Source organism: Nocardioides candidus (assembly GCF_041321175.1).
In the GTDB taxonomy this organism is placed as follows: Bacteria; Actinomycetota; Actinomycetes; order Propionibacteriales; family Nocardioidaceae; genus Nocardioides.
On sequence record NZ_JBGGWC010000007.1, the window covers coordinates 1 to 53,702 of the forward strand.

Annotated in this window: 49 protein-coding genes; 23 read left to right on the plus strand and 26 right to left on the minus strand. The window is 71.9% G+C overall.

What is annotated here, in order from left to right; genetic code table 11:
• The 3 genes from ACAX67_RS21370 to ACAX67_RS21380 form a co-directional block, all read left to right on the plus strand.
• Positions 1 to 244: HNH endonuclease signature motif containing protein (locus ACAX67_RS21370; RefSeq protein ID WP_370705930.1), on the plus strand; the 244-nt coding region annotated here is incomplete at its 5' end.
• A gap of 200 nt (positions 245 to 444) precedes the next feature.
• Entirely contained in the window at positions 445 to 1,017 is a 573-nt protein-coding gene (locus tag ACAX67_RS21375) for a PadR family transcriptional regulator (protein WP_370705931.1), read from the plus strand.
• Positions 1,018 to 1,201: 184 nt separating this feature from the next.
• Positions 1,202 to 2,035 carry an alpha/beta fold hydrolase gene (locus ACAX67_RS21380; RefSeq protein ID WP_370705932.1) on the plus strand — a complete coding sequence of 278 codons (834 nt, stop codon included), beginning with the start codon at positions 1,202 to 1,204 and terminating at the stop codon, positions 2,033 to 2,035.
• A 49-nt stretch (positions 2,036 to 2,084) separates the two neighbouring features.
• On the opposite strand, the gene ACAX67_RS21385 is transcribed toward ACAX67_RS21380, so the two are convergent.
• From ACAX67_RS21385 to ACAX67_RS21400, 4 genes are read right to left on the minus strand one after another with little or no spacing between them, the layout of a single operon-like run.
• Complete coding sequence (locus ACAX67_RS21385) at positions 2,085 to 2,879, minus strand: crotonase/enoyl-CoA hydratase family protein (protein WP_370705933.1); 795 nt, start codon at positions 2,877 to 2,879, stop codon at positions 2,085 to 2,087.
• A gap of 38 nt (positions 2,880 to 2,917) precedes the next feature.
• Complete coding sequence (locus ACAX67_RS21390; protein ID WP_370705934.1) at positions 2,918 to 3,514, minus strand: hypothetical protein; 597 nt, start codon at positions 3,512 to 3,514, stop codon at positions 2,918 to 2,920.
• Positions 3,515 to 3,529: 15 nt separating this feature from the next.
• Positions 3,530 to 4,777 carry a fatty acid desaturase family protein gene (locus tag ACAX67_RS21395; protein ID WP_370705935.1) on the minus strand — a complete coding sequence of 416 codons (1,248 nt, stop codon included), beginning with the start codon at positions 4,775 to 4,777 and terminating at the stop codon, positions 3,530 to 3,532.
• 14 nt (positions 4,778 to 4,791) lie between these two features.
• Positions 4,792 to 5,913, minus strand: a complete 1,122-nt coding sequence (locus ACAX67_RS21400) for a ferredoxin reductase (RefSeq protein ID WP_370705936.1) — start codon at positions 5,911 to 5,913, stop codon at positions 4,792 to 4,794.
• Positions 5,914 to 6,005: 92 nt separating this feature from the next.
• On the opposite strand from ACAX67_RS21400, the gene ACAX67_RS21405 reads away from it, so the two are divergent.
• Both ACAX67_RS21405 and ACAX67_RS21410 read left to right on the plus strand, forming a co-directional pair.
• Positions 6,006 to 7,181: a PucR family transcriptional regulator gene (locus ACAX67_RS21405; protein WP_370705937.1), complete on the plus strand. Its 1,176-nt coding sequence runs from the start codon at positions 6,006 to 6,008 to the stop codon at positions 7,179 to 7,181.
• A gap of 61 nt (positions 7,182 to 7,242) precedes the next feature.
• Positions 7,243 to 8,499, plus strand: coding sequence for a calcium-binding protein (locus ACAX67_RS21410; RefSeq protein ID WP_370705938.1), 1,257 nt, complete (start codon positions 7,243 to 7,245; stop codon positions 8,497 to 8,499).
• Here the strand turns inward: ACAX67_RS21410 and ACAX67_RS21415 are convergent.
• From ACAX67_RS21415 to ACAX67_RS21425, 3 genes are read right to left on the minus strand one after another with little or no spacing between them, the layout of a single operon-like run.
• A complete protein-coding gene (locus ACAX67_RS21415; protein ID WP_370705939.1) occupies positions 8,496 to 9,962 on the minus strand; it encodes an amidohydrolase in 1,467 nt (488 codons plus the stop codon). The two genes, ACAX67_RS21410 and ACAX67_RS21415, sit on opposite strands and share 4 nt — an antisense overlap.
• A gap of 31 nt (positions 9,963 to 9,993) precedes the next feature.
• Positions 9,994 to 10,860 carry an HpcH/HpaI aldolase/citrate lyase family protein gene (locus ACAX67_RS21420; protein WP_370705940.1) on the minus strand — a complete coding sequence of 289 codons (867 nt, stop codon included), beginning with the start codon at positions 10,858 to 10,860 and terminating at the stop codon, positions 9,994 to 9,996.
• Entirely contained in the window at positions 10,860 to 11,945 is a 1,086-nt protein-coding gene (locus tag ACAX67_RS21425) for an HpcH/HpaI aldolase/citrate lyase family protein (protein ID WP_370705941.1), read from the minus strand. Before ACAX67_RS21425 ends, ACAX67_RS21420 begins: the two co-directional genes overlap by 1 nt.
• Positions 11,946 to 12,142: 197 nt before the next feature.
• Here ACAX67_RS21425 and ACAX67_RS21430 point away from each other — a divergent pair, with 197 nt between their 5' ends.
• Positions 12,143 to 12,442: a hypothetical protein gene (locus ACAX67_RS21430; RefSeq protein WP_370705942.1), complete on the plus strand. Its 300-nt coding sequence runs from the start codon at positions 12,143 to 12,145 to the stop codon at positions 12,440 to 12,442.
• Here the strand turns inward: ACAX67_RS21430 and ACAX67_RS21435 are convergent.
• Positions 12,378 to 12,911 (minus strand): DnaJ family domain-containing protein, encoded by a 534-nt coding sequence (locus ACAX67_RS21435; RefSeq protein ID WP_370705943.1) that lies wholly within the window; start codon positions 12,909 to 12,911, stop codon positions 12,378 to 12,380. The genes ACAX67_RS21430 and ACAX67_RS21435 overlap by 65 nt on opposite strands.
• 99 nt (positions 12,912 to 13,010) lie before the next feature.
• Here ACAX67_RS21435 and ACAX67_RS21440 point away from each other — a divergent pair, with 99 nt between their 5' ends.
• Both ACAX67_RS21440 and ACAX67_RS21445 read left to right on the plus strand, forming a co-directional pair.
• On the plus strand, positions 13,011 to 13,655 hold the full coding sequence (locus tag ACAX67_RS21440; protein ID WP_370705944.1) for a dihydrofolate reductase family protein: 645 nt from the start codon (positions 13,011 to 13,013) through the stop codon (positions 13,653 to 13,655).
• Between the two features lie 50 nt (positions 13,656 to 13,705).
• A complete protein-coding gene (locus ACAX67_RS21445; RefSeq protein WP_370705945.1) occupies positions 13,706 to 16,684 on the plus strand; it encodes an AfsR/SARP family transcriptional regulator in 2,979 nt (992 codons plus the stop codon).
• Between the two features lie 10 nt (positions 16,685 to 16,694).
• On the opposite strand, the gene ACAX67_RS21450 is transcribed toward ACAX67_RS21445, so the two are convergent.
• From ACAX67_RS21450 to ACAX67_RS21465, 4 genes are all read right to left on the minus strand, one after another.
• Complete coding sequence (locus ACAX67_RS21450) at positions 16,695 to 18,098, minus strand: PPC domain-containing protein (protein ID WP_370705946.1); 1,404 nt, start codon at positions 18,096 to 18,098, stop codon at positions 16,695 to 16,697.
• Between the two features lie 82 nt (positions 18,099 to 18,180).
• Positions 18,181 to 19,620: a hypothetical protein gene (locus tag ACAX67_RS21455; protein WP_370705947.1), complete on the minus strand. Its 1,440-nt coding sequence runs from the start codon at positions 19,618 to 19,620 to the stop codon at positions 18,181 to 18,183.
• 128 nt (positions 19,621 to 19,748) lie between these two features.
• Positions 19,749 to 21,707: an ABC transporter ATP-binding protein gene (locus tag ACAX67_RS21460; protein ID WP_370705948.1), complete on the minus strand. Its 1,959-nt coding sequence runs from the start codon at positions 21,705 to 21,707 to the stop codon at positions 19,749 to 19,751.
• Positions 21,707 to 22,333 (minus strand): nitroreductase family protein, encoded by a 627-nt coding sequence (locus tag ACAX67_RS21465; RefSeq protein ID WP_370705949.1) that lies wholly within the window; start codon positions 22,331 to 22,333, stop codon positions 21,707 to 21,709. Before ACAX67_RS21465 ends, ACAX67_RS21460 begins: the two co-directional genes overlap by 1 nt.
• A 175-nt stretch (positions 22,334 to 22,508) precedes the next feature.
• On the opposite strand from ACAX67_RS21465, the gene ACAX67_RS21470 reads away from it, so the two are divergent.
• The 3 genes from ACAX67_RS21470 to ACAX67_RS21480 all read left to right on the plus strand — a co-directional run bounded on the left by ACAX67_RS21470 (position 22,509) and on the right by ACAX67_RS21480 (position 27,173).
• Positions 22,509 to 22,643, plus strand: a complete 135-nt coding sequence (locus ACAX67_RS21470; protein ID WP_370705950.1) for a hypothetical protein — start codon at positions 22,509 to 22,511, stop codon at positions 22,641 to 22,643.
• 11 nt (positions 22,644 to 22,654) lie between these two features.
• Entirely contained in the window at positions 22,655 to 25,651 is a 2,997-nt protein-coding gene (locus tag ACAX67_RS21475; protein WP_370705951.1) for a helix-turn-helix transcriptional regulator, read from the plus strand.
• 76 nt (positions 25,652 to 25,727) lie between these two features.
• On the plus strand, positions 25,728 to 27,173 hold the full coding sequence (locus tag ACAX67_RS21480) for a cytochrome P450 (protein WP_370705952.1): 1,446 nt from the start codon (positions 25,728 to 25,730) through the stop codon (positions 27,171 to 27,173).
• 24 nt (positions 27,174 to 27,197) lie between these two features.
• Here ACAX67_RS21480 and ACAX67_RS21485 read toward each other — a convergent pair whose 3' ends face one another.
• The 7 genes from ACAX67_RS21485 to ACAX67_RS21515 all read right to left on the minus strand — a co-directional run bounded on the left by ACAX67_RS21485 (position 27,198) and on the right by ACAX67_RS21515 (position 33,394).
• Positions 27,198 to 27,647 (minus strand): hypothetical protein, encoded by a 450-nt coding sequence (locus ACAX67_RS21485; protein ID WP_370705953.1) that lies wholly within the window; start codon positions 27,645 to 27,647, stop codon positions 27,198 to 27,200.
• Positions 27,648 to 27,715: 68 nt separating this feature from the next.
• A complete protein-coding gene (locus tag ACAX67_RS21490) occupies positions 27,716 to 28,228 on the minus strand; it encodes a hypothetical protein (protein ID WP_370705954.1) in 513 nt (170 codons plus the stop codon).
• 12 nt (positions 28,229 to 28,240) lie between these two features.
• Complete coding sequence (locus ACAX67_RS21495; protein WP_370705955.1) at positions 28,241 to 29,392, minus strand: sulfotransferase family protein; 1,152 nt, start codon at positions 29,390 to 29,392, stop codon at positions 28,241 to 28,243.
• Positions 29,382 to 30,167 (minus strand): SDR family oxidoreductase, encoded by a 786-nt coding sequence (locus ACAX67_RS21500; protein WP_370705956.1) that lies wholly within the window; start codon positions 30,165 to 30,167, stop codon positions 29,382 to 29,384. The genes ACAX67_RS21495 and ACAX67_RS21500 overlap by 11 nt, the downstream gene beginning before the upstream one ends.
• A gap of 48 nt (positions 30,168 to 30,215) precedes the next feature.
• Positions 30,216 to 31,820 carry a calcium-binding protein gene (locus tag ACAX67_RS21505; RefSeq protein WP_370705957.1) on the minus strand — a complete coding sequence of 535 codons (1,605 nt, stop codon included), beginning with the start codon at positions 31,818 to 31,820 and terminating at the stop codon, positions 30,216 to 30,218.
• Positions 31,821 to 31,897: 77 nt separating this feature from the next.
• Positions 31,898 to 32,482 (minus strand): 1-acyl-sn-glycerol-3-phosphate acyltransferase, encoded by a 585-nt coding sequence (locus ACAX67_RS21510; protein ID WP_370705958.1) that lies wholly within the window; start codon positions 32,480 to 32,482, stop codon positions 31,898 to 31,900.
• 33 nt (positions 32,483 to 32,515) lie between these two features.
• Positions 32,516 to 33,394, minus strand: a complete 879-nt coding sequence (locus ACAX67_RS21515; RefSeq protein ID WP_370705959.1) for an alpha/beta fold hydrolase — start codon at positions 33,392 to 33,394, stop codon at positions 32,516 to 32,518.
• An 83-nt stretch (positions 33,395 to 33,477) separates the two neighbouring features.
• On the opposite strand from ACAX67_RS21515, the gene ACAX67_RS21520 reads away from it, so the two are divergent.
• Positions 33,478 to 34,326, plus strand: coding sequence for an aldo/keto reductase (locus ACAX67_RS21520; RefSeq protein WP_370705960.1), 849 nt, complete (start codon positions 33,478 to 33,480; stop codon positions 34,324 to 34,326).
• Here the strand turns inward: ACAX67_RS21520 and ACAX67_RS21525 are convergent, their stop codons facing one another.
• From ACAX67_RS21525 to ACAX67_RS21540, 4 genes are all read right to left on the minus strand, one after another.
• Complete coding sequence (locus ACAX67_RS21525; protein WP_370705961.1) at positions 34,327 to 35,484, minus strand: hypothetical protein; 1,158 nt, start codon at positions 35,482 to 35,484, stop codon at positions 34,327 to 34,329.
• Positions 35,481 to 36,377, minus strand: a complete 897-nt coding sequence (locus tag ACAX67_RS21530) for a TIGR03619 family F420-dependent LLM class oxidoreductase (RefSeq protein WP_370705962.1) — start codon at positions 36,375 to 36,377, stop codon at positions 35,481 to 35,483. The genes ACAX67_RS21525 and ACAX67_RS21530 overlap by 4 nt, the downstream gene beginning before the upstream one ends.
• Positions 36,378 to 36,463: 86 nt before the next feature.
• Positions 36,464 to 37,804: a calcium-binding protein gene (locus ACAX67_RS21535; RefSeq protein WP_370705963.1), complete on the minus strand. Its 1,341-nt coding sequence runs from the start codon at positions 37,802 to 37,804 to the stop codon at positions 36,464 to 36,466.
• A 72-nt stretch (positions 37,805 to 37,876) separates the two neighbouring features.
• On the minus strand, positions 37,877 to 39,283 hold the full coding sequence (locus ACAX67_RS21540) for a calcium-binding protein (RefSeq protein WP_370705964.1): 1,407 nt from the start codon (positions 39,281 to 39,283) through the stop codon (positions 37,877 to 37,879).
• Between the two features lie 193 nt (positions 39,284 to 39,476).
• Here ACAX67_RS21540 and ACAX67_RS21545 point away from each other — a divergent pair, with 193 nt between their 5' ends.
• Positions 39,477 to 39,959, plus strand: coding sequence for a nitroreductase/quinone reductase family protein (locus tag ACAX67_RS21545; protein ID WP_370705965.1), 483 nt, complete (start codon positions 39,477 to 39,479; stop codon positions 39,957 to 39,959).
• A 20-nt stretch (positions 39,960 to 39,979) separates the two neighbouring features.
• On the opposite strand, the gene ACAX67_RS21550 is transcribed toward ACAX67_RS21545, so the two are convergent.
• Positions 39,980 to 41,254 carry a calcium-binding protein gene (locus ACAX67_RS21550; protein WP_370705966.1) on the minus strand — a complete coding sequence of 425 codons (1,275 nt, stop codon included), beginning with the start codon at positions 41,252 to 41,254 and terminating at the stop codon, positions 39,980 to 39,982.
• 113 nt (positions 41,255 to 41,367) lie between these two features.
• Between ACAX67_RS21550 and ACAX67_RS21555 the strand changes: the two genes are divergently transcribed.
• The 10 genes from ACAX67_RS21555 (at position 41,368) to ACAX67_RS21600 (ending at position 52,950) form a co-directional block, all read left to right on the plus strand.
• Entirely contained in the window at positions 41,368 to 41,808 is a 441-nt protein-coding gene (locus ACAX67_RS21555) for a nuclear transport factor 2 family protein (RefSeq protein ID WP_370705967.1), read from the plus strand.
• A gap of 42 nt (positions 41,809 to 41,850) precedes the next feature.
• Positions 41,851 to 42,429 carry a hypothetical protein gene (locus ACAX67_RS21560; RefSeq protein WP_370705968.1) on the plus strand — a complete coding sequence of 193 codons (579 nt, stop codon included), beginning with the start codon at positions 41,851 to 41,853 and terminating at the stop codon, positions 42,427 to 42,429.
• A 153-nt stretch (positions 42,430 to 42,582) separates the two neighbouring features.
• Positions 42,583 to 44,448, plus strand: coding sequence for a molecular chaperone DnaK (gene dnaK / locus ACAX67_RS21565; protein ID WP_370705969.1), 1,866 nt, complete (start codon positions 42,583 to 42,585; stop codon positions 44,446 to 44,448).
• Positions 44,445 to 45,032 (plus strand): nucleotide exchange factor GrpE, encoded by a 588-nt coding sequence (locus ACAX67_RS21570; protein ID WP_370705970.1) that lies wholly within the window; start codon positions 44,445 to 44,447, stop codon positions 45,030 to 45,032. Before dnaK ends, ACAX67_RS21570 begins: the two co-directional genes overlap by 4 nt.
• Positions 45,033 to 45,063: 31 nt before the next feature.
• The gene (gene dnaJ, locus ACAX67_RS21575; RefSeq protein WP_370705971.1) at positions 45,064 to 46,233 is read left to right on the plus strand and encodes a molecular chaperone DnaJ; all 1,170 of its coding nucleotides are present in this window, start codon (positions 45,064 to 45,066) and stop codon (positions 46,231 to 46,233) included.
• Positions 46,234 to 46,235: 2 nt separating this feature from the next.
• Positions 46,236 to 46,664: a heat shock protein transcriptional repressor HspR gene (locus tag ACAX67_RS21580; protein ID WP_370705972.1), complete on the plus strand. Its 429-nt coding sequence runs from the start codon at positions 46,236 to 46,238 to the stop codon at positions 46,662 to 46,664.
• A gap of 137 nt (positions 46,665 to 46,801) precedes the next feature.
• Entirely contained in the window at positions 46,802 to 48,154 is a 1,353-nt protein-coding gene (locus ACAX67_RS21585; protein WP_370705973.1) for a DUF445 domain-containing protein, read from the plus strand.
• A 17-nt stretch (positions 48,155 to 48,171) separates the two neighbouring features.
• Complete coding sequence (locus ACAX67_RS21590; protein ID WP_370705974.1) at positions 48,172 to 49,098, plus strand: Abi-alpha family protein; 927 nt, start codon at positions 48,172 to 48,174, stop codon at positions 49,096 to 49,098.
• Between the two features lie 98 nt (positions 49,099 to 49,196).
• The gene (gene clpB / locus ACAX67_RS21595; protein ID WP_370705975.1) at positions 49,197 to 51,785 is read left to right on the plus strand and encodes an ATP-dependent chaperone ClpB; all 2,589 of its coding nucleotides are present in this window, start codon (positions 49,197 to 49,199) and stop codon (positions 51,783 to 51,785) included.
• A gap of 34 nt (positions 51,786 to 51,819) precedes the next feature.
• Positions 51,820 to 52,950, plus strand: a complete 1,131-nt coding sequence (locus ACAX67_RS21600; RefSeq protein WP_370705976.1) for a hypothetical protein — start codon at positions 51,820 to 51,822, stop codon at positions 52,948 to 52,950.
• On the opposite strand, the gene ACAX67_RS21605 is transcribed toward ACAX67_RS21600, so the two are convergent.
• Positions 52,947 to 53,213 (minus strand): hypothetical protein, encoded by a 267-nt coding sequence (locus ACAX67_RS21605; protein ID WP_370705977.1) that lies wholly within the window; start codon positions 53,211 to 53,213, stop codon positions 52,947 to 52,949. The genes ACAX67_RS21600 and ACAX67_RS21605 overlap by 4 nt on opposite strands.
• A gap of 131 nt (positions 53,214 to 53,344) precedes the next feature.
• The coding region (locus ACAX67_RS21610; RefSeq protein ID WP_370705978.1) for an HNH endonuclease signature motif containing protein at positions 53,345 to 53,702 on the minus strand (358 nt) is incomplete at its 5' end.

Here is a 53,702-nt window from a genome sequence, read left to right on the forward strand (position 1 = left end):
ACTCTTCACCACCGCCCAACGCCGAGCCATGGCACTCATCCACCCCACCTGCATCGAAGAACGCTGCGCCGTGCCAGCACGAGAGTGCGAAGCCCACCACCTCAAACCCTGGTCACAAGGCGGCCACACCGACCTCAAAGACGCCCGCCCCGCCTGCAACCACCACCACCACCTCATCCACGACCCCACCTACACCCACCACACCCTGCCCAACGGCACCATCCGCTTCCACCGCAAGCGATAAGCCGAGGGTGTCAGCGGAGCGACCTCCGCGGCGGGTCGACTCCCGCCGTGGGTCTTCGTGAAGGTGCGAAACTCCCTGCATGGAATGGACGCGCACCGGCCTCGCCGCCAGGAGGGCACCCTGGTGTGGGTGGGAGTTGAGTCCACCCTGGCGGGCGCGCAAGCGGAGCGGGTTCGAGCAGATTGAGCGGAGGTGGGCGCATGTCGGCGACGAGGCTCCTGGTGCTCGGTAGCGTGCACCTCTCGGGCGGCGCGCATGGCTACCAAGTGCGGTCCGAGCTGCAGAGCTGGCGTGCGGAGTTGTGGGCCAAGATCAAGCCCGGCTCGATCTATCACGCGCTGAAGAAGGCGGCGGCCGATGGCCTCCTCACCGAACACGCCGAGCCGGGCAACGCCGGGCCGGAGCGCGTTCTGTACCGCGTGACAGCTCGGGGACGTGACGAGATCGTCGAACTGGTCCGCGACGGTCTGCGGCGCACCCATGACCCCACCATGCTCAACGCCTCGATCGCCATGTTGCCGATGCTGAGCAGGACAGATGCCATTGCGCACGTCAACGAGCGGGTCGCGCGCCTGGAGGCGGAGCTCGTGGAGCAGGCCAAGTGGCGGGAGCACCCGGACCCTGACGTTCCCGAACACGTCCGCGATCAGGCCGAGCTGTGGGCGGGACATGCACGCACCGAGCTGGAGTGGGCGAAGAGCCTGAGCAAACGACTGGCTGAGGGCGCCTACGCCATGGCCGGTGAGCCGGGTTCGTGGCGAACGGTCCCCTAATCAACCTTGACTAGATGTTGTCGCTCGCTTACCTTGGCCAAGTAGCCAAACTTGACTAGTCCGTCCCGGACGTGGCAAGGAAGGCCGAACGAGCACCATCCTCGAGAACAGCTCGAAAGCCGCCGTTGCGCACACGCGCGGTCGGGCGAGCAGCATCGGGGAACCTCTCGAACGGAGACGTGGGATGAACGAGATGGCCTTTCGCGTGACATCGAACGATGGCACCACCATCGCCTACGACCGGAAGGGGAGCGGTCCGGCTGTCGTCCTGGTAGGCGGCGCACAGGACGACGGAGCCGAGAACGCTCCCTTGGTACCTGCTCTCGCCGAGCACTTCACGGTTTACAACTATGCCCGCCGGGGACGCGGCGCGAGCGGCTTCACCGAGCCCTACGCCGTGGAGAGGGAGATCGAGGACCTGGATGCGTTGATCGCGGAGGCGGGCGGCTCGGCACACCTGTTCGGGGCGTCCTCTGGTGGCGCTCTGGCGCTGGAAGCCGCCGCGGCCGGGTCTGCCATCGACACGATCGCCGTGTGGGAGGTGCCCTACGCGGTCGGGGACGACATACGCCCTCGATTCGAGGAGTACGTCGCGGACACCCGACGCGCTTTCGACGCCGGGCGGGACGAGGAGGTCCTCGAGCTGTTCATGCGCATGACCGGCGCCTCCGACGACAACATCGCGGCCAGGAAAGCGGCAGGCAAGCAGTCGGCGCACTGGGCGGATTCAGTCGCCCTCGCGCCCACGCTGGTCCACGACAGCCTCTTCCTCAACCACTACCAGCTGCCGGCCGATCGACTGGCAACGGTCACCCAACCGGTCCTGGTCACCACCGGAGGGCCGATCACGGTCCCCTACATGGCAGGCCTGCCCTCGGACTTCTTCGACCGCGCAGCCGACGAGCTTGCAGACCTCCTACCCCACGCTCGACGGGAGACCCTCGAGGGGCCGGATCACGTCGTCGACCCACAGATCGTCGGCCCGCTGTTGCTGCGGTTCTTCAGCAGCGAACACTGAGGGGCCCGCGCGGTGTTGCGGGAAGACCGATGAGGCACCGCCGGAAGCCCTACCTCCCCCGCGGCCCGTACGCCGGCTCGGACTTCTTGAACGCCGCCTCGCGCGCCGCCTTGGTGTTGCGGGCGGCGAGGAGGAAGGCCTGCTCGAGGCGTTCGCGGGCGAACGTGCGGCGGGGGGAGGAGTGCCAGGTGTCGTTGAAGAGGCGCTTGGCGGCGGCGAGGGCGTCGGGCGACTTCACGGCGAGGTCGGCGGCGAGGCGCTGGGCGCCGGCGAGGGGGTCGTTGTCGAGCTTGGTGACGAGGCCGAGCTCGAGGGCGCGGGTGCCGTCGAAGACCTCGGCGGTCATGGTGAGGAGCTTGGCCTGGTCGATGCCCACGAGCTCGGAGAGAGCGGCGATGCCGGACATGTCGGGGATCAGGCCCCACTTGCCCTCGAGGACCGACCAGCGGGAGTCAGGAGTGGCGATGCGGAAGTCGGCGGCGAGCGCGATCTGGAGGCCGCCGCCGAGGCAGTGACCGTGGACGGCGGCGATGACCGGCACCGGCACGCGGCGCCAGGCCCAGCAGGCCTCCTGGAAGAGGTTCGTGCCGCGCCACGGCAGCGGCACGAAGGCCTTCGCGATGCCGGTGGGGTTCTTCATCACGCTGGCGAAGTCGAGGCCCGCGCAGAAGGCGTCGCCCTCGCCGGACACGATGACCGCGCGGAGGTCCTTGTCCTTGCGCAGGCCGTGCGCGGTCGACGCCAGGTCCTGGAGGATCGGCAGGGTCAGCGCGTTGAGCTTGTCGGCGCGGTCCAGCCGCACGTGGGCGACTCCGGCCTCGATGCTGCAGGTCACGTTGCTCATGCGCCGATACTACCCGTTGGTAACTTACGCCGCGAAGGTCAGCGGTACATCCGGACCTCGTGCGCCGACGGGCTGTAGGTCACCACGCCGCCGTCGACCGCCCACGCCACCGCGTCGGGGTCGCGCAGCGAGATCCGAAACTTCTCCTGGGAGTGCTCCACGTCGTCGTACACGACCAGCTCGTCCTCGTCGACGTCGTAGACGTCGTCGCTCTCCGCGTGGGAGCAGGCGGCACCTTCACGGAGGATGTCGCCGGTCGTCGGATCGAGGACGTCCCCGTCGCCGCAGGCCCGGACCAGGCCGTCGTCGAGGAGGGTGAGGTACGTCGCGCCGGTGCCGGTCTCCCGCTCCCACCACTGGGTGCCGCTGCGGTCGAAGCCGATCACCGACGCCGTGCCGTCGCCGGCCGCCTCGGTGGCGACCAGGACCCAACGGCCCGCGACCACCGCGTCGGTGGCATCGACCTCCGGGTCGGTGTCGGCCGACCAGGCCACGCTCGCGTCGCGGTGGATCACCGCCTCGTCCTGCAACGACCCGCCACCGTCGCCGTCGCCCGAGGAGGACGTGCCGGCGTCGTCGCAGCCCGCTGCGAGCAGCAGCGCCAGGAGGGGCAACGCTCGGAGCAGGGTCGCCATGGGCGAAACCCTAGGTCACGCCGCGGCGACGAGGTCCTTGCTCTGGTTGTTGGCGTGCCGCTCGAGCAGGCGCAGCATCACGCGGCGCTTGCGCTTGTCGGCGCGCACGATCTTCCAGAGCACGCCGAGCTGCTGCGGCAGGTTCTTGGCGTTGGTCGTCTCGAGCCACCCGTTGGGCAGCGACAGGCGCACGACCTTGTGCCACGCGGAGTAGACCTGCGGCACGAGCGGGCGGCTGCAGTAGGTGAGGCCGTACTCGTCGAAGAGCGCCCGCACCTTCGGGGCGACCTCGGCGTAGCGGTTGCTCGGCAGGTCGGGGAAGAGGTGGTGCTCGATCTGGTGGCTCAGGTTGCCGGTCATGACGTGCATGGCCTTGGAGCCGGAGATGTTGGCGGAGCCGAGCATCTGGCGCAGGTACCACTCACCGCGGGTCTCGTCGTCGGCGATCGCGGCCTTCTCGAAGGTCTCGACGCCCTCGGGGAAGTGGCCGCACATGATGACGGAGTGCGACCACAGGTTGCGGACGACGTTGGCGATGAAGTTCGCCGCCAGCGTCGAGGCGAACGAGCCGGTCGGCAGCGAGAGCAGCGGGTGGACGACGTAGTCCTTGGTGGCCTGCTTGCGGATCTTGCGCAGCGTGGCCGCGAGTCCCTTCTCGAAGGACTCGGGACGCTTCTCCTTCGGGAGCTTCAGGTGCCGGCCGAGGTCGAGGTCGTAGGCCGCGATGCCGTACTCGAAGAAGCAGGCGTTGATGAAGTTCCACAGCGGCTGGCCGAGGTGGCCGGGCGCCCAGCGCTGGCCCTCGTCGACCCGCATGATGCCGTAGCCGAGGTCGTTGTCCTTGCCGAGGATGTTCGTGTAGGTGTGGTGGATCTGGTTGTGCGAGTGCTTCCACGCCTCCGACGGCGTCGCGTTGTCCCACTCCCAGACCGACGAGTGGATCTTCGGGTCGCGCATCCAGTCCCACTGGCCGTGGAGGATGTTGTGGCCGATCTCCATGTTGTCGAGGATCTTCGAGATCGACAGGCCGATCGTGCCCGCGACGAACGCCGGCGGGAAGACGCTGCCGAGCAGGACGGCACGGCTGCCGAGCTCGAGGTAGCGCTGGGTCTTGATCATCCGGCGGATGTAGGCGGCGTCGGCCTCGCCGCGGCTCTCGAGGATGTCCTGGCGGATCGCGTCGAGCTTGTTGCCGAGCTCCTCGATGTCCTCGGGGGACAGGTGGGCGATCGGGTTCTCGGCCTTCTTGGTGACAGCAGTCATGGGGACTCCTAGGTTCAGTGGTCGAGGTGGCAGTCGCCGGCAGCGGCGCTGATGCAGGTCTGGATCTTCACGCCGCCGGGGGCCTCGCCCGGGACGACGACGGTGATGTCGCCGTTGCGGAGGTCGCGCACGGCGCCCTCCTTCATCGGCAGCACGCAGCCCATGCAGATGCCCATCCGGCAGCCGCTGGGCATGAGGACGCCAGCCGCTTCGGCGGCGTCGAGGATCGGGGTGGCGCCGTCGGCCTCGAGCACGGTGCCGTCGGCGAACGCGACGGTGCCGCCCTTGCCGGCGTCGGCGAGCAGCGCCGTGCGGAACCGCTCGGTGTCGAGCGATAGGCCGCGCTCGTCGTACCACTGCTCGAGGGCGTCGAGCAGGCCGCTCGGCCCGCAGGCGTACGCCGACCGGTCGGACACGTCGGGCACGAGCGTCTCGAGGCGGTCGAGGTCGAGGATCCCGTCGCGGTCGTCGAAGTGCTCGACGAGGCGGAGGTGGCCGGCGGCCGCGAGGGCCCGCAGCTCGTCCTTGAAGATCGAGTCGGGCTCGGTCTGGTTGACGTGCAGCAGGGTGATGTCGGTGGCCGGCGGGGTGGCCTTGGAGAAGAGGTTGCGCAGCATGCCGATGACCGGCGTGATGCCCGAGCCCGCGGTGACCATGAGGATCCGCTCCGGCATCGGCAGCGGCAGCACGAAGTCGCCGGCGGCCTGCTGGAGGTGCACCAGCTGGCCGGGGCGCACGTCGTGCACGAGGTGGTGGGAGACGACGCCGTCGGGGATCGCCTTCACGGTGATGCTGATGTTGCCGTCGGGCCGCGGGCCGTGGGTGAGGGAGTAGCAGCGCCAGAGGCGTACGCCGTCGACGTCGACGCCGATCTGGAGGTACTGCCCCGGCTGGTGCCCCTGCCAGTCGCGGCCGGGCTTGATCACGATGGTCGCGGCGTCGGCGGTCTCGGCCTCGACGGCGACGATGCGGCCGCGCAGCTCGGGGCCGGACCGCAGCGGTGCCACGTGGTCGAGCACGTCGTCGACGGTCAGCGGGGTCAGCGCGGCGTCGGCGACGGCGCGGACGCGGTCGCGCAGCCGGCGCGGCCGGGCACTCCGGACGAGGAACGGGGTGGAGACGCTTGCCGAACTCACACCACCAGACTTCCTGATTGTGGCGGTAAGGTCATGACAGTCAGCGGTGAATCTGATGCCCCTTTTTGTGCGTAGCGAACAAAGGAGTGCCGATGGCGCGGCGTTCGTCCCCGACCGCCCTGGTGCTGCCGCCCGAGGTGGCCGTCAGCATCCGGGCGAACCTGCCCCGCGTGGCCGACGACGTCGTCGCCGCGATCATCGACGAGGTGCCCAGCTACACCGACGCGTTCAGCGGGCCGATGGGGGAGACGATCCGCTCCGCGGTGCGGGTCGCGCTCGGTGGGTTCCTCTCCCTGGTCTCGGAAGGTCGCGGCGGCGCGGCCCCGCGGACCCCGGCCGCCGCGATCGAGGGCGCCTACCAGCTCGGGCGCGGTGAGGCGCGCAGCGGCCGCAGCTCCGAGGCGCTGCTCTCGGCCTACCGCATCGGCGCCCGGGTCGCGTGGCAGCACCTGTCCGCGCTCGCCGTCGAGAACGAGGTCGACGCGACCATGCTCGGCTCCTTCGCCCAGGCGGTCTTCTTCTACATCGACGAGCTCTCGGCGGCCAGCGTCTCCGGGCACGGTGACGAGTCGGCCACCGCCGGCCGGGTGCGCCAGCGGCTCCTCGACCGGATCGCGCGCCACCTGCTGACCGACGCCCCGGAGAAGACGATCGTCGCGGCCGCGGAGCGGGCCGAGTGGTCCCCGCCGGCGTCGCTGACGGCCGTGATCGTGCCGGAGTCGCAGGTCGGCTCGGTGCTGCAACTGGTCCACCAGGGCACGCTCCAGGCCGCCGACCTGCCCGAGCTCGACGCTGCGGTGCTGCTGCTCGTGCCCGACGCGCACGGGCGGCGCCGCGCCGCCCTGCTGCGCGCCCTCGAGGGGCGCAACTGCCTGGTCGGACCTGCGCGTCCGTGGTTGAGCGTGCGGTCGTCGTACGACCGGGTCCGGAGGGCCCAGGAGCGCGGCCTCGAGATCGACACCGAGGCGCACCTGCCCGAGCTGGTGCTCACCGCCGACCCCGAGGCGCTCGCCGACCTCCGCACGCTCGTGCTCGCACCGCTGGCCGACCTGCGCCCGGCGAGCGCTGCCAAGCTCGCCGAGACGCTCCGTGCCTGGCTGCTCCACCAGGGCCGTCGCGACGAGGTGGCCACCGCGCTGTTCGTCCACCCGCAGACCGTGCGCTACCGCATGACGCAGCTGAGGGAGCTCTACGGCGAGCGGCTCGAGGACCCCGACACCGTGCTCGCGCTGACGATCGCGTTGGGCGTCGACCCGGAACCGTCCTGATCGGTCGGGTGCCTGTGGGACGATCGGCCCTCCACCCCGCGGCAACATCGGGAGGTCGCTCATGCGTCGGCTGGCTGTGCGGTTGTGCCCCCTCGTCCTGGCGGTCGGCGCGCTCGTCGTCGCCGACACCTCGACCCCCAGCGCGAACGCGGGTGGGGACGTCACGTGCGGCGGCCGGGCCGCAACGATCGTCGGCACGGCGCGCACGGACCGGCTGACGGGCACCGAGGGCGACGACGTGATCGTCGGGCTCGGTGGCGACGACGTCCTCCGGGGTGGCGGTGGCGACGACGTCCTCTGCGGCGGACGGGGAGCCGACAAGCTGGTCGGCGGCGACGGCGCCGACGAGCTCCGGGGCGGCCTCTCCCGGGTCTCGCGCGGTGACGAGACCGTCTACTACCGCGACCAGCTGGTCGGCGGCGCGGGCGACGACGTGCTGGTGCCCGGCTACGACGGACACTCCCACGACAGCCGGTGGGACCTGCTCGACTTCTCCGACGCCCCGGGCCCGATCGTGGCCGACGTCGGTGCCGACACCGTCACGGGCGACGGCGACGACGTCGTGATCGGCGACCACTACGCGGTCTTCGGCTCCCGCTACGACGACACCCTGATCGGCGACGACGGGGAGGACGAGCTCTACGGCTGGGACGGCGCAGACGAGCTGCGCGGGGGCGCCGGGGACGACGAGCTCAGGGACTCCGGCACCTACCCGCGGGCGGGCACCGCTCCTGCCGACGACGTGCTCGACGGCGGCGCGGGTGCCGACCTGCTCTACGTCGAGGACGGCCGCGACCAGGTCCACGGGCGTGGCGGCGACGACGACATCTACAGCTTCTCCGACGCGGGGACCCGGCTGTGGGCCGGTCCGGGCGACGACCGGCTCGACGCCGTCCTCGTGCTCGCCGACGACACCCAGGTCGTCGATGCCGGGCGCGGGGACGACGAGGTCTCGGTCCTCGCCGCCTACGTCGTCGACGGGACGCGGGTCTACCCGCGCACCGTGATCGACCTCGCCGCCGGCACCGCGCAGGTCCCTGCCTACGACCTGGCCATCCGGTTCTCCGGTGCCGACAGCCTGCAGTCCTACCTCCCGGCGCTGACGTGGTCGGGCACCGAGGGGCGCGACACCCTGGACGCCGAGGTCGCACTCGACCCGCACTCCGCGCGCCTCGTCGCGGACGGCCGCGGTGGCAACGACCGCATCGCCGGCACGCAGCACGCCGATCGGATCGACGGCGGGGCGGGCTGGGACCGCGCGGACGGACAAGGCGGCGTCGACACCTGCATCGGCGTCGAGGTCGAGCGCCGCTGCTAGTCGGCTGCGTGGACGGACCGTCCCGCCACGACGGTGCGTGCCACCCCGGGGCGCGCGGTGACGAGCGGGTCGTCGTCGAGAAGGACGAGGTCGCCGGGTGAGCCGGGCGCCACGCGTCGACCGTCGACCGAGGCAGCGAGCGCCTCGCGGCGGGTCAGGGCCTGCTCGGCGTGCCAGGGCGCGCGGTCGTCCCCGGTGCGACGGACGGCGGCATCGATCGCGAGCCACGGGTCGAGCGGGGACACCGGTGCGTCGGAGCCGAGCGTGATCGTCACGCCGGCGTCGAGCAGCCAGCGGAAGGCGAAGCACCGATCGGTCCGGTCCGGCCACACCTGCTCGCTGAGGTCGCGGTCGTCGACCAGGTGGTGCGGCTGCATGCTCGCGCGCAGGCCGAGGGCGGCCATCCGTCTGACGTCGTCGGGCGCCACGAGCTGGACGTGCTCGATCGAGCCCCGCGCGCCGCTGCGTTCGTACGCCGTCAGCGCGGCCCCGACCGCGGCGTCGCCGATCGCGTGGGTCGCCACCTCCAGGCCGTGCGCGTGGGCGCGCGCCTGGAGGGTCACCAGCTCCTCGAGGTCGAGGTTCGGCGCACCCGACGGATGCTCGTGGCCGGGGTCGGTGGCGTAGGGGTGGTGGCACCAGGCGGTGCCGGTGTTGAGCGACCCGTCGCTGATGATCTTCAGTGGGCCCATCGTCAGCCGGTCCTCGCCGGGCAGCAGGGGGTCGCCGGTCCGCAGGCCTGCCGCGATCGTCGCGTCGAGCCGCTCGGCGTAGACGCCGGTGCGCACCCGGAGCAGGTCGGCGCCGGCCTGCCAGCGCTCCCGCCAGCTGTCGGGGTCGTCGCCGAACTCCAGGTCGAGAACGCCGACGACGCCGAGCGTGGCCGCCCGCTCGAGCGCCGCACGGTAGAGCGCGGCCTCGTCGACCTCGACGAGCGTGCCGAGCCGGTCGTAGGCCGCGAACCACTCGTCCTCGCGCACGACGTCGTCGCGCAGAGGCAGCTCGAGCGCCGCCTGGGCCGAGCTGTTCAGCCAGGCGTGGTGGCCGTCGCCGGCCACGAGGATCACCGGGATGACGCCCGCGACGTCGTCGAGCTCGGCGACCGTGCCGGGGCGCGGCCACGCAGCGGGCCGGTGGCCCCAGCCGATCACCGGTTGGCCGGGACGGGCCGCGAGCCGCTCGGCCACGAGCGCGACCGTCTCCTCGGCCGACCGCGCCGCGCTGGTGTCGACCCGGTCGGCCAGGCGCGACCACTGCCCGAGGTGGACATGGGTGTCCCACAGTCCGGGGAGGAGCCAACGGCCGTCGCCGTCGTACTCCTCGAAGCCAGGAGGCCGCTCCACCCGTGGCGCGACCTCGACGACCACGCCATCGCGCACCAGGACGTCGACCGGGTCGACCGGGTCGGTCGCCGCGCCGTCGAGCGGCACCGGCCGCGTGCGCCGGAGGAGGAGGTCGCTCACCCGCGCAACCGTAGACGGCGGGGTGGCGCGATCAGGACTGGAGGGCGGCGATCGCCTCGGCGATGGAGAGGGTGCGCTCGGCGGACTCGACGTGGAGGTTCTCGACCATCCGGCCGTTGTAGGTGACGACGCCGGACCCCTTGCCGTCCTCCCAGGCCTGGATCAGCCCGCGGGCGTCCTCGATGGCCTGCTCCGAGGGGGCGAAGCCCTCGTTGGCGCCCTCGACCTGGCCGGGGTGGATCAGGGTCTTGCCGTCGAAGCCCATCTGGCGGCCCTGCTCGACCTCGGCGAGGAACCCCTCGAGGTTCTTCACGTCGTTGTAGACGCCGTCGATGATCACGATGCCGGCGGCGCGCGCCGCGAGCAGCGCGAGGCCGAGGCCCGTGATCACGGGCTGACGGCCGGGGACGTGCTCGGCGTAGAGCTCCTTGACCAGGTCGTTGGTGCCCATCACGAAGCCGGTGAGGCGGTCGGAGGCCTGCGCGATCGGCAGCGCGTTGAGCATGCCGATCGGGGTCTCGACCATCGCCCACAACGTGGTCTTCTCGGGCGCGCCGGCGGCCTCGAGCGCGGCGACGAGCTGCTGGACCTCCTCGGCGGAGTTGACCTTCGGCACGAGCACGACGTCGGGACCGGCCTGCGCGGCGACGCGGATGTCCTCGTCGTGCCACTCGGTGCCGATGCCGTTGACCCGGATGACCAGGTGGCGTCGGCCGTAGTCACCGGACCGCACAGCCGCGGCCGCGGCCTCGCGGGCCGCGGGCTTCGCGTCGGGGGCGACCGCGTCCTCGAGGTCGAAGATGATCGCGTCGGCGGCGATGGTCTTCGCCTTCTCCAGCGCCCGCTCGTTGGAGCTGGGCATGTAGAGGACCGACCGCAGTGGGGTGAAGGTGCTCATCAGGCGTCCACCTCGATCGCGTCGTACTGCTCCTTGAGCTCCGGGTCGATCGCGGCCAGCTCCTCGGCGAGGGCCACCATCACCTTGCACTGCTTGACGGAGGCGTCGTCCTCCATCTTGCCGTCGAGCATCACCGCGCCGGTGCCGTCGCCCATCGCGGCGATGACGCGGCGGGCGTGCTTGACGTCCTCGACGCTGGGGCTGAAGACCTTGTTGGCGATCTTGATCTGCACCGGGTGCAGCGACCACGCGCCGACGCAGCCGAGCAGGAACGCGTTGCGGAACTGGTCCTCGCAGGCGACCGTGTCCTTGATGTCGCCGAAGGGCCCGTAGTAGGGGAAGATCCCGTGCGTCGCGCAGGCGTCGACCATGCGCGCGATCGTGTAGTGCCACAGGTCCTGCTGGTACGTCGTCCGCTGGCCCTCGTAGAGCGGGACGCCGTCCTCGCCGCGCTCGGGGTCCTGGCGCACCAGGTAGCCCGGGTGGCCGCCGCCGACGCGGGTGGTCTTCATCCGCCGGTCGGCCGCGAGGTCCGCAGGACCCAGCGAGAGACCCTGCATCCGCGGCGAGGCCGCGCAGATCTCCTCGATGTTGGCCACGCCGCGGGCCGTCTCGAGGATCGCGTGCACCTGCAGCGGCTTGGTGATGCCGGCCTTCGCCTCGAGCTGGGCGAGCAGCCGGTCGACGTAGTGGATGTCCTCGGCGCCCTGCACCTTCGGGACCATGATCACGTCGAGCTTGTCGCCGATCGCCGGCACGAGCGTGGTGAGGTCGTCGAGCACCCACGGGCTGTCGAGGGAGTTGATCCGCGTCCAGAACTGCGTGGGACCGAAGTCCACGGACTGGCCGATCTTCACCAGCCCGGCGCGCGCGGTCTCCTTGTTCTCGGCCTTGACCGCGTCCTCGAGGTTGCCGAGCAGCACGTCGACCGAGCCGACCATGTCGGGCACCTTCGCGGCCATCTTCTCGTTGCCGGGGTCGAAGAAGTGGATCGCGCGGCTGGGCCGGGCGGGGATCTCGCGCAGCGGCTCGGGCGCACCGACGGCGAGGGGGCGGAAGAAGTCCTTGGCACTCTTGTGGCTCACGTCTGGACAACTTACCGGCGGGTCACCGTCGGCCGGTATGACGCAGGTCTCGCCGAGACGGGCGGGTTGGGGTGCGACAGTTTCACCGTCCGGACGGTGAAACTGTCGCTGGGACGACGCAATTGCAGCGTCCCAGCGACAGTTTCGTCGTCCCAGCAACACTCCCCAGCGCAGATCCGCCGCCGTACGCTCGGCCCATGACCCCGGACGACGTCGACGCGTTCGCGCGGTCGCTGCCGGGGTGCAAGCGCAAGGGCACCGAGGCGCGCCCGGCCTGGTACGTCGACGACCGGCTCGTCGCGCGTCTGGTCGACCCGGGCGAGCTGGTCGTCAGGGCGGCGCTCGCCGACCGCGACCGGCTGGTCGCCGAGCACCCGGACACCTTCGGCGTGCCTCCCCGCTACGAGAAGCACCTCAAGGTGCAGGCGCTGCTCAGCGGCGACGCCACCGCCATCTGCGCCGCGATCCGGGCGGCGTGGGAGATGCAGCGGCGCTAGCCCTGCGACGGGCGGCGCGGCGCTCGGCCCACGCGGCAACCGTGGCATCGACGTCGCGCGGCATCGTGACCAGCGGCGGTCCCTGCGGGGTGGAGTAGCGGGCGTGGATCACCCGTGCGTTGAAGTCCTCGACCGCGGCGCGCACCTCGGCCTCGGTCGCGAGCTTGTCGAGCCGGGCGTCGAGCTCGCCGTCCTCCTTGCGCAGCTGGAGCGAGGGCGGCAGCACGGCGATCTGCTCGCGCTCGACGAGCTTCTTGACCCACCAGTCCGGGTCGTGGGTCTCGCCGAGCCCCTCGATCGGCTTCCCGGCGCCGGGGAGGTTGTCGAAGTCGCCGCGCTCGATCGCCTGCTGCACCTGCAGGTCGACCCACGTGTGCTGCTGCTGCATCCGCGCACGCGCGGCTGCCTTCTCGGCCGCGCGGCGGTCTCGTGCGCGGGCCGGATCGGGTCGCTGCTCCGCCTCGGCCATGATGCTCTCCTCGACACCACGATAGACAACCGGCACCAGCGATGAGTCCGCCGCCGTCACCGGGTCTGCCCGTGTGAAGACCCCACCCGAAGGAGCGCCATGTCCCTCGTCCGCGTCCACAACTTCTCGATCTCCCTCGACGGCTTCGGCACCGGCGAGGGCCAGTCGCTGGAGAACCCGTTCGGCCACGCCGGCCACCGCCTCAACACCTGGATGTTCGACACCCGGTTCGGCCGCGAGATGATGGGCCAGGAGGGCGGCGGCCGCGGCGCCGACGACGCGTTCACGCAGCGCTGGGAGCCCGGCATCGGCGCGGAGATCATGGGCGCCAACAAGTTCGGTCCGCCGGGATGGCAGGACGACGCGGACTGGAAGGGCTGGTGGGGCCCGAACCCGCCGTTCCACACGCCGACGTACGTGCTCACCCACCGCCCGCGCCCCTCGATCGAGATGGAGGGCGGCACGACCTTCCACTTCCTCGACACCACGCCGGAGGAGGCGCTCGCCGTCGCGCGCGAGGCCGCCGCGGGCGCCGACGTCCGCATCGGCGGCGGGCCGACCGTCGTACGCGACTTCGTCGCCGCCGGCCTGGTCGACCTGCTGCACGTCGTGCAGGTGCCGATCGTGCTCGGCCGGGGAGTGCGGCTGTGGGACGGGCTGGAGGCGTTCGACGAGGCGTACGACGTCGAGACCGTCTCCACGCCGAGCGGCGTCACCCACCTGACCTTCGCCCGCAAGGCCTGAGCCCCCGCGAAATCCGGACACCCCGGGTCGTTGCCGCCTAGGTTGACGGCGTGGACATCCGGCTGCTCGGCCCGTTCGAGGTCGAGTCCCGGGGTGGACCCGTCGCCCTGGGGGGACCACGGCAGCGCGCCGTGGTCGCCGTCGCCGCGCTCGCGGCGCCCGACGTGGTCTCGACCGACAGGCTCGTCGACGCCATCTGGGGGGAGCGCCCGCCGGCCAACCCGCTGCCGACGCTCCAGGTCTTCGTCTCCAAGCTGCGCAAGGCGCTGGCCGCCGCCGGAGAGGACGGCGTGCTGGAGTCGCGAGCCCCCGGCTACCGGCTGAGGATCGACGTCGGCGACACCGACGTCGGCCGCTTCGAGGAGCGTACGGCGACCGCTCGCTCGCACCGCGAGGCCGACCCGGCCGCGGCGCTGGCCGCCTACGACGAGGCGCTCGCGCTGTGGCGCGGGCCGTTCCTGTCCGACCTGCTGGACCTGCCGTTCGTCGAGAGCGAGGCGGCGCGCCTCGAGGAGCTCCGGCTGCTGGCGGTCGAGCAGCGCACCGACGTGGCGCTGCGCCTCGGCCGTCACGCGGAGGTGGTGGCCGGCCTCGAGGAGCTGGTGCGGCTGCACCCGACCCGCGAGGTGCTCTGGGGCCACCTGATGACCGCGCTCTACCGCAGCGACCGCCAGGCCGACGCGCTGCAGGCCTACGGCCGGGCGCGCGAGCAGCTGGCGGAGGAGCTCGGCATCGACCCCGGACAGGCACTGCGGCAGCTCGAGCTCGCGATCCTGCAGCAGGCCCCGTCGCTGGCTGCGCCGGTCGGCGAGACGGCCGCGACGGCCGCGACGTCCGCGACCGCCGCCGTGTCCCCACCCGCCGACCCGACGCCGCGCGTGGCCGCCCGACCACCGCGGCTGACCACCCGCACCTTCGGCCGCGACGACCTCGTGGCCGAGGTCGTCGAGCGGCTCGGCGTGGCCCGGCTGGTGAGCCTCACCGGCATGGGTGGCAGCGGCAAGTCGCGGCTCGCCACGGTCGTGGCCCACGAGCTCGCCGGCGCCGGCCGGCCGGTCGTCTTCCTGCCCATCACCGAGGCGACCACGCCCGAGCGGCTGCACGCCGACATCGCCGAGGCGCTGGCCGAGGGCGGCACCCGCGACCCGCTGGACGCGCTCGCCGACCGCGACGACGTCGTCGTCCTCGACAACCTCGAGTCGATGCCCACCGCGCCCGAGGCGGTGGCGGCGCTCATCGAGCGGACCGCCCTCACGGTGCTCGTGACGACGCGGCTCGCGCTCGGCCTGCTCGCCGAGGAGGAGCTGCCGGTGCCGCCCCTCGCGGTGCCCACCGAGGACGCGTCGGTGGAGGACATCGTCGCCGCAGCGGCCGTGGCGATGTTCGCCGACCGGGCGTCGGCAGCCGCCCGCGCGGCGGGACGCTCCTTCCGGCTCGCCGGCAACGAGCGCGCGGTCGCGCGGCTGTGCCGGGTGCTCGACGGGCTGCCGCTCGCCCTCGAGCTGGCCGCCGCACGGGTCAAGCTCCTCGGCGTCGAGCGCCTCCTCGCCGCGCTCCCCGAGAGCCTCGCGGTCCTGACCACGACCGCGGCCGACGTGCCCGAGCGGCACCGGGCGCTGGAGCAGACGATCGCGTGGAGCTACGAGCGGCTCGACGACGACACCCGACTGATGTGCGACCGCCTCGCGCTCTTCGAGGGCGGCTTCACCCTCGACGCCCTCGAGGCGGTCTGTCCCGATGTCCCCCAGGTGATCGACATGGTGGCCGCGATCAGCGACGCACGTCTGGTGACCGCGGTCGAGAGCCGCGTGGAGGTGCGGTTCGCCATGCTCGGCACGGTCCGCGCCTTCGCGCACCGGCGGCTCGCCGCGCACCCCGACCTCGACGACCGCCGGCAGCGGCTCGCCGCGCACCTGGCCGACCAGGTCGAGGTGTGGTCGCGCGAGGTCGACGGGGTGGACGGCCTGCTCGCGCTGGGCCGGTTCGCCGACGAGGCCGCCGACGTCGAGGCGGCCGTGGGCCGTGCGCTCGACGCCGGCGACGCGCAGGCGGCGGTGCGGCTGGTCCACGGGGCCGCGGAGCTCTGGGTCGCCTCCGGCCGGTTGTCGACCGGCGTGGCGCTCGCGGCCCGGGTCTGCGCGCTGGCGCCCGACTCGGCCGCGGCGTGGCTGGTCGCCGGCCAGCTCGCCTACCACCTCACCGAGTGGGACGAGGCCCGCGCCGCGTGCGAGCGGGCCCTGGCACTGGGCGCTCCCGACGACGTACGCCTGCGGGCGGCGGCCTCCTGCTACCTCGCCGGTGCGCTGGCGATCACGGGTGAGTTCGCGGAGGCGGAGCGGCAGGCGGCCGCGGCGCTCGGGCTCGCGCGCGACCACGACCTCTACCCGCAGGTGGCGGTGGCCCTGGCCATGTCGGCGATCGCCCAGGGCGTGCAGGGCCACTTCGACCGGGAGGCCGCGCTGCACCAGGAGCGCCTCGCCGTCGTACGGCGGCACGGTGACATCACCCGCGTCGCGGACACCCTCAACACCCTAGCCGAGATCGCGCTCGACGAGGCCGACGTCGACACCGCCGCGGCCTACGCCACGGAGGCCCAGGCCATGGCGGGCACCTCCCGGGTGCCCGAGGCGCGCGACGCGCGGATCACCGGGGCCCGGGCCCTGGTCGGTCGCGGCGACCTCGGCGCAGCGGCGACGATGCTGCGCGAGGCGCTCGTGCTCGCCGACCGGACCCGCCAGCGGCTGGCGCGTGCCCAGTGCTTCCGTGTGGCCGGCGCGATCGCGATGGCAACGAGCCGGCCCGACGACGCGATCCGCCTGTTCGCAGCCGCCGAGGCGGTCTCGCCCGCACCCGGTGGAGGCGGCGAGCCCGTGGAGCAGGACCTTGCGGCCGCCCTCGCCGCCGCGCGCGCCGCGGTCGGCGACGCCGCGGCCAACCGGGCCTGGACGCTGGGCGGCCTCGCGTCGGCCGAGACGACGGAAGGGCTGGTGGCCGACGTGCTGTCGGCCACCAGCCCGGTCGGGGCCTAGCGGATCAGGATCAGGCCCAGTCGAGCCGGATCCCGTAGAACCCCATCGAGCCGTAGCTCGAGTAGACGCCCTCGCCGGGACCGTCGACCTGCACGTAGTAGGTGCCGGCCGGCAGCGTGATCGCACCGGTGTTGGCCCGGAGGTCACCGGTGGGCGACCAGGTCCCGATCACGTTCAGGTTGGCGTTGCGCAGCGTGATCCGCATGTTGAGGTCGGAGTCGACCGGCCCGGTGTTGCCCCAGGTCTGGATCTGCAGCTTGCGGGTGCCGCCGAGGCTGAACCGGAAGAGGTCGACGTCGCCGGAGTTGATGATCCCGTAGCGGGTGGTGCCTGCCGGCAGGGTGCCGGTCGAGCTCGTCGAGTTCGTGTAGTCGTCGGCGGCGTAGAGCACCTTGGACGCGATGATCGCGACGTCGTTCTCGTGGTTGTTGGCGCCCGCGTAGGTGCCGGCGCTCCACTGCGTGACTGCCTTGTAGTAGCTGACGCCCATGATCGGCGCCCAGTTGCCCGACCCGGGGTAGTAGGTCTCGGTCGCGCTGCCGTCGTGGCTCAGGCCGAGGGTGTGGCCGGCCTCGTGGCTGCTCGCCTCGCCGACGAACTTCGCGGCGCCGGACTGGTTGGTGAAGACGAACGCCGTCGTCTCGGTGCCCGAGCTCACCTGGCCGAAGGAGTTGACGTAGGCGACGCCGCCGGCGTTGGGGTACCACGAGGCGGTGGGGCTGATGACCATGCGGACGCCGTACGACGTGTCGCTGGACGAGGTGCGCCGCAACCCGTCGAGACCGGGGTCCTGGGTGGTGACGTCGATGTGGAAGGGCGCGTAGTCCTCGCGGACCTGCAGCCAGACCGCCTGGATGATCGCGTGCTCGCGGGTCGAGAAGGAGCCGGGGTTGCCGTCGAGGTCGAACGGCGCGGACACGATCGCGCGCCCGCCGTTGTAGGAGGTGTTCCACTGCGTGCCCGACGTGGTGTTGCCGGTGAAGTCGAGGTAGAGCTTGTAGGGCGAGCTCGACCGGGAGTGCAGCGCGAAGGTGTCGGAGGTCGGGTAGACCGGGGTGGTGATGTTGTCGGTGATCGGCGTCTGGCCGGTCTTCAGCGGCTCGTCGGCGTAGACCAGGGAGCCCTTGTCGGTGACCTGCAGGGTCGGGTCGTGCAGCAGGGTCTTCTGCAGCTTGGTCGGCGACCAGCCGTTGCGGGCGGCGACCTGGTCGAGCTGGTCGGCGAGCGCGTCGACCGCGGCGCGGCCCGAGACGCTCTCGGCGCCGCGGGTGTCGACGGTGATGTCGCGCTTGCCGGCGTCCTGGTGATCGGCGTGGTGGCCGTCCGCGAAGGCGGGGGCGGTGGCGGTGCCGGCGATCGCTGCCACTGCGAGGGCGGTGGCGGTGAGCGTACGGCGGAGGGTGAGCTTGTTCATCGGGGTTCTCCTTGTTCGGGGCCCGTTCCGGGCTGTTGGGAGGAGATTCCCGACCGGCGCCTACCGCCGGCTTAACGCCGGCTTACCGACCGACCCAGCGGCTCGTGACGGTGGTCCGCACGACCAGCACGGCGTCGCCGCCGCTGCCCGGCACCTGCCGGCTGCTGTCGGTCAGTCCGCGCCGGTCGACGCACGCGTGCGCCCCGCTGCGGGGTGTCCCGTCGGCCCGGCAGGCGCGGATCCGCCGCCACGCGGCGCCGGCGTGCGGCTGGCGGAAGACCTGGACGTCGGCCCAGGTGCGGCCGTGGAGGAGCCGGCCGTCGTACCTCAGCTCGATCAGGGCGGGCGTCGACGCGGTCGCCTGCAGCTGGTCGGCGTGCACGAGGTAGGGGATGCCGAGGTCGCCCGGCCGCCTCAGGCCGGGGCGCGGCCGGACCTGCACGAGGGCCCGCTGCGACGGGGACTGGGAGAGCGGCGCCTGGAGCACGGCGGACTGGCGCTTGCCGCGCTGGCGCAACGTCGTGAAGCGGCAGTCGTCGGCGACGCGGCGGCACGGGCCCGACCCGAGGCTGCTCCCGGCGGTGACCTCGGCCGCGCGGCGCGAGCCGTCGGCGATGACCACCTCGTCCTCGTCCTCGACCCAGACCTCGCCGTCGCCCTCGTAGGCGGTGCTGATCACGGTGACGCCGCGGTCGGTGGCGAGCCCGCCGCCGCGGTACTTGCGGATGATTCCCTCGTTGACGACGACCGGACGAGGCCCACCGGTGCCGATCGGGAAGAAGTCCCCGCTGCCGTGGATGTTGACCTGGTGGCCGGGCCTGATCTCCAAGCGGCTGCCGGGCGACATGCCGATCCCCGCGTCGGCCGGCACCAGGGCCCCGTCCACGACGAGGTCGTAGCCGCCGACCAGGCGCAGGCCGCCGTAGCCGTTCATGGCGAAGGAGTCGACCATCGCGCCTCCGCTCGCACAGGCGGCGGGCGGCAGGCCGTCGAAGAGCTCGCACGGGTCGCCCGCGAGGGCGGGGGTCGGATCCAGCACGGTGTCGCTGCTCGACGCCGGGGTGCCGAAGAGACCGGTCAGGTCGATCCGCCCGGGACCGCCGATCGCGCCTCCGACCTGGAGGTAGCCGCGCACGGTCGACGGCCGGGTCGCCGGGTCGGCGTAGACGAAGAGCCCTGCGCCCGGGTCGATCAGCAGCTGCGCGGCGGTGTCGACGTCGACGGCCTGGACGAGCGCGACGTCCCCCTCGTGCATCTCGACCGTGGCGCTGCCGCCGATGCAGACGTAGGCGTCGTCCTGGTCGCCCGCACCGGGGGCGACGTCGCCGCTCCAGTTGTCCGGGTCCGACCAGGAGGAGCCGTCGCCCCCGCCGTCCCAGGCGTACGTCGTCATGCCCGTCAGCGAGCAGGGCGGACCGGGCGGGTCGGCTGCCGCCGTACCTCCGGCGAGTGCGGACGGGACGCCGGCGGTGACGACGAGCGCCGTGACGGCGCCGACGATCCGGCGGTGGGTGCGGTCCATGGAAGTTCTCCCCCTCTGGGTCGGAGCGTAGGCGTCGAGCGGGCCGCTGTCCGGCGACCTCGCCATCGCGGCTCGCAACCCAACGTCGTGGGGCGGGCTTACCCCTGGCTTTCCGCGGGCTTAGCGCGTCAGATCGGGACGTCGGCCCGGCGGTCGTCGGGCGTCGCCCGGGGTGCGCCCGGGCGGGAGAACTGCTCGACGTAGAGGCGCGCGTAGAGGCCGTCGGGGTCCTCGAGCAGCTCCTCGTGGGTGCCCTGCTCGACGATGCGGCCGTCGGCGAGCCCGAAGATGACGTCGGCGGACTGGATCGTCGAGAGCCGGTGCGCGATGGCGATCGTCGTGCGCGACCTGGTGGCGCGCTCCAGCGCCTCCTGCACCAGCCGCTCGGTCTCGGTGTCGAGCGCCGAGGTGGCCTCGTCGAGGATCAGGATCGCGGGATCCTTGAGCAGGACCCGGGCGATCGCGAGCCGCTGCTTCTCCCCGCCGGAGAGGCGGTAGCCGCGCTCGCCGGTGATGGTCTCGTAGCCCTCGGGGAAGCTGATGATCCGGTCGTGGATGTTGGCGTCACGGGCGGCCTGCTCGATCTGCTCGGCGGTCGCGCCGGGGCAGGCGTAGGCGATGTTGTCGCGGATCGTGCCGTGGAAGAGGTAGGGCTCCTGGGTGACCATCCCGACGGCGTCGGCGAGCGAGGAGAGCGTCAGGTCGCGCACGTCGTGCCCGTCGATGAGCACCGCGCCCTCGGTCACGTCGTAGAAGCGGGGCACCAGGTAGGTCGCGGTCGTCTTGCCTGATCCGGAGGGGCCGACGATCGCCGCGAGCCGGCCCGGCTCGACGACCATCGAGACGTCCTCCAGGGCCCAGCCGGAGCGCTCGACCCGCTCGTCGGACCCGATCCGCACGCCGGTGTCGCCGAACCGGTCGCGGTGGGCGGTGCCGGACAGCGCGCGCGGCTCCGGGTAGCGGAACCAGACCCCCCGCAGCTCCACGCGACCCTCCAGCGTGGCGTGGTCGAGCGCGACGGCGCCGGGTCGTTCGGTGATCGCGGGCTCGAGGTCGAGGTACTCGAAGATCCGGCGGAACAGCGCCAGCGAGGTCTGGACGTCGAGCGTCACCCGCATCAGCTGGAGCAGCGGCATCTGCAGGCGGCCCTGCAGGGTGGTGAAGGCGACGAGCGTGCCGGCGGTGAGGGCGTCGGCGCTGATGACGGACCGGCCGGTGATGATCCAGCCGGCGACGAGGTAGATGAGCGCCGGGGTGATGGCGAAGAACGTCTGCACCACCGCGAAGAAGGTGCGGCCCGCCATCGCCTGCTCGACCTGGAGCCGGGTCTGCCGCCGATTGGCCTCGCGGTAGCGCTCGACCTCCTGGGCCGAGCGGTTGAAGACCTTCGCGAGCAGGATCCCCGAGACGCTGAGCGCCTCCTCGGTGATCGCGGTCATCTCCGAGAGCGACTCCTGGGTGCGGCGCGCGAGCCGCTGCCGACGCCGCCCGACGCGCAGCTGCAGCCAGATGAAGAGCGGCATCAGGATCAGCGTGAGGATCGTCAGCTGCCAGGAGAGCAGCACCATCGAGACGAGAGCGGCGGTGACCGTGACGGAGTTCTGCACGATGGTGGTCGCGGTGTCGGTGAGCACCGTCCGCACCCCGGCCACGTCGTTGGCCAGCCGGCTCTGGATCGCCCCGGTCTTCGTCGCGGTGAAGAACGCGAGCTCCATCTTCTGCAGGTGCTCGAAGAGGTCGCCGCGCAGGTCGGCCATGGCCGAGTTGCCGACCGTGGAGGTCAGGTAGTTCTGCCCGATCCCGATGAACGCCGTCACGACCGGGATGACGCACATGCCGGCCACCAGCCAGCCCAGCAGCCCGAGGTCCGGGGCGCCCCCGTCGATCGGGAAGAGCGCGTCGTCGAAGACCGCGCGCACCAGGAACGGCACCACCGACGTGAGTGCCGCAGAGGTCACCACGGCGACGAGCACGAGCACGATCTGGCGACGGTAGGGCCGCAGCATCCGGGCCACGCGCGGCAGGACGGGGTTGCGGGCGTCGAGGTCCTCGTGGGTGAGGTGGGTGATGACGGGGCTCGGGCGCATCACGACCACCCTGCGCCGTAGCGCCCCCGGTGCGCCACCTCGCTCCACGGAGTACGACGACGCCGGCTCGCCGATCCGCTCGCACCCGTCGCGCGCGGGGCCGGGTGCCCGATGGTGATCGCGCCGATCGGGTGGGGGTCGCCGGTCTCTGGAAGCCCGAGCGCCGCCCGGACGGACTGCTCGCGGTCGGGGACGATCCCGAAGAAGCAGGCCCCGAGCCCGGCGTCGGTCACGGTCTGGAGGATCAGCAGCGAGGCCATCGCGGTGTCGAGGTCCCAGAAGGGCATCGGCCAGCGCCGCTCGGCCCGGTCGGTCCAGCCCTTGTCGGCCTCGGCGTAGCGGTCGAGGTACGCGGACTTCACGCTGCACGGCACCACGACGACCGGCGCGCGCATCATCCCGGCGAGCCAGCGGTCGGGCTGCTCGACGCTGTCGGTCGACGCCGCCCAGAACCGGTGCACGTCGTCGGGGGTGTCGAGCACGACGAACGCCCAGCCCTGCGAGAAGCCCGCGTTGGGAGCCCTCGTCGCGTGGTCCAGCGCCCGTTCGACCACGGTCGGGTCCACGGGCTCGTCGGTGTAGCTGCGCACCATCCGGCGCCGCCGTACGACCTCGGAGAACTCCACGGGGCACTATCCCATCTGAGGTAGGCGGCACTGCTCCGGAGGCCTCGTCTGAGGTAGCCCGGCACGCTCCGGCGTCGCCCACCTCACACGGGATAAGGCAGTTGCCCGATGTGTGCCCCTACCTCAGGCGACGAACCTCTGGGGTGTCGTCAAGAACACCACCGAGGAGCACACCATGAACCCCTACTTCATCGAAGCCGAGATGGACTACCGCAAGCAGCAGACGCGCAAGGCGATCGCCGCCCACCGGGGCAGCCGTTCGCGGACGTCGTGGCTGCGTCGGGTGGCCGCCGCGGAGAAGACCGTCTGAGCCGACCGCTCATGACGCTGAGCGAAATCAACCTGCCGGTGTCGGCCGCGGGCACCATGATGGAGCCCGTGGCCGCCCACACCAGCCGCACCCTCGTCGGGCGCGACGCCGAGCTCGAGGAGCTCTGCGACCTCCTCGGCGTGCGCGGGCCCGGCGACGCCCACAGCGTCGTGCTGCTCAGCGGCGACGCGGGCGTGGGCAAGACCCGGCTGTTGATGGAGCTGCGCGACCACGCCCAGGCCGAGGGCTGGCGGGTGATCGCCGGCCACTGCCTCGACTTCGGCGACAGCGCGCTGCCCTACCTCCCCTTCAGCGAGATCCTCGGCCGCCTCGACACCGAGCTGCCCGAGGTCGTCGAGCAGATCTCTGCCGCGCATCCCGCGATCGGCCGGCTCCAGCCGGGCCGTCGCGTCCGCGCCTCGGCCGAGGCGCCTGCCGTCGGTGAGCGCGGTGCCGACCGCGGCGAGCTCTTCGACGCGGTGCACGCCCTGCTCGACGTCGCCGCCACCGACGCGCCGCTGCTCCTCGTCATCGAGGACACCCACTGGGCCGACCAGTCGACCCGCGACCTCCTCGGCTACCTCTTCACCCGCGACTTCGCGCATCCGGTCGCGGTCGTCGTGTCCTACCGCTCCGACGACCTGCACCGCCGCCACCCGCTCCGCCGCCAGGTGGCGGAGTGGTCGCGGCTGCAGGCCGTCGAACGCCTCGCCCTCTCGCCGCTGCCCGACGACGCGGTGCGCGAGCTCATCGGCGAGCTGGCGCAGCAGCGGCTGGGGGAGCGCGAGCTCGCGGAGATCATCAGCCGGGCCGAGGGCAACGCGTTCTTCGTCGAGGAGCTGGTGGCCTCCGGCGCGGGCGCCTGGGTGCCCGACGACCTCGCCGACCTGCTCCTGGTGCGGCTCGACCGGCTCTCCGACGAGGCGCGCCAGGTGGTCCGCATCGCCAGCGTCGCCGGGCGCAAGGTCAGCCACAGCCTGCTCGAGGCCGCCGCGCGTCTGCCCGCCGCCGAGCTCGACGCCGGCATCCGGCAGGCCGTCGAGATGAACGTCCTCGTGGCCGGCAGCCGCACCTACGAATTCCGCCACGCCCTGCTCGGAGAGGCCGTCTACGACGACCTGCTGCCGGGGGAGCGGGTGCGCCTGCACGGGCAGTACGTCGACGCCCTGGTCGACGGCGCCGGGCGCGGCACCGCGGCGGAGATGGCCCGCCACGCGCGCCGAGCCATGGACTTCGACCGTGCCGCGACGGCCGACATCGAGGCCGGCGACGAGGCGGTCTCGGTGGGCGGCCCCGACGAGGGCGCCCACCACTACGAGCACGCCCTCGAGCTGCTGGAGGACCCCGAGCGCGCCGCTCGCCTCGACATCGACGTCTCGAAGGTCGTGGTCCGAGCCGCCGACGCGCACAGCGCCGCCGGTGACAACCAGCGCGCGGCCAGCCTGCTCGCCCAGCACGTCGAGCGGCTCACCGACGACGCCCCGACGACGACGCGCGCCCGGCTGCTGAGCCACTACGCCCTCGCGCTCTGCATCATCGAGACCCCCCTCGACCCGGCGGCGATCTCGGAGGAGGCGGTCGGTCTCGCGCCGGTCGGGGAGAGCCCGCTGCGGGCCAAGGTGCTCGCCACCCATGCCCGGGTGCTGTCGGGGTCGACGCGACTCGACGAGGCCGAGATGGCCGCGACGGAGGCGCTCGCGCTCGCCGAGCGGCTCGCCATGCCGGTGCTCGCCTCGGAGGTCGTGACCACCCTCAGCACGCTGCGCTTCAAGCGCGGCGACGGCACCGACGGCGACGCGGTGCGCACCGCGCTGCAGGGGGCCGTGCGCCGGGCCCGCGAGGCGGGCGCTGTCTCCGCCGAGCTCCGGGCGCTCTTCCTGCTCGGCCGCTCCCACCAGGAGGAGGCCGACTGGGACGGGGCGGCGCAGTGGTTCGCCGAGGCCGTCGAGCGCGGCCTCGCCGTGGGCCTGCCGTGGGCGCCGTACTCCATCGAGGCGCGCTGGCAGCTGAGCTGGGTGCGCTACGCCCAGGGGCGCTGGGACGAGACCCTCGAGCTCGTCGCCATCGCCGACGACGAAGGGGGTCCGGTGATCCCGCGGGCGATCATCGAGGCGACGCGGCTGGCCATCCTGTCCACCCGCGGCGTCGACGTCTCCTCCGCGCTGCGCCGGCTCCGCAAGGTCTGGCCCGACGAGGGGGGTGTGGCCGTGTTCTCCGCCGGCACCGAGATCGAGGCGGCCGCCCAGGCGGGCGACGTCGCCGCCGCGATCGAGGCGTACGACGCCGTGGTCGGCGTGCTCTCCCGGATCTGGACCGAGCACTTCGCGGCCCGCGTCCGGCTCGCCGCGCAGACGGTCGGCGCGATCGCCCGCGTGCTGCCCGCGACCTCCGGCGCGGACCGGCCCGCCCTCCTCGAGCGCGCCGCCGCCCTGCGCGCCGAGGGCGACCTCGTCGCCGAGCACTTCGCCGCCAGTGGCGCGGCCTGGGGCACCGAGGGCCAGGCCTGGGGCCTGCGCCTCGCTGCCGAGCACCTCCGCGCGCGCTGGGTCGGCGGCATCGACCCGCCCGAGCGCGACGAGCTCGTCGCCGCGTGGGCGGCGACGGTCGCTGCGTTCGCCGAGCTCGACAGCGTGCCCGAGCTCGCGAAGGCACGGACGACGTACTCCGGCATCCTGCGCCTGCTCGGCGACACCGCGGCCGCGCGCGAGGAGGGCGACCTGGCCCGGGCCGCCGCCCACCAGCTGGGCGCCACCGTGCTGCTCGAGGAGCTGCGCACCTCCGGCAGCGCGCCCGCACGGTCCACCTCGGCCGCGCCCCAACGGCTGACCGCACGCGAGCGCGAGATCCTCCGGCTGGTCGCCGAGGGCCGGAGCAACGGGGAGATCGGTCGCCAGCTCTTCATCAGCACCAAGACCGTCAGCGTCCACGTCTCCAACATCCTCGGCAAGCTCAACGCCGGTGGCCGCACCGAGGCGGCCGCGATCGCCCGGCGCGACGGGCTCCTGTGACGGCCCTCGTCAGCGGGGCCAGAAGATCCGACCACGGTAGGAACCGCATCGCGGCGCTTCGGCGTACCGTCGGCACGTGACCGCAGAGCTCACCGACGACGCGACGGTCGACACCCGGCCGCTCACCCTCCAGCGCTTCCGCAAGGCGACGCTGATCGGCGACCCCGACCAACCGCCGATCCCGCGCTCCGAGCTGCCGCCCGGGCCGCGGTGGCCGGCGCTCGTGCAGACGATCGCGCTGATGCGCTTCCGCCACCAGCTGCACCCCTACCTGCACCGCAAGTACGGCGAGTCGTACACCCTGCGCCTGGTCCCCAAGGGTCGGCCGCTGGTGCTCTTCACGACGCCCGAGGCCACCAAGGAGATCTTCGCCGGCGACCCGGCGGTCTTCCACGCGGGCAAGGGCAACTCGGTCCTCGGTCCGATCATGGGCGAGCACTCGCTGCTGCTGCAGGACGGCGGCGAGCACCACCGGGCGCGCAAGCTCGTGATGCCGGCCTTCCTCGGCCACGCGCTGCGCGGCTACCGCGCGATGGTCGCCGAGGTCGCCGCCGAGGCGGTGGCGGGGTGGAAGGACGGCGAGGAGTTCGAGTCCCTCGACCGGATGAACGCGCTGACGCTCGAGATCATCCTGCGCGTCGTCTTCGGCGTCACCGACGAGGCACGGCTGGCCGAGCTGCGGCCGCGCGTCACCGCGACGGTCGAGATCAACCCGGCGATCCTGCTGGGCTGGGCCTACCCGCGGCTCCAGCGGCTCGGCCCCTGGCGGCGCACGATCGACAACCAGGTCGAGCTCGACCGGCTCATCTACGCCGAGATCCGGGAGCGCCGGGAGGCCACCGACCTCGCCGAGCGCAAGGACGTGCTGTCGCGGCTGATGGCTGCGGGTGAGGAGGGCCGGACCGGCCGCTCCGGCGGGCCCGGCGACCGGCTCGACGACACCGAGCTGCGCGACCAGCTGGTCACCCTCCTGCTCGCCGGCCACGAGACCACGGCGAGCGCCCTGTCCTGGGCGCTCTACGAGCTCGGCCGCGACCCCGGGCTGATGGCCCGCACCCAGCAGGCCGCCACCAGCGGCGAGGACGGCCAGGCCTGGCTCGAGGCCGTGCTCAAGGAGTCGATGCGGCTGCACCCGATCATCCCGATGGTGGTGCGCACGCTGATGGAGCCGGCGACCGTCGGCGGCCACCACCTGCCGCGCGGCACGACGGTGGGTCCGTCGATCGTGATGAGCCACCAGCTCGACTCCAACTTCCCCGAGCCCGAGGCGTTCCGGCCCGAGCGGTTCCTGCCGGAGCTCTCCGGCGCGGAGGCGCCGTCCTTGCACGTCTGGATCCCCTTCGGCGGTGGCGTCCGCCGCTGCATCGGGGCGGGCTTCTCCCTGATGGAGGGCGCGGAGATCCTCCGGGAGGTGCTGACGTCGTACGACGTCGCTGCGGTCGGCGCCGACAGGCCCCAGGTCCGCAACATCACCAGCGTGCCCAAGCGCGGCGCCAGGATCCGGGTCACCCGCCGCCGCTGACGGGCGGACCCGACCACCGGCGGCTCACGCGACCCGCGGCAGCACGTCGACCGTTGCGGCGACGTCCTCGAACAGGTCGCAGTAGGTGAGGTAGTCCTCGCGCGCCACCGAGCCGGTGAGCGTCGCGCCGACCCCGCCGACCAGCCACGACCACTGGTCGCTGACGACGTCGGTCGACCCCAGCCGGTGGGCGAAGCGGTGGTAGGAGACGCGGTGGTCGCCGAGGTCGAACTCGTCGGCGTCCTCGAGCGCGAAGTCGACCAGCTGGGCGCGCAGGTCGAGCAGCGCCTGGCCCCGCCACGTGCGCAGGTCGATCCCGACCGGCACGCAGCGCAGCACGATCTCGGGGCTGACCCCGCTGGACGGCAGGCTCCGCGGGCGCGCGGCGAGCACGATGCCGTGGCCCAGGTCGCGGCGGGCGTGCCAGGTGCGCGGCACGGTCACGGACACGTCGGCGAAGGAGTCGGCCCTCATGCCTGCACCCTCCGCCGTCCCCGCCGTCGAGGGAACCCCGTCGTGCGCGGCCTGTGGATGACCGCGGGCTACGGGGTGGGCGAGGCGCTCGGCGAGCTGCCGGACGAGCCCTCGAGCATGTCCTGCCCCGGGTCGTCGCCGCTGATCAGCCAGTCGCCGTCGGTGAGGGTGAGCTCGTAGGTCTCCGCGTCGCCCTCGCTCGACGCGATGGTGACGTCGACCCGAGCCGTGGTGTCCGTCGTCAGCTCGCTGCTCGTCCTGGTGACCTCGAGCTGGTCCAACGGGTCGCCCACCATGGCGTAGACGTGGGTCAGTGCCTTCAGCAGGTCCGGGCAGTCCTCGACCGGCTTGCCGAAGTCGTCCTCGTTCCAGCGCTTGACCGACAGGTCGGCGTACGACGTCGTCCAGTGCGCGCACGCCTTGTCGAAGTCGCCCCGGGCGAACTCGTCGTAGAAGGCGCGTACGGCGGTCTCCGCATCGGAGGCGTCACCGGCCTTCGCGGGGTCCTTCGCGTCGTTGGTGCAGCCGGTCAGCAACGGCAGGGCGAGCAGCGCGAGCGCAGCGCGGCGCAGGAGTGCCATGCGCGCTGTCTATCACGCGAACGCCGCGCGGACCTGCTCCTCGGTGAGGCCGTAGTCGCCCAGGTCGTAGCGGTGCGAGGGCCGCGCCTGGCCGGTCCGCGACTCCTCGTCGATGCGCCGGACCTCCGCGCGGGCCGCCTCGCTCCACGGGATGTCGAACGCCGCGTAGATGCCCTCGACCGTGCCGAGGGGATCGCTCACGAACTCGCGGTAGTCGACGTCGACGAACTGCGCGTCGTCGTACTGCCTGCGCGCCTCGGTGAAGGCCTGCCACGACCGCTCGAGCATGCCGAGCTGGGTGCGGCCGATCGTCTCGCCGACGAACGTCGTCGACGTGCCGGCCGTCGCCTCCGCCGACAGCGAGCAGGCCGACGCGATCGACGTGACCGGGTCGCGGCGGGTGCAGACGACGAGCGCGTCCGGGTAGACCTTCATCAGCGCGTCGAGCGCGACCAGGTGCGAGGGGTTCTTCAGCACCCAGCGCTTGTCCTGGTCGTGCAGGCCGATGAGCTGCAGGTTCTGGCGGTGCCGCTCGTAGGCGTCGGTCCAGTCCTGCTCCGCCAGCCACGCGGAGTAGCGCGGCACGTTGGCCAACGACTCGAAGGAGATCGACTTCCCGGTCTGGCGCAGCAGCCGCCAGCACTCCTCGGGCGAGGTCGCATCCATGTAGTGGATGCCCATGAACTCGGGGTTGGACACGTGGTGCTGCTGGAAGGCGCCCTGCATGGCGTTGAAGATCGGGTCGTCCTCCCAGGTCTCCCGCGGCGGCCGCGGCTGGGGGTACTCGGTGAGCCACAGCTCGAGGCCCTGGTGGCCGGGGTCGGCACAGAGCAGCCGGTGGAGCGCCGTCGTCCCGGTCCGGGGGAGGCCCACCACGAAGATCGGCCGGTCGATCGGCACGTCGGCGTGCTGCGGGAACTCCTGGAACCGGGCCTGCGTCATCAGCCGCCCGACCAGTGCGCTCTTCACCTGCCCGCGGTGGAAGTAGTTGCCGACCGGCGTCAGGCCCGCCTCGGGGGACGCGAGGTCCTCGACGAGCAGGCGCAGCCCCTCCTCGTGCGCCGTGCCGCCGAAGTCGGTCAGCCCCGTCGTGCGTACGGCGGCCGCGACGATGTCCTCGTAGGAGCCGATCTCCGGCCGCTGGCGGGGGGCGTCAGCGGGCATGGAACTCGCCGCAGTCGACGTTGAGCATCTGGCCGGTCACGGCCGAGGCGAGGTCGCTGGCGAGGAAGAGCGCGGCCTGTGCGACCTCGTCGGGGTCGGCGAGGCGCTTGAGGTCGGTGGGCTCGGCCTTCTCGGCGTACACCTCCTCGTGCGTGCGCCCCGACTCCGAGGCCAGCCAGTCGAAGTAGGCCTTGTTGACGTCCTCGTAGATGTAGGACGGCGCCACGCTGTTGACGCGGATGCCGCGCGGACCGAGCTCGGTCGCCAGCGAGGAGGCGAGGTGCTGGAGCGTGCCCTTGGAGAGCTTGTAGCCGGAGTACTCCGGCTGGCTGCTGTAGACCACGCAGGAGTTGAGCATGATGATCGACCCCTTCGTCTCCGCGAGGGCGTCGGCGAAGAGCGAGGAGAGCCGCAGCGGCGCGAAGACGTTGGTCTCCTGCGCGGCGCGCAGGCCGTCGAGCCCGAGCGTGGAGATCGGCTCCATCGGCGGGATGCCGAAGGCGTTGTTGATCAGGCAGTCGACCCGGCCGAACTCCTCCAGCGTCGCCTCGACCAGCCGCTGCCGCGCCTGCTCGTCGGTGATGTCGGTCGGCACGACGAGCGCGCGCCGGCCGTGCTCGCGCACCACGGCGGCCATCTTCTCGAGCCGCTTCTCCGTGCGGCTCACGAGCACGAGGTCGGCGCCCATCAGCGCCGCCTGCTCGCCGAGCGCGCGGCCGAGGCCGGGCCCGACGCCGGAGAGGACGACGACCTTGTCTTCAAGCAGAGGGATCACGGGCGCAAGACTAGAACGTGTTCCAGTTTTGCGCCAGCGTCGGTCGGATCACGAAGTCCGGTGCAGGTCCCAGCTCCAGTGCACCTCGCCGTCCGGGTCCCCGCTCGGCGGGTACGACGTCGAGCCGGCCAACGCCGTCACCGGCGGCGCCGGGAGAGGCTGGTGGTCGGCGTCACCGGTGCTGGTGTTCAACGGGTGGAACATCACCGTCTCGGGGTCGGAGTTGGGACAGTCGACCACCACCGGCACCTGGATCGGGGTGGTGGAGCGGACGGTGACCGAGTACTCGTCGGGGTCGTCGAAGATCGCCAGCTCCGCGACCCCGTCGAGAGAGGCGGCGCCGTTGTAGCTGCAGCCGCCGTCGTCGGTGCCGCTGACCTGCCAGGTGAAGTCGGCGTCGCCCGTCCAGTAGTAGTCCGGGACGAGCGCGTCCAGCTGGACCGTGGCCGACCACGACTCGTGGATGCCGCCGTAGTAGTCGAGGGTGCCCTCCGCCGTACCGGTCCAGTCGCCGCCCTCGGCCCGGCAGTTGTGCTTGTCCTCGACGTCGGCCATGCAGAGGTCCGGGTCGTCCGGGCTCGGCGCGTCGGTGCCCAGCGGGCCGCCGTCGCAGAAGTCGTCGCCGGCTCCGCCGGAGCAGGTGTCCGTGCCGACCTCGCCGTAGAGGTGGTCGTCGCCGTCCCCGCCGTTGAGCGTGTCGTCGCCCTCCCCGCCCTTGACGGTGTCGGCGTCCGCGCCGCCGTCGAGCGTGTCGTCCCACAGGCTGCCGGTGATCGTGTCGGCCCCGGCGCCACCGTCGGCGGAGGACTCGGTGCCGGTCAGCGTGAGCCGGTCCTTGCCGTCGCCACCCTCGAGCCGGGTCTTGCCGGTGTCGCCGGCGGTGATCGTGTCGCCGCCGCTCCCGCCGTGCGCCCAGCCGCCCGACCCCTCGCCGAGGTCGATCGTGTCGGTGCCCGGACCGCCGTCGATGTAGTCACGGCCGCCCTGCCCGAGGATGGTGTCGTTGCCGGCGCCGCCGCGGATCGGCTTGGCGGGGCTGCCGTCGAGGCCGCCGCTCGTCTCGATGGTGTCGTTGCCGGCGCCGCCGTCGACGTCGACGTCGCGCGCGTAATAGCCGTCGATGAAGTCGTCGCCGTCGCCGCCGCGCAGCACCAGGTTGCCCCACCGCGCGAGGAGCCGGTCGTCGTCGGCGCCACCGTCGAGGACGACGTCCTCCTCGTTGCCGGTCAGGGTGTCGTCGCCGGCGCCGCCCCGGAGCATCGCGCCCTCGCTGTTGCCGAGCAGCGTGTCGTCGCCCGTGCCGCCGTCGACCACGTCGTCGTGGCCGGTGCTGCCGTCGAGCTCGTCGTCGCCACCCTCGCCGAAGATCCGGTCGGCGCCCTTCCCGGCGTGGATGTCGTCGGCCCCGGCCCCGCCGCAGACCAGGTCGTCGCCCCCGCGGGCCGCGACCCGGTCGTTGCCGCCGCCGGCCCAGATCACGTCGCGCCCCTCGGTGCCGGTGAGGTTGTCCCGGCCGGCCGTGCCGACGATCGTCGCGCGCACCCCCTGGCACCGCGGCGTCGACGCCGCGTCCCCCTCGGGTGTGGCGGCCAGGACGGAGGAGCCGACGAGCACGGTCAGCGCGGCAGCACGGGCAAGCAAGGAGATGCGCACCGCGAATTCATATCTCGTTACTCGTCTTCCGTCCTCCGAATTCCGGCACTGCGGACGGGCGTCCGCCGCCGGGTGACTCAGCTCGACGGGTCCTCCTCGCGCAGCCGGGGCTCGGTGCGGCCCTCGGGCCGGATGCCCCGTTTGTCCGCGTAGAACGCCCGCACGAGGTCCATGTCGGCCACGACGTCGCCGGTCGGGTGGAAGGTCGGCCCCATGCCCAGCGTGCGGGTCGGGCCGTCCACGAAGCCCAGCGTGACCGGCAGGCCGGTCTGCCGCGCGATCCGGTAGAAGCCTGGCTTCCAGTACTCGCCCTTGCTGCGCGTGCCCTCGGCCGCGATGACCAGCAGGAAGGGTTCGTCCCCTCGGGCCTCCTCGAGGAGCGCGCGGATGGTGGCGCCGGGGTCCTCGCGGTCGAGCGGGATCCCCCCGGTGCGCCGCAGGACCCAGCCGAGCGGTCCCTTGAAGAACGTGTGCTTGATCAGCACCTGGGGCCGCCTGCTGTTGCTCCACGCGATCAGCAGCATGATCACCCAGTCCCACTGGGAGGTGTGCGGAGCGCCGACAAGAATGCCGCTCTCCGGCACCGTCCCCGAGAGCCGCCAGCGCGTCGCTCGGAGGATCCCTCTCGCCAGTCCGCGCCGCAACCGCATCTCGTGTGCCATCCCGTGAACGTAGCGGTGCCGCTCCGTCCCGGATCAGCCGGGAAGGTGTGCCAGGACCTCGTCGATCATGTCCGGGAGCAGGCGCACCTGGATCGACAGGTGCCCCTCGCCCTCCTCGAGGTGCGGCACCACGCCGGGGATGCGCGCAGCCAGCCACTCGCCGTGGTGGAAGGGCACCATCAGGTCGGCCGTGCCCTGCCAGAGGTACGTCGGCACGCTGATGTCGCGCACGTCGAACCCCCATCCCCGGGTGAACGCCAGGTCGTCGTCGAGCCAGCCGTACAGGTGCTCGACCCCGCCCTGGAGGTTGCGGATCAGGTCCTCGCCGACGGCGCTGGACAGCACCGCGCGGTCGACATCGGGCAGGAGGGTGTCGAGGGTGCGGATCACGCCCTCGGCGTCCGCGCCGAGGATCCCGGCGCGCTCCTTCTGCAGGAACGGCAGCAGCGCTTCCTCGCCCTGGAGCGCGAGCGAGAACTCCTCGACGTTGTCGGCGCCCATGCCGTCGAGGAAGTCGGGCTGGTCGACGTACGGCTTGACCGAGCAGACGCTCAGCACCGCCAGCACCCGGTCCGGCAGCAGCGCCCCGGTGGCGAGCGCGTGCGGACCGCCGCCCGACTGGCCGCCGGTCAGGAACGTGTCCGCCCCGAGGTGGTCGGCGATCGCGGCCATGTCGGCGGCGACGTCGGCGACGGTGCGGCCCGGGTGGCGCGTCGAGCGGGCCGCGCCCGCGCGCGAGTAGCTCGCGAACCGCACCCCGCGGCGGTGCAGGACCTCCTGCTTCTCGCGGCCCTGGTAGCTGCAGCCCGGGGTGCCGTGGTGCCAGATCAGGAGCGTGCCGTCGGCGGGTCCGGAGACCTCGACGTCGAGGACGCGGCCGTCGGGGAGGTCGAGGGCGAGGCGCTCGGTCATGGGCCGAGGCTACGTCGGCGGCACGAGCGGGCCGGGAGCAGCGGTCGGGGAATAGTGGTCGGGAGATCGCGTTGGGCCCAGGTATGAGCACTCCTCGGATCAATCTCAACGACGGCAGCTCGATCCCCCAGTTCGGTCTCGGTGTCTGGCAGGTCCCCGCCGACGAGACCGAGCGGGTGGTGAGCGACGCGCTCGAGGTCGGCTACCGCCACATCGACACGGCGCAGATGTACGGGAACGAGGAGGGCGTCGGCGCGGCCATCGCGAAGTCCGACCTGCCCCGCAGCGACCTCTACGTCACCACCAAGCTCAACAACAACCGTCACGACCGAGCCGCGGCGAAGGAGTCCCTCCGCGTCTCCCTCGACAAGCTCGGCCTCGAGCAGGTCGACCTCTTCCTCATCCACTGGCCGCTCCCGACGCAGTACGGCGGCGACTTCGTCTCCACCTGGGAGGCGCTGCTCGAGCTGCGCGACTCGGGCCTGACGCGGTCGGTCGGCGTGTCCAACTTCCAGCCCGACCACCTCGAGCGCATCGTGGAGAAGACCGGCGCGGTCCCCGCGGTCAACCAGATCGAGGTGCACCCCTACTTCGCCAACGAGAAGGCACGCGCCGCGACCCAGGGCCACGGCGCCCAGGTCCAGGCCTGGTCGCCGCTCGGCCAGGGCGGCGGCGAGCTCGACGACCCGGCCGTGAAGGCCCTCGCCGAGCGCTACGACAAGACTCCCGCGCAGGTCCTCCTGCGCTGGGCGCTCGACCGCGGCGACATCGTCTTCCCGAAGTCCCTGCGCAAGGAGCGCCTCGCCGAGAACTTCGACGTCTTCGACTTCGCCCTCACCACCGACGAGGTCGCCGAGCTCGTCGCCCTCGACAAGGGCGAGCCCGGTCGCCAGGGCCCCAACCCCGACACCTTCGACTGGATCCCCAGCTGATCAGCTGATCATCCGCCGCGCCACCGCCCGCTGCCGGGCGGCGATGCGGGCGGCGTACTCCTCGGCGGTCAACGGTGTGGCCTTCGGCAGCAGGGACGGTACGGCGGCCAGGTCGACCACCTGCACCGACGGCCCGTCGGCCTCGGTGAGGTCGCGCTCGAGGCGCTGCCAGCGCAGCATCATCGGGCCGGTGGGGTGACCGGTCGTCTCCAGCCAGTTGGCCGTCGGGGCGCCGTCGAGGGGCGGCCGCGCCGCGATGACGAAGCGCATCACGCCGTCGTCGTCGCTGACCGCCTGCGCCTTCGTGAGGGAGGTCTGGTGGGTCTCGTAGTCGGTGGAGGCGTACCAGTCCGAGCCGATCTGGATCGCCTGGTAGCTGCAGTCGTCGCAGCGCGGCACCTCCACGATCATCGCCTGGTCGTCACGCAGCTCGTAGTGACCGATCGAGGAGAACTGCGAGGCGAGGCCGCCCGGCGTCGACTTGGGGACGGTCAGGGTGTTGACCGGCTCCTTGTACTGGAAGAACTGGGGGAAGGCGAACCAGGTCTGGATCGAGCCGATCAGTGACCGCGCCGCGACGTCGTACTTCTTGGCGAGGACCTCGCGCGAGCGCTCCTTGCGTGGCTGGCCGAGGAGGTCGGGACGCTCGATGGTGAGCGTGCCGCGCTCCTCGTGGTCCCAGTCGTTGAAGACCTCGCGCACGATGAGCGTCTTCGCGCCGGGCTCCGCGACGTAGCGGAACTCGAAGCTGCCGTCGTCGGCGATCTCGAGCTCGCGGTCGTCGAACGCCATCAGGGACGTGGCGGCCGACGTCGCGGTGTAGGCGCCCCCCATCACCTGGAAGGACAGGTCGGCCGACGTGCCGCGACGGCCGCGGACGACGTACTCCACCCCCTCCCGCATGTAGGCGTTGAAGTAGACGGCGTCGGGGTTGTCGAGGCCCTGCTTGGAGAACTGGTGGGTCGGGTTGACGAAGAGCGGTTGCTCGAGGTCGTAGTCGAAGGCGTTCTGCAGGGCCATCCGGATCCGGCCCGAGAGGTACTCGTAGCCCTCGAGCCGGTCGGCCTCGGACTTGATGAACGGCGCGTTGGCAATGAGCTCCTCAGCCTCCGCGATCGCGTCGGAGAGGGCCTTGGTCAGGCCGTAGGACTCGCTCATCCGTTCACCTTGGCGATGATGTTCTCGGCGTACTGCTCGAGGTGCTTGACCTTCGTCTCGAGCGGCTCGGTGTCGGGGCCCTTGATGTAGGGCACGCGGAAGCCGACGATGCAGTCGGTGACGCCGCGGTCCTCGAGTCGCTTCACGCCGTCGACCGTGTAGGCGTCGTAGGAGATCACGTGGATCTCGAACTCCGAGGCGTCGCGGGTGTCACCTTCCTCCTTGCGGATCTCGTCGAGCCGGTCGAGCAGCCGCTCGAGCTCCTCGCCGTCGCCGCCGGCGTGCATCCAGCCGTCGCCCTTGCGCACGGCGCGCCGTAGCGCGGCGTCGGAGTGGCCGCCGACGAGCAGCGGGATCTTCTCCGTCGGTGCCGGGCACTGCTGCAGCGAGTCGATCTCGTAGAACTCCCCCTGGTAGTCGAAGAAGGTCGGCTCCTCGCCGGGCTGGGTGAGGCCGCGCAGGATGTCCATGCACTCGTCCATCCGCTTCCCGCGCCGCTCCCACGGCACGCCGAGGGCGGCGAAGTCCTCGGGCCAGGGCGACAGGCCGACGCCCAGGCCGAGCCGGTTGCCCGACAGGAACGCCAGCGACGAGGCCTGCTTGGCCACCAGCACCGGCGGCCGGATCGGCAGCTTGAGCACGAACGGCGTGAGCCGCAGCGTCTTCGTCACCGCGAAGAGGTGGGCGCACAGGATGAAGGTCTCGATGAACTCCTTCCCGAGCAGGAACTCGCGGTCGCCGGTGTCGGTGTAGGGGTACTTCGAGTCCGACACCTCCGGGTAGATGAGGCTGTCGGCGATCGTCATCGACGTGTAGCCGGCCGCCTCGCAGGCTTGGGCGAGCGGGGCGTAGTACGTCGCGTGGGTCATGCCCTCGGCGAAGGAGAAGCGCATCGACTGCCTTTCGGTACCTGAGTGTCGGCGAGGAACGAGCCGACGTACCGAAGGGTAGAACGTGTTCTAGATTTGTGCCAGGTCGATCAGTAGATCTGGAGGCGCTCGACCGAGTTCCTCGCGTCGTTGTCGTCGATCTCGCCGTAGTCGTTGCCGATGCCGCCGTCGATCAGGTCGTTGCCCTTCACGCCGTCGTGAGCAAGGAGGATGTCCGGGCCGCCGAGGCCGATGAGGTTGTCGACCCCGTCGTCGGAGACCGGGTCGGGGCCGGCGTCCAGGATGTTCGCGCTGTCGTTGCCCCTGATGACGTCGTCGCCCCTGCCGCCGTAGGCCCTCTCGAAGCCCTTGAGCAGGTCCGCCTCGCCCCGCTCGCCGTCGAACGCGCCGGCCGTCTGCGGGTCGATGTTGATCCCGACGCCCTGCGTGCGCAGGGAGTAGTCGATGCTGTCGCAGGCCCCTCCTCCGCCGTCGAGCACGTCGTTGCTGCTGAAGACCGGCTGCTGCGCGACGTCGCAGCCACCGCCGAGCTTCACCAGGTCCGCGCCGAGGCCGTCGTCGACCACGTCGGGGCCGGCGCCGCCGGTGATGGTGTCGTCGCCGTCGAGGGCGTGCACCTGGCCGCCCTGGGCGCCCATGACGATGACGTTGGGTCCGTCGGTGCCGTCGATGTCGTTGATGCCCTGCCCGCCTCGCGCGTTCTCGAACCCGTGGACGCTGTCGTGCTCGCCGCCGGAGGAGGTCGAGCCGTTGTCGGCGGACGTGCCTGCCAGACGGAGCTCGATCTCTCCGGAGTCGGCGGTCCGCGCCGCGTAGCTGATCTCGTCGGTGCCGGCACCGCCCTCGAGGTAGTCCCCGGGGTCGACGGTCTTCGGTTGCGCCACCGTGTCGTCACCGTCCCCGCCGAGCACGACGTCGGCGCCACTCAGGTCGGTGATGGTGTCGTTGCCGCCCCTGCCCTGCAGGACGTTGCCGTCGACGGTGCCGACGAGGGTGTCGTTGCCGTGGCCGCCGACGGCGTTCTCGATGTCGACCAGCTTGTCGAGCTCGCCGACCGCACCGTCGTCGGCCGTCGACGTGGTGGCGAGATTCACCTTGACCGGCACCGTGCGCAGCTCGTAGCTCGCGGTGTCGGAGCCCGCGTCGCCGTAGACGGCGTCACCGCTGTCCTTGGCGAGAGCGGCGAGGAGCACGTCGTCCCCGGCGCCGAGGTAGACGATGTCCTTGCCGGCGCCGTCGGCCACCACGTCGTCCCCGTCGCCTGCGCAGATGAGGTCGTTCCCCCCGCCGGCGTTGATGTCGTCGTCGCCGGGGGAACCGACGATGACGTCGCGGCTCGCCGTGCCGCTGATCGACCCGGCGCCGACGATGGTGGCCGCCTGCCCGTTGCAGGTCTCGCCGGCGGCACCGGCCTCGGGACTCGCGACCACCAGGCCGGCGAGGCCGTCAGAGCGACGACCCCCAGGGTCAGGAGAGGTGCGTGACGTGACATCTGGTCCTCCTCAGGGGTAGCGCCGGACGCGCTCGACCGTCCACACGCCGTCGCCGGCGTCGACCTCGCCGTAGTCGTTGCCGAGACCGCCGTTGATGCCGTCGTTGAACTCCACGCCGTCGTGGGCGAGGAGCACGTCCGGTCCGCCGAGGCCGACCAGGTAGTCGACGCCGTCGTCGGACACCGGGTCCGGCCCGGCGTCCAGGATGTTCGCGCCGTCGGTGCCCGTGATGTAGTCGGCGCCCCTGCCCCCGTAGGCCCGCTCGAAGCCGTGGAGGGTGTCGGCCTCGCCGCTCTCGCCGTTGACGGCTCCGGGAGTCCCCGGGTTGAGGTTGATCCTGACGCCGATCGTGCGCTGGTCGTAGACAATGCTGTCGCAGGCTCCCGCTCCGCCTTCGACCACGTCATGGGCACTGAAGACCGGCTGCTGCGCGATGTCGCAGCCGGCGCCGAGCTTCACCACGTCCGCGCCGAGGCCGTCGTCGACCACCTCGGGTCCGCCGCCGCCGGTGATGGTGTCGTCGCCGTCGAGCGCGTGCACCTGGCCGCCCTGGGCGCCCATGACGATGACGTTGGGTCCGTCGGTGCCGTCGATGTCGTTGCTGCCCTGGCCGCCCCGAGCGTTCTCGAACCCCTGGACGAGGTCGTGCTCGCCGCCGGACAGGGTCGATCCGTTGTCGGCGACACCGCCGGCCAGGTGGAGGACGACCTCCCCCAGGTCGGCCGTCCGTGCGGCGTAGCTGATCTCGTCGGTCCCACCGCCACCCTCGAGGTCGTCCCCGGGGTCGACGGTCTTCGGCTGCGCCACCTTGTCGTCGCCTGCGCGACCGCGCACGACGTCGGCGCCGCCCAGGTCGGTGATGGTGTCGTTCCCGTCGCCGCCGTCCAGGACGTTGGGGCCGTCGGTGCCGGCCAGCGTGTCGTTGCCGTGCCCGCCGACCGCGTTCTCGGTGTCGAGCAGCTTGTCGGCCTCGCCGGCCGCGCCGTCGTCGGAGGTCGACGTGCCGGTCAGCGTCAGCTTGACCCTCGCTTGGCGCAGCGCGTAGCTCGCGGTGTCGGAGCCGGCGTCGCCATGGACGGCGTCACCGATGTCCTTGGTCGGGTCGGCGACGTACTCGTCGTCGCCGTCCCCCAGGTAGACGATGTCCTTGCCGGGTCCGTCGCGGACCGTGTCCGCTCCGGCCCCGCCGCAGACGAGGTCGTTCCCCCCGCCGGCGTCGATGTCGTCGGCACCCGGTGAGCCGACGATGATGTCGCGGCCCGGCGTGCCGCTGATCGACCCGGCCCCGACGATGGTGGCCGCCTGCCCGTTGCAGGTCTCGCCGGCGGCCCCCGCCTGCGGCCCTGCGGCGACCAGGCTGCCAAGGGCCGTGAGGGCGGCGACGCCCAAGGTCAGGTGAGGTGCTGGGCGTGACATGCGGTCCCCATGGGTGGAGCGGAGCGCTCCGGTCGTGCTGGCCCCACCGCGGACCCGAGAGGCGAGGCCGATGTTGCTGTCTCAACGACGCCCGGCGCGCGGGGTCATACACCGAGCGTCCCGATCGCCCGACCTGATCGCCCGTTCCGCGGCCCGACTAGAACGTGTTCTAGAGATCTGCCACAGTGGGGCCGTGGCAGTGAAAGCGAAGCCCGAGGGACTCGACAAGCCGATCGTCGGCAAGATCATCAAGTACGGCGCCCGGGCGCACGTGCCGGTCTTCCGACTCACCAACGGGCGGATCGGCAGCAAGTGGCGGATCGGCGCGGGCTGGAAGAAGCCGGTGCCGACGCTGCTCCTCAACCACGTCGGTCGCAAGAGCGGCACCCGGTTCACGACCCCGCTGCTCTACCTCGCCGACGGGCCGCGCCTTGTGGTCGTCGCGTCGCAGGGCGGGCTGCCGAAGAACCCGCAGTGGTTCCACAACCTGGTGGCGAGCCCCGAGACGACCGTTGAGCTGCGCGGCGAGCGGTCGCGCGCCGTCCGGGCTCGGGTGGCGACGCCCGAGGAGCGGACCGCGCTGTGGCCGCGGCTGGTCGACCTCTACGCCGACTTCGAGAGCTACCAGGCGTGGACCGACCGGGAGATCCCGGTCGTGGTCCTCGACCCGCGCTGAGCGGGGTCCTAGGAATGCCGCTAGACGGTCTCGCAGGCGGTTTCCGTGTCGCCGGGGTCGAGCCAGACGAAGTCGTAGTAGCCGAAGCCGCAGTTTGCGGTGTCGTTGCCGCCGACGCCGTCGAAGAGGAGCAGGGCGTCCGAGCCGCCGCGGCCGTCGACGACGTCCGACCCTGGGCCGGCGATCAGCTGGTCGATGCCGTCGCTGCCGACCAGGACGTCGTCGCCGCTCCCGCTCACGGCCTCCTCGAAGCCCCTGAGCACGTCGCCCTCGCCGGCCGCGCCGTTGACGGCCGCCGTCGTACCGAGGCGGAGGGTCAGGTCGACCGAACGGGCCTGATAGCTCACCCGGTCGCAGGTCCCCTGGCCGGCGTCGATCACGTCGCCGGGGTCGACCCCCGCAGGCTGGGCGATGTAGTCGCAATAGGGGCCGGTGGTGACGGTGTCGGCGCCCATCCCGTCGAAGATGGCGTCGAAGCTGACGCCGCCGATCAGCCTGTTGGGGCCGTCCGTGCCGTGGATGATGTTGCCGCCCGGACCGCCGCGGGCGTTCTCGATGTCGTGGAGGTAGGCCCCGTCCTCGTCGGGGTCCCCGCTCGGAGCGCTGCCGTCGAGGAAGATCTCCAGGAAGTCCTTCCGAGCCGCATAGCTCACCTCGTCCGTGCCGGTGCCGCCGTCGAGGTCGTCGGAGCCCGCCGGGTCGAAGGTGCTCTGCCGGAAGGTGTCAGCGCCCGCGCCGCCGAGCAGGGTGTCGGAGCCGCGGAGGCCGTCGATCGTGTCGTTCCCGGCGCCGCCGTCCAGCACGTCGTCCGCGGCCGAGCCGGTGATCGTGTCGTTGCCGCTCCCGCCGACGACCCCCTCGAGGCCGAGCAGCTCGTCCGCCTCGAAGGCCTCGCCGTCGTCGGTCGCGGTGTTGCCCAGGGTCGCCTTCACGGCCCTGGTCCGCTGGTACCTGATGGTGTCGAACCCGCGGCCGCCGTCGACGACGTCGTGCGGATCCCGCACCGCGATGGTGACGACGACGTCGTCGCCGTCCCCGAGGTCGACGACGTCTGCGCCCGCTCCGTCGCAGACCACGTCGTCGCCGTCGCCGGCAGCGATGGTGTCGCGACCGGCGGAGCCGACGATGACGTCGTCGCCGGGGGTCCCTTCGATGGTGCCCGCGCCGACGATCGTCGCCGTGAGACCGTTGCACGCGAGGTCCGCGCCCGCCGCCGGGGCGATCGGCACCAGCGCTGCGGCAGCGAGGACCGACGCGGCGAGCGCCGGTGCGCACGTGGGGACACGGACGACCATGACAGGCTCCAGGGATCCGGGGAACGCGGAGCCCCATTCAAGGGACATCCGGCGCCGCAGGGGCGGCAACCACCATTTCTTTTACCTTTCGTCCGGCAACCCGAAGGAGACCCATGGACGTCGCCGAGCTCAGCGACCGCACCGAGATCAACGAGGCGCTCAACCGCTACACGATCGCCATCGACACCGGGGAGTTCGACCGGCTCGACACCGTGTTCACCTCGGACGCGCAGATCGACTACACCGAGAGCGGGGGTGTCGCGGCCGCCTACGCCGAGGTGAAGCCCTGGCTGGCCGCGAACCTGCCCGCCTTCTCCCAGAAGCGCATGCACACGCTGGGGCAGGTCTCGATCGTCTTCGCCAACACCCGCGACGAGGCGCGGGTGACGGCGTACTTCCACAACCCGATGCTGATCGCGGACGGCAGGTCGGGCGACGGCACGGAGCGCCTCGTCGAGGTCGGCGGCATCTACCACCACACGTTCGTGCGCACCGATGCGGGCTGGCGCTCGCGCCGGCTGCACGAGCAGGTCGTGTGGACGCGCGGGTTCTGAACCCGATTTCCCGTCGTTGGACCGGTCCGTGACAATGGCGGCGTGAGCGACGAGCAGGAGAAGTCCGACAACCCGGTGGTGTCCGGGCTGGTTGCGCTGCTCGCCGTGTCCGTGGCCGTCGGCCTGGTCCTGGCCGGGGTCGCGCTCGTCGCGACCCAGGTGCTCGGGATCGGCGACGACTCGAGCAGCTCGGCCGGTGCGTCGCGCCACGAGTCCGCGATCATCCCCCGGCCGTCGCACACCGGCGGCAGCGGTCCGCAGGTCACCCTCGACACGGAGGAGACCTCGCTGGAGAGCGAGGACGCGGGGCCCGGCGCCACGGAAAGCTCGACGGAGGCGACCGAGCGCGAGAAGGCGATCACCCTGCAGGCCGGCCAGACGGCCGTCGGCAACTTCGACCGGATCGACCTCAGCGGGGTCTACCCGGGCGGCGAGGGCGCGATCCTGCAGGTGCAGCGCTTCGAGAACGGCGCGTGGGCCGACTTCGACGCCACGATCCCGGTCAGCAACGAGACGTTCACGACCTACGTGCAGTCCGCCCTGGTCGGCGTCAACAAGTTCCGCGTGATCGACAACCGCACCGGCGACGCCTCCAACCCCGTCACCGTCACCGTCGGCTGACCCTCTTCCAGGCTTCTTCCGGCCATCGGGAACAACCCTCCTGGTGCGCGGGTTGAGCCGTATGTGAAACTTGAGTCCATCCGACTCAACTAACTTGCTGGACGCCAGTTCCAGAGGGTCCACGGGAACCACGCACTACGGAGGAGCAACAACATGGCACGTGCTGTCGGCATCGACCTGGGTACGACGAACAGCGTCGTCGCGGTCCTCGAGGGTGGCGAACCCACCGTCATCGCCAACGCGGAGGGTGCACGGACCACGCCGTCGGTCGTCGCCTTCGCCAAGAACGGCGAGGTGCTCGTCGGTGAGGTCGCCAAGCGGCAGGCGGTCACCAACGTCGACCGCACCATCCGCTCGGTGAAGCGCCACATGGGCGAGTCGTGGACCACCGACGACATCGACGGGAAGACCTTCACCCCGCAGCAGATCTCCGCCTTCATCCTGCAGAAGCTGAAGCGCGACGCCGAGGCCTACCTCGGCGAGACCGTCACCGACGCGGTGATCACCGTGCCGGCGTACTTCTCCGACGCGCAGCGCCAGGCCACCAAGGAGGCCGGCGAGATCGCGGGCCTGAAGGTGCAGCGCATCGTCAACGAGCCGACCGCGGCCGCCCTGGCCTACGGGCTCGACAAGGGCGACGACCAGACGATCCTCGTCTTCGACCTCGGCGGCGGCACGTTCGACGTGTCCCTGCTCGAGATCGGCGAGGGCGTCGTCGAGGTGAAGGCCACCAGCGGCGACAACCACCTCGGCGGCGACGACTGGGACAACCGCGTCGTGGAGTGGATGGTCAAGAAGTTCAAGGACAACAACGGCGTCGACCTCTCGGCCGACAAGATCGCCGCCCAGCGCCTCCAGGAGGCCGCTGAGAAGGCGAAGATCGAGCTGTCGTCCTCGAGCGAGACCACGGTCCACCTGCCTTACATCACCCACGGCGAGAACGGTCCGCTGCACTTCGAGGAGCGGCTGACCCGCTCGGAGTTCCAGAAGCTGACCGCCGACCTGCTCGACCGCACCAAGAAGCCCTTCCAGTCGGTGCTGAAGGACGCGGGCGTGCCGGTCTCGGCGATCGACCACGTCGTCCTCGTCGGCGGCTCCACCCGGATGCCCGCCGTGACCGAGGTCGTCAAGGAGCTGCTCGGCGGCAAGGAGCCCAACAAGGGCGTCAACCCCGACGAGGTCGTCGCCGTCGGCGCCGCGCTCCAGGCCGGCGTGCTCGCCGGTGAGGTCAAGGACGTGCTGCTGCTCGACGTCACCCCGCTGAGCCTCGGCATCGAGACCAAGGGCGGCGTGATGACCACCCTCATCGAGCGCAACACGACGATCCCGACCAAGCGGAGCGAGATCTTCACGACCGCCGACGACAACCAGCCGTCGGTGGAGATCAAGGTCGCGCAGGGCGAGCGCCAGATGTGGGCGCAGAACCAGCCCCTCGGCAACTTCGAGCTGACCGGGCTGCCCCCGGCCCCGCGGGGCGTGCCGAAGATCGAGGTCACCTTCGACATCGACGCCAACGGCATCGTGCACGTGTCGGCGAAGGACCAGGCGTCGGGCCGCGAGCAGTCGATGACGATCTCCGGCGGCAGCGCGCTGTCGAAGGAGGACATCGACCGGATGATCCGCGACGCGGAGCAGTACGCCGAGGAGGACGCCCAGCGTCGCGCCGCCGTCGAGGTCCGCAACCAGGGCGACCAGCTCGTCTACACGACCGAGAAGTTCCTCGCCGACAACGGCGACAAGATCCCGGACGACGTCACCACCGAGGTGACGGCCGACGTGGAGGAGCTGAAGAAGGTCCTCGAGAACGCCGAGTCCTCCGTCGACGAGCTCAACGCCGCGATCAACAAGCTCGGCGAGAGCAGCCAGAAGATGGGCGCCGCGATGTACGCCGCCGCCGAGGCCGACGCGGCCGCGGCCGGTGGCAGCACCGGTGCGACCGGTGAGGCCGACGACGACGTCGTCGAGGCCGAGATCGTCGACGACGAGGCGTCCTCGTCGGGCGAGGACGAGGCCAAGTGACCGAAGACGTCACCCCGGAGGACTTCGCGTCCGACGGCCCCCCGGAGGAGGTCCCGGCCGAGGCCGGGGCCTCCCCGGTGGGGGAGCCGGCGGGGGGCTCCGGCGACGAGGCCGCGGAGACGGCCGACGAGACCGAGGTCGAGGCTGACGAGCTCGCCGTGACGACGATGGCGCTGGCGGAGCGGACGCTCGACCTGCAGCGGCTGCAGGCCGAGTACGTCAACTACAAGCGCCGGGTCGAGCGCGACCGGGAGCTGATCCGCGAGAACGCGACGTACGCCGCCCTCGCGCCGATCATCGACGTGCTCGACAACATCGACCGGGCGCGTGAGCACGAGCCGCTCGAGGGCGGGTTCAAGGCCGTCGCCGAGCAGCTCGAGCGGATCGTCACCGGGCTCGGCCTGGTGAAGTTCGGTGAGGTGGGCGACCCGTTCGACCCGACGATCCACGAGGCGCTCTCGCACATCGGCACCGACCCCGAGGTCGAGGTGACGACCTGCAAGGTGGTGGCCAAGGCCGGTTACAAGATCGGCGAGCGCGTGGTGCGGGCCGCGCAGGTGCTCGTGGTGGACCCTGTCGAGTAGGTGGGACCGGGAGAGGTGAAGGAGGTGTGCGATGAGTGACAGGGACAACGGCGGCATCCGGTCGGACTGGGCGACCAAGGACTTCTATGCCGTCCTCGGCGTGAGCAAGACCGCGTCGGCCGACGAGATCAAGAAGGCCTACCGCAGGCTCGCGCGTGCCAACCACCCCGACTCCCATCCCGACGACGCCGCGAAGCACGAGAAGTTCAAGCAGGTCGCGGAGGCCTACGACGTCGTCGGCGACGCGGACAAGCGCAAGAAGTACGACCAGGCCCGGGAGCTGTTCGCCTCGGGCGGCGGCTTCCCGGCGGGCGGCGGCTTCTCCCAGACCGTCAACCTCGACGACCTGATGCGCGAGCGCGGGGGTGGAGGGTTCGGCGACCTGTTCGGCGACTTCCTCGGCTTCGGCGCCGGGCAGCGACGGGCCCAGCCCCGCGCGGCGCGCGGCGCCGACCTCGAGACCTCGACGACGATCGGGTTCTCCGACGCGCTCGAGGGGATCACTGTCTCCCTGCGGGTGGCCTCGGACGCGGCGTGCCCCACGTGCTCCGGCACGGGCGGCAAGCCGGGCACCAGTCCGCACCGTTGCCCGACGTGCGAGGGCACCGGGTTCGTGGTCGCCTCCGTGGGCGGCGCGTTCTCGATGAACGAGACCTGCCCGGGGTGCGGCGGTCGCCAGCTCGTCTACGACGAGGCCTGCCCCACCTGCCACGGCAGCGGTCGCGGTCGCTCGGCGCGCACGATCCAGGCCAAGGTGCCCGCGGGCGTGAAGGACGGCCAGCGGATCCGGCTGCGCGGCAAGGGCGCACCGGGGGAGCGGGGCGGCCCGGCGGGCGACCTCTACGTCACGGTGCGGGTCACCCCCGACCGCGTGTTCGGCCGCAAGGGGGACGACCTGACGATCGACGTGCCCGTCTCCTTCACCGAGGCGGCCCTCGGCGCCCAGGTCAAGCTGCCCACGCTCGGTGGTGCGCCGGTCACCCTCAAGATCCCCGCCGGCACGCCCAACGGCCGCACCTTCCGGGTGCGGGGCAAGGGCGCGCCCAAGAAGGGCGGCGGCCACGGCGACCTGCTCGCCACGGTCGAGGTCCAGGTGCCCGCGCACCTGAGCGACGAGGCGCGCGCGGCGCTGGAGACGTACGCCGCCGCCACCGCCGACGCTCCACTGCGCGCCGGTCTCTTCGAGCGGACGGAGGCCTGACCGTGCCGCGTCCGCCCTTCGGGGGTGAGCCTCCCGCTCCGGAGGCCGCCGTCTTCGTGATCAGCGTCGCGGCCGAGCTCAGCGGCCTGCACCCGCAGACCCTGCGCACCTACGAGCGGATGGGCCTCATCACGCCGGGCCGCACCTCGGGCGGTGGCCGGCGCTACTCCTTCCGCGACATCGAGCTGCTCCGCGCGATCGCCGACCTCACCGGCTCCGGCATCGGCATCGAGGGCGTCCGCCGGATCCTCGAGCTCGAGACCGCGGTCTCCAGCCTCCGCGCCCAGCGCGACGACCTGCTCGCCGAGCTCGAGGCGACCCGCGAGGCGCTGCGCCAAGCGCTCGCCTCGCGGCCCGCGAGCGACCGGCTGCCCGCCGTACGCCCGCCGTCGGCCGGGCAGTCGATCGTCGTCTGGCGTCGCCAGCAGTAGGGCGGCCCTCGCCGCAGGTATCTGCGACAGTCCGTAGCGCGGATTGCTGTCGCCGCCCGACCGGCAGGCACTACCCTCGGGGCACTCGGTGAAGGTCCGGGCAGCATGGGGCGGCTCGGTCGATGAGGGGTGCACGGGTGGACGCAATCTCGCAGTTCTTCCAGGACTGGGCCAGCGGTGACCTCACCGGTGGTCATGGCGTCGACTGGTTCGCGTTCATATCGATCCCGTTCTTTACCGGCATCATCGGCTGGCTGATCAACTGGTCGGGCCTGTGGATGCTGTTCAGCCCCGTCCGGTTCTACGGCTTCAAGGTGCCGGGCCTCCGCGAGGTCTCGACGATCATCCCGCGCAAGCTGCAGGAGGTGCCGGGCATCCCCTACGGCCGGGTCGGCTGGCAGGGCATCGTGCCGGCACGTGCGGCGAAGATGGGCAGCATCGCGGTCGACAAGGTGATCGCCAAGCTCGGCACCCCGGCGGAGTTCTACGCCCAGCTCGAGCCCGAGGAGATCGCCGCCCACATCGTCAAGGTCTTCGAGTCCGACCTGCCGTCGATGGTCGAGGAGATCATGATGCGCGAGCACCCGCGCATGTGGCGCGACCTGCCCGCGCCGCTGAAGGCCGGTGTCGTCGCCCGGGTGCAGGCGCAGCTGCCCAACGTCGTCACGACGATCACCGACGAGATCGGTGTGCACATCAACCAGCTGCTCGACCCGAAGATCATGGTCATCGACCACTTCCGGAAGAACCCCGAGCTCGTCGTCCGGGTCTTCCGCGACGTGGGTCAGCGTGAGCTCAACCTGATGGTCGCCTTCGGCTTCATCTTCGGCTTCCTGCTCGGCGTCCCGGTGGCGATCGTCGACCAGACCTGGCACATCTGGTGGCTGCTGCCGATCCTCGGGATCTTCGTCGGCTGGACCACCAACCTGCTCGGCATGTGGCTGATCTTCGACCCGCCGGAGGCACGGCGGATCCTCGGCATCAAGGTGCAGGGGCTCTTCCTGCGGCGCCAGGCCGAGTGCGCCGAGGTCTACGCCGGCATCATCGCCGACGACGTGATCACGCTCGAGCGCATCGGCGACTTCTTGATGGACGGGCCGCGGGGCGACCGCACCCGCCAGATGATCGCCACCGCGATGAAGCCCGCGATCGACCAGGCGGCCGGTCCGTTGCGCGGCGCGGCGCGGATCTTCGTCGGGGCGGACAAGTTCGACAACATCCGCGAGTCCTTCGCCAGGGAGGCGGTCGGCCGCACGATCACCCCCTTCCGCGACCCGGAGTTCAGCAAGCGCCAGTCGGAGAAGATCAAGTCCCTGATCGCCCGCCGCACCAAGGAGCTGCCGCCGAAGGACTTCGTCGAGATGATGCGCGCGGCCATCAAGGAGGACGAGTGGATGCTCTACGCCCACGGCGCCCTCATGGGGGCGGCGGGCGGATTCATACACTTGGGCATCTTCAACTGGGGCTGGATCCCCGGTTTCCCGCCGTGATCACCGAAAGGGTCGCGATGACCGACACCGTCGACAGGGACGGCCTCCCGAAGCTCCCGACGCTCCCCGGCAACGGGGTGGTCGTCGAGTCGCTCCCGGGGCTGGCACGGGTCGCCTCGACCGCCGCGTTCAACACCGCCGGGTGGGGCCTGCGCACGACGGCACGCAACTGGCGCCGGGTCGGCCGGGCCGCCACCAACCGCGACGAGGCGGTCGCGCTGATCCGCGAGGTCGGCTCGGTCGTCGGCACGGTCGGGGAGATCGCGCGTCAGGTCGCCGACGGCATGCCGGTCGGGACCGCCCTGCTCAAGGCGGGCGAGGCGCTCGGAGGTGCCGCGACCGCAGCGCGCCCCTCCCACGCCGACGACGGGCGCGTGGTGGGCGGTGAGGTCACCTCGGTCCGGTCGACGTCGCTGCGCGAGCGGGGCCAGGAGCTGCTCGAGAAGTCCCGCGACGTGTGGGCGACCGACGACCGGCACCCGGCCTTCGACCGGATCCTCGACGAGATGGCGCCCGACGAGGCCCGGATCCTCGTCATGCTCCTGAAGGACGGGCCGCAGCCGAGCGTCGACATCCGCACCGGTGGCCCGGTCGGCATGGTCAGCAGCCAGCTGGTCGCGCCGGGTCTCAACATGGTGGGGCCGCGGGCCGGTCTCCGCTACCTCGACCAAGTGCCGTCGTACCTCAACAACCTGTTCCGGCTGGGCCTCATCTGGTTCTCGCGGGAGGCGCTGCGCGACCACATGGAGTACCAGGTGCTCGAGGCACAGCCCGACGTGCTCGCGGCCATGCACTCGGTGAAGTTCGCCAAGGTGGTGCGCCGCAGCGTCCACCTCACGCCCTTCGGCGAGGAGTTCGTCAAGCAGGCGCTCGTCGACGAGGTGACCGCGAAGAGCGAGGACCTCCCCGAGCACAACGTCCCACCGGAGATCGACGCGGAGTAGCGCTCGCCCGGAAAAGTCAGAGTTGAGTGGAACAGACTCAACTTTGGCGTCGTTGGTACTGACAGGATCAGCACAACGACGTCCAGGAGACACCGCAGATGAGCCAGTTCGGGGCCGACAAGTTCACCACCCGCAGCCGCGAGGCGATCGAGGCTGCCCAGCTCGCCGCGACCACGGCGGGCAACACCACCATCGAGCCGATCCACCTCCTGGTCTCCCTCCTGCTGCAGGAGGGCGGGACGGCGGCCGCGATGATCGCGAAGGCCGGCGCCGACCCGGCCGAGCTCGTGCGCACCGCGTCGACGGCGCGCGACGGGCTGCCGAAGGCGAGCGGCGCGACCGTGCAGCAGCCGGCCGGATCGGCCGCCCTCACCCGCGTCCTCGCGCAGGCGCTCGACCTCGCCACCTCGATGAAGGACGACTACGTCGCCACCGAGCACCTGCTCATCGCGCTGGCGACCGTCGAGAGCAGCGCGCGCCAGGTGCTCACCGACGCCGGGCTCACCGAGGCCGGCCTGCGCGACGTGCTCACAGCCGTGCGCGGCAACAGGCGGGTCACCTCGCAGGAGGCGGAGTCGACGTACGACGCCCTGGAGAAGTACTCCGTCGACCTCACCGCCGCCGCGGAGGAGGGTCGCCTCGACCCCGTGATCGGCCGCGACATGGAGATCCGGCGCGTGGTGCAGGTGCTGTCGCGCCGCACGAAGAACAACCCGGTGCTCATCGGTGAGCCCGGCGTCGGAAAGACCGCCGTCGTCGAGGGCCTCGCCCAGCGGGTGGTCGCCGGCGACGTGCCCGACTCCCTCAAGGGGCGCCGGGTGCTCAGCCTCGACCTCGCGGCGATGGTCGCGGGGGCGAAGTACCGCGGCGAGTTCGAGGAGCGGCTCAAGGCCGTCCTCGAGGAGATCAAGGACGCCAGCGGGCAGGTCATCACCTTCATCGACGAGCTGCACACCGTCGTCGGCGCGGGCGCCGGCGGCGACTCCGCGATGGACGCCGGCAACATGCTCAAGCCGATGCTCGCGCGCGGCGAGCTGCACATGATCGGTGCGACCACGCTCGACGAGTACCGCGAGCGGATCGAGAAGGACCCCGCCCTGGAGCGGCGCTTCCAGCAGGTCTTCGTCGGCGAGCCGTCGGTCGAGGACACGATCCAGATCCTGCGCGGGATCCAGGAGAAGTACGAGGCGCACCACGGCGTGCGGATCACCGACGCCGCCCTCGTCGCGGCCGCGAGCCTGTCCGACCGCTACATCACCGGCCGCCAGCTGCCCGACAAGGCGATCGACCTGATCGACGAGGCCGCGTCGCGGCTGCGGATGGAGATCGAGTCGTCGCCGGAGGAGATCGACCAGCTGCGCCGCCAGGTCGACCGCCTCAAGATGGAGGAGTTCGCGCTCGAGAAGGAGAGCGACGACGCCTCCCGTGAGCGGCTCGAGGTGCTGCGCCAGGACCTCGCCGACAAGGAGGAGTCGCTGCGCGGCCTCGAGGTCCGCTGGGAGCAGGAGAAGACCTCGCTCGAGGGCGAGGGCGAGCTGCGCCGCCGGCTGGACCAGCTCCGCATCGAGGCGGAGCGGCTGCAGCGGGAGGGCGACCTCGGGCGGGCCAGCGAGATCCTCTACGGCCAGATCCCCGCCCTGGAGGAGCAGATCAAGGCGGTCGAGGACGTCGAGAAGAGCGACCTCGAGCCCCTGGTGGGCGAGGAGGTCGGCGCCGAGCAGGTCGCCGAGGTGGTCGAGGCCTGGACCGGCATCCCCACCGGGCGGATGCTCCAGGGCGAGACCGCGAAGCTGCTGGAGATGGAGCAGGTCATCGGCGCGCGGCTGATCGGCCAGGCCGACGCCGTACGCGCAGTCAGTGACGCCGTACGCCGCGCGCGGGCCGGCATCGCCGACCCCGACCGGCCCACCGGCTCCTTCCTGTTCCTCGGCCCGACCGGCGTCGGGAAGACCGAGCTGGCGAAGTCGCTGGCCGACTTCCTCTTCGACGACGAGCGCGCGATCGTGCGGATCGACATGAGCGAGTACGCCGAGAAGCACGCCGTCGCACGCCTCGTCGGTGCGCCTCCCGGCTACGTCGGCTACGAGGAGGGCGGCCAGCTCACCGAGGCGGTGCGGCGCCGGCCCTACTCCGTCGTGCTCCTCGACGAGGTGGAGAAGGCCCATCCCGAGGTCTTCGACATCTTGCTGCAGGTGCTCGACGACGGCCGGCTGACCGACGGCCAGGGCCGTACCGTCGACTTCCGCAACACGATCCTGATCCTCACCTCCAACCTCGGATCGCACTTCCTCGTCGACCCGATCCTGGACCCGGAGAAGAAGCGGGAGTCGGTGCTGGCGCTGGTGCGGCAGAGCTTCAAGCCGGAGTTCCTCAACCGGCTCGACGAGGTGGTCACCTTCGACGCGCTGTCGCGCGACGACCTGGGCCACATCGTCGACATCCAGCTCGGCCTGCTCGAGCAGCGCCTCGCCGTACGCCGGATCTCGATCGAGGTGACCGACGCCGCCAAGACCTGGCTCGCGGAGACCGGCTACGACCCGGCGTACGGCGCCCGCCCGCTGCGCCGGCTCATCCAGACCGCGATCGGCGACCGCCTGGCGAAGGCGATCCTGGCGGGCACCGTCGCCGACGGCAGCAAGGTCACGATCGACCGCGCGGACGACGGGCTGGAGCTGCGCCTCGCCTGAGGCCGGTTGCGGCCTGTCTGGTGGAATGGAGCACATGAGCGAGAAGCAGGCGCCGCGCCCCGGACAGGCGACGTTCGCCGGCTGGCTGATCATCGGCGGGTCGGTGATCCTGGTGGCGACCGCGTGGCAGCGCATCTCGACGCTGCACACGCTCGAGTTCCAGGACCAGCTGCGGAAGGTGCTCGACGAGCAGCCGTTCGCGGGCTCGGGGCTCGACGTGGACACGCTTCAGACGACCATCCGCGTGCTGTGCATGATCGCGGCGGCCGCTGCCACGGCCTCGGCCATCCTCGGCTTCCAGGCGTTGCAGCGCTCGACGAGCGCGCGGCTCGCGCTGACCCTGATCTCACCGCTGGTCGTCGTCGGCGGCTTCGCCACGGCCGGCTTCTTCGCGCCGATGGTCGCCGCGGGCATCGTGATGCTCTGGCTGCAGCCCTCGAGGGACTGGTTCGCCGGCCGGGTGTGGGTGCCGCGCGCGACGACGCCGGGCCGGGGCTCGGGATCCGCGTCCTCCGGGACGCGACCCGACCCCTTCGCTCCGCCGCCCCCGCAGCACCTGCTGCCGCAAGCCCCGCCGCCCGAGCCGGCAGCGCCCGAGCCGACAGCGCCCGAGCCGTCGGCGGACGGGCCCGCTCCCTACCAGCGGCCGTTCGGCGCCCCGCTGCCCGACGTCGACCCCGGCCCGACCGGCTGGCCGCCTGCCGCGCCGGCCGTCAGGGCCGCCGCCCAGCCGCGGGCGAAGCGACCGGGCGCGCTGGTCGCGGCCTGCATCATCACGTGGGCATCGGCCGCCGTCGTGTCGGGCGGAATGCTGGTGCTCTCGTTCGTCATGGCCGTGGCTCGCGACGAGCTGTTCGACGAGATTGAGAAGCAGCAGCCCGGGTTCGACATGCAGGGCATGACCCAGGGTGAGCTCGCGACCGCGACCTTCGTGATGACCGCCGTGGTCGTCGTCTGGTCGCTGGCCGCGGCCGTGCTCGCCGTGCTGGCCTTCCGTGGCGCCACCTGGGCGCGGGTCGCGCTGGTGATCTGCACCGCCGGCACCGGTCTGGTCGTGCTCGCCGCAGCGCTGCTCAGCCCCGCCCTCTTCGTGCTGCTGGGCGCGATCACCGTGACGCTCTGGCTGCTCCTCCGGCCCGACGTGACGGCCTGGTACCGCCGCTAGTCGGACTCGTCGCCCGCGTCGGACTTATCGCCCGCGTCGGACTTATCGCCCGCGTCGGACTTCTCGCCCGCGTCGGTCTCCCCGCCCTGGTTGTCCTCGTCGCCCTCGGCGTGCTTGCCGTCCTTGAGGAGGTCGCCGTCGATCTCGTCCGCGGGCAGGCCCTCCGCCAACGGGTTGTCCTCGCTCGGCACGAGGTCCTCGGGGAGCTGGTCGTCGGAGATCCCCACGGGGCCGTCCTGGTTGTCGTCCTTGCTCTCAGTCATGGATGGGCGGTACCCACGGTCCGCAGCCCCACCCGCCGACCTCGTCCATGCAGAACTGACGCGCACAGCGGCACCGGACATGCCTGTAGCCCCGCCATTGCTGCTGGGTGGCGGGGTGTGGGGCGGGGTGGTCAGTGGTGGGGTGGGTCGGTGTTCGGCGCTGGTGTCGGTCTGAGGGTGAGGGGGTGGGTGCCGGTGGGGTCGACGAGGTAGCTGGTGGTGGGGAGGGTCCAGTGGTAGGTGCCGGGGTGGAGGACCTGGTAGGTGGCTTGGTGGGCGGTCTTCATGCGGTGGTGGCCTCGACAGAGGGGGGCGAGGTTGCACGGGCAGGTGGGGCCGCCGGTGTGGTGGGGGTGGATGTGGTCGAGGTCGCAGCGTTGGGCGGGTTGGGCGCAGTGGGGGAAGACGCAGTGGGGGTCACGGAGCTGGACCTGGGTGCGGAGCCGGTCGGGGATCTCGTAGGCGTCCACGGGCTGGTGACCGGCGAGG

What these genes read in the sequence shown, in the direction of transcription:
- ACAX67_RS21375 (WP_370705931.1), top strand. Translation starts at nt 445, where the DNA reads ATGTCGGCGACGAGGCTCCTGGTGCTCGGTAGCGTGCACCTCTCGGGC.
- ACAX67_RS21380 (WP_370705932.1), top strand. Translation starts at nt 1,202, where the DNA reads ATGAACGAGATGGCCTTTCGCGTGACATCGAACGATGGCACCACCATC.
- ACAX67_RS21385 (WP_370705933.1), bottom strand. Translation starts at nt 2,879, where the DNA reads ATGAGCAACGTGACCTGCAGCATCGAGGCCGGAGTCGCCCACGTGCGG.
- ACAX67_RS21390 (WP_370705934.1), bottom strand. Translation starts at nt 3,514, where the DNA reads ATGGCGACCCTGCTCCGAGCGTTGCCCCTCCTGGCGCTGCTGCTCGCA.
- ACAX67_RS21395 (WP_370705935.1), bottom strand. Translation starts at nt 4,777, where the DNA reads ATGACTGCTGTCACCAAGAAGGCCGAGAACCCGATCGCCCACCTGTCC.
- ACAX67_RS21405 (WP_370705937.1), top strand. Translation starts at nt 6,006, where the DNA reads ATGGCGCGGCGTTCGTCCCCGACCGCCCTGGTGCTGCCGCCCGAGGTG.
- ACAX67_RS21410 (WP_370705938.1), top strand. Translation starts at nt 7,243, where the DNA reads ATGCGTCGGCTGGCTGTGCGGTTGTGCCCCCTCGTCCTGGCGGTCGGC.
- ACAX67_RS21420 (WP_370705940.1), bottom strand. Translation starts at nt 10,860, where the DNA reads ATGAGCACCTTCACCCCACTGCGGTCGGTCCTCTACATGCCCAGCTCC.
- ACAX67_RS21430 (WP_370705942.1), top strand. Translation starts at nt 12,143, where the DNA reads ATGACCCCGGACGACGTCGACGCGTTCGCGCGGTCGCTGCCGGGGTGC.
- ACAX67_RS21435 (WP_370705943.1), bottom strand. Translation starts at nt 12,911, where the DNA reads ATGGCCGAGGCGGAGCAGCGACCCGATCCGGCCCGCGCACGAGACCGC.
- ACAX67_RS21440 (WP_370705944.1), top strand. Translation starts at nt 13,011, where the DNA reads ATGTCCCTCGTCCGCGTCCACAACTTCTCGATCTCCCTCGACGGCTTC.
- ACAX67_RS21450 (WP_370705946.1), bottom strand. Translation starts at nt 18,098, where the DNA reads ATGAACAAGCTCACCCTCCGCCGTACGCTCACCGCCACCGCCCTCGCA.
- ACAX67_RS21455 (WP_370705947.1), bottom strand. Translation starts at nt 19,620, where the DNA reads ATGGACCGCACCCACCGCCGGATCGTCGGCGCCGTCACGGCGCTCGTC.
- ACAX67_RS21460 (WP_370705948.1), bottom strand. Translation starts at nt 21,707, where the DNA reads ATGCGCCCGAGCCCCGTCATCACCCACCTCACCCACGAGGACCTCGAC.
- ACAX67_RS21470 (WP_370705950.1), top strand. Translation starts at nt 22,509, where the DNA reads ATGAACCCCTACTTCATCGAAGCCGAGATGGACTACCGCAAGCAGCAG.
- ACAX67_RS21475 (WP_370705951.1), top strand. Translation starts at nt 22,655, where the DNA reads ATGACGCTGAGCGAAATCAACCTGCCGGTGTCGGCCGCGGGCACCATG.
- ACAX67_RS21485 (WP_370705953.1), bottom strand. Translation starts at nt 27,647, where the DNA reads ATGAGGGCCGACTCCTTCGCCGACGTGTCCGTGACCGTGCCGCGCACC.
- ACAX67_RS21490 (WP_370705954.1), bottom strand. Translation starts at nt 28,228, where the DNA reads ATGGCACTCCTGCGCCGCGCTGCGCTCGCGCTGCTCGCCCTGCCGTTG.
- ACAX67_RS21495 (WP_370705955.1), bottom strand. Translation starts at nt 29,392, where the DNA reads ATGCCCGCTGACGCCCCCCGCCAGCGGCCGGAGATCGGCTCCTACGAG.
- ACAX67_RS21510 (WP_370705958.1), bottom strand. Translation starts at nt 32,482, where the DNA reads ATGGCACACGAGATGCGGTTGCGGCGCGGACTGGCGAGAGGGATCCTC.
- ACAX67_RS21515 (WP_370705959.1), bottom strand. Translation starts at nt 33,394, where the DNA reads ATGACCGAGCGCCTCGCCCTCGACCTCCCCGACGGCCGCGTCCTCGAC.
- ACAX67_RS21520 (WP_370705960.1), top strand. Translation starts at nt 33,478, where the DNA reads ATGAGCACTCCTCGGATCAATCTCAACGACGGCAGCTCGATCCCCCAG.
- ACAX67_RS21525 (WP_370705961.1), bottom strand. Translation starts at nt 35,484, where the DNA reads ATGAGCGAGTCCTACGGCCTGACCAAGGCCCTCTCCGACGCGATCGCG.
- ACAX67_RS21530 (WP_370705962.1), bottom strand. Translation starts at nt 36,377, where the DNA reads ATGCGCTTCTCCTTCGCCGAGGGCATGACCCACGCGACGTACTACGCC.
- ACAX67_RS21540 (WP_370705964.1), bottom strand. Translation starts at nt 39,283, where the DNA reads ATGTCACGCCCAGCACCTCACCTGACCTTGGGCGTCGCCGCCCTCACG.
- ACAX67_RS21550 (WP_370705966.1), bottom strand. Translation starts at nt 41,254, where the DNA reads ATGGTCGTCCGTGTCCCCACGTGCGCACCGGCGCTCGCCGCGTCGGTC.
- ACAX67_RS21555 (WP_370705967.1), top strand. Translation starts at nt 41,368, where the DNA reads ATGGACGTCGCCGAGCTCAGCGACCGCACCGAGATCAACGAGGCGCTC.
- dnaK (WP_370705969.1), top strand. Translation starts at nt 42,583, where the DNA reads ATGGCACGTGCTGTCGGCATCGACCTGGGTACGACGAACAGCGTCGTC.
- dnaJ (WP_370705971.1), top strand. Translation starts at nt 45,064, where the DNA reads ATGAGTGACAGGGACAACGGCGGCATCCGGTCGGACTGGGCGACCAAG.
- ACAX67_RS21590 (WP_370705974.1), top strand. Translation starts at nt 48,172, where the DNA reads ATGACCGACACCGTCGACAGGGACGGCCTCCCGAAGCTCCCGACGCTC.
- clpB (WP_370705975.1), top strand. Translation starts at nt 49,197, where the DNA reads ATGAGCCAGTTCGGGGCCGACAAGTTCACCACCCGCAGCCGCGAGGCG.
- ACAX67_RS21600 (WP_370705976.1), top strand. Translation starts at nt 51,820, where the DNA reads ATGAGCGAGAAGCAGGCGCCGCGCCCCGGACAGGCGACGTTCGCCGGC.
- ACAX67_RS21605 (WP_370705977.1), bottom strand. Translation starts at nt 53,213, where the DNA reads ATGACTGAGAGCAAGGACGACAACCAGGACGGCCCCGTGGGGATCTCC.